The sequence below is a fragment of the Citrobacter sp. MGH100 genome (assembly GCF_001034465.1).
In the GTDB taxonomy this organism is placed as follows: Bacteria; Pseudomonadota; Gammaproteobacteria; order Enterobacterales; family Enterobacteriaceae; genus Citrobacter; species Citrobacter youngae.
In genome coordinates this window covers 1-52689 of sequence record NZ_KQ089802.1, presented here as the reverse complement: position 1 = coordinate 52689, position 52689 = coordinate 1, and the positions used below count along the sequence as shown (strand labels likewise).

Below are 52689 nucleotides of genomic sequence, written 5' to 3'. Positions count from 1 at the left end.
ACCGCAAACGTACAGGTTCCAGCCTTTCTCAGTGGCGATGATACCCACGTCTTTGCCCTGAGCTTCCGCACATTCGCGGGTACAACCGGAGACGCCGAATTTCATTTTGTGCGGGGTACGAATGCCTTTGTAGCGATTTTCCAGCTCCACGCCGAAACCGACGCTATCGCCGACGCCGTAACGGCACCAGGTGCTACCTACGCAGGTTTTCGCCATACGCAGCGCTTTGGCATACGCGTGACCGGTTTCAAAACCGGCTTCAATCAGCTGACGCCAGATTTCCGGCAGGTCATCTTTCTGCGCGCCGAACAGGCCGATACGCTGAGAACCGGTAATTTTGGTGTACAGGTTAAATTCGCGCGCGATACGACCGACAGCTACCAGGCCTTCCGGGGTAATTTCACCGCCCGCAGAGCGCGGGATCACGGAGTAGGTACCGTCTTTTTGGATATTGGCCAGGAAGTTGTCGTTGGTATCCTGCAGCGGCGTGTGCTGTGGTTTGAGGATGTACTCATTCCAGCAGGACGCCAGCAGGGAACCGACGGTAGGTTTGCACACTTCACAGCCGTAACCTTTACCGTGTTTAGCCAGCAACTCTTCGAAAGTTTTAATGCCTTCTACGCGGATCAGGTGGAACAGTTCCTGACGTGAATACGGGAAGTGTTCACACAGGTTGTTATTCACTTCGATACCCTGTTTCGCCAGTTCGGCGTTCAGGACCTGCGTTACCAGCGGGATACAACCGCCGCAGCCGGTACCGGCTTTGGTTTCGGCTTTCAGCGCCGCAACGGTGTGACAACCTTTGTTGATAGCGGCAATCAGCATGCCTTTGGTGACGTCAAAACAGGAACAAATCTGCGCGCTGTCCGGCAGTTTATCCACGCCGATAGACGGCTTACCGCTGCCCGCGTGTGCTGGCAGAATCAGTGAGTCCGGGTTTTCTGGCAGTTCGATGGCGTTCAGCACCAGCTGTAGCAGGTTGCCGTAATCGCTGGTATCACCGACCAGAACCGCACCCAGCAGGGTTTTGTTATCTTCACTAACGATGAGGCGTTTGTAGACTTCTTTGCTTTCGTCGAGGTAAACATAGCTACGCGCTCCCGGTGTACGACCGTGCGCATCGCCAATCCCGCCGACATCCACGCCGAGCAGCTTCAGCTTGGCGCTCAGGTCCGCGCCTTCAAAAGCGTTTTCGGTTTCGAGAATATGGTCAACGGCAACCTGTGCCATTTTGTAGCCCGGGGCCACCAGACCATACACGCGGTTGTTCCAACTGGCGCATTCGCCAATCGCATAGATATCCGGGTCAGAGGTCTGGCAAGAATCGTTGATCACGATCCCGCCGCGCGGCGCGACGTCCAGGCCGCACTGAGTTGCCAGTTTGTCGCGTGGACGAATACCGGTAGAGAAGACGATGAAATCAACTTCCAGTTCGCTACCGTCGGCAAAACGCATGGTTTTGCGCGCTTCGGTGCCTTCCTGGACGATCTCTTTGGTGTTTTTGCTGGTGTGCACACGCACGCCCATGCTTTCAATTTTACGACGTAACTGCTCGCCACCCATATGATCCAGCTGTTCAGCCATCAGCATCGGGGCGAATTCAATGACGTGAGTTTCAACGCCGAGGTTTTTCAGGGCACCAGCGGCTTCCAGACCCAGCAGGCCGCCACCGACAACGGCGCCGCGTTTGCTACGGCGCGCGCAAGATTCAATGGCGTTGAGGTCTTCAATGGTACGGTAAACGAAGCAGTCCTGGGTTTCCGAACCTTTAATCGGTGGGATCCACGGGTAAGAGCCCGTCGCCATGATCAGCTTATCGTAATAGACCGTACGACCTGCGCTGGAGTGGATTACCTTCTCCTGGCGGTTGATGGTAATTGCGCGTTCGCCCACTAACACCTTAACGCCGTGCTTCTCATAGAATCCTTCACGCACCAGAGAAAGCTCTTCGGCGGTGTGGTGGGAGAAGTAGGAAGACAGGTGTACACGGTCGTACGCTTTGCGGGGTTCTTCACAGAAGACGGTAATATCAAAATTGGCAGCGTCGGATTTATCAAGAAGATCCTCAATAAAGCGATGGCCGACCATACCATTACCGATAATAGCGAGTCTGACTTTGCTCATTTTTGCCTCGATTTCTTTTCTATTACTGCCTACCTTAACGATTCAGCAACCGCACTTATTGATACAAATCAAATTCGGCCTTATATACTCCTTAAGGGGTATATGACTGATTTAACTGCATTTTTATAAGTTACGGAATTAACTGGCTTTTCGTGTTTGTATAAAAAGCGCACAATTTAAGGGGTTTTTGTAAGAATTGGCCTACATGACCAGTGAAAGGAAGAGGGCGCGAGAGTGTGCCGGATAGCACAGATACCATCCGGCAGTGAGATTAATGCGTGGCTGGCGCGTTATGCTGGCGATGACGCGTGACGAACCCAAGAATAAAGCACATCACGAATACGACGGCATACAAACCGTTCGCCGTCTGCAATGCCGCCAGCGGGCCGCTGTGCGCCACAATAGGACCGGTGACCACGAAGGTGAGCATAGTACCGATGGTGCCGCAGGTCAGAACGAAGTTAACCAGTTTTGGTGAGGCGACCTTCGTCTGCTGTGAGCCGAGGGTAATAATGGTGGTATAAATCGCGCTGGAGAAGAAGCCCAGCGTCAGAATGAACCACGGCATATGTTCCGGCGTGCCGGTGATGAACAGATACATCAGAACGGTGGCCAGACCTGCCAGTACGGTCAGGATGCGCTGCAGATCGAAGAATCGCAGGATAAAACTAAACGCCCACATGCCAACCATGTAAGACATCCAGAAGTCGCTGACCAGTTTACCCGCATCGTTCAGGCTCATGCCCAGGCTTTTAGCGTATTCCGGTACCCAGGAGATAAAGCCCAACTGACCGAGGATGTAGCACAGCGCGGCGATCGCCAGGAACAGCACGCCAATACCCCATTTTTCTTTCACTACCGGGGCGTCCGGTTGCTGCGCGTGTTTACCCAGCGCCGGGAATTCGCAGCCAAAGGTCAGCAGGAAAATGGCGACGTAGACCAGGCCGATGCAGGCATAGACCCAATACCATTCGATGCTGCGCGCTAACAGATACGCTGCCACCATCGGGAAAATCATCCCCGCCATGCTGAAGAAGGAGTCAGTAAACAGCAGGCGGGAACCGCGCTGGCGACCTTCGTACATCTGGGTCACCAGGAATGTACCAATCGACATGGTGATACCACTCACCACACCCAGCACAAACATGGCCGCAGAGAACAAGGCCAGGCTGTGGCTGAGCATCAGTCCGGCGACCGCCAGGACCATCAGGATGAAGCCAAAACGCAATTGCGTTTTCAGCGGCACGATTTCCATCAGCCAGGCATTCAGAAAAATAGAGATCAGGATACCTGCATTCAGGAAGGTGAAAGTGTTACTCATACTGGAAACGGGCAAATGGAAATAGTCTGCGATGTTTCCCATCACCATCCCGGTGACAATGACCAACGCACCTGTTAGGGCGTAGGAGAGAAAGCTAATCCATGTGAGCTTAATGCGATTGCTGTTAGTCATGACTGGCCTGTATAGAAGTGTAAGGCGCATTAACGGCGCCGTGAGCGGGCAGATTTTAGGCGTTTTAGTGATGTATTTAAATGTTTTTTGGTAATTACTGAGCCTGTTACATTTTTGTATGTGATCGTTATCACATAGACATTTACGGCTATGAGGTTACATTTGTTTCAAGTACGTAAAATTAGGTAAAGGGATGGCCTTGTTCATGAAGGCTCTTTAGAATCAATCCACTTGCTTCATTTCTGCTCTTGTTAAGGAATTCTCATGCTCAAATCGACTCTGGCGGCTGTTGCAGCTGTTCTCGCTCTTTCTGCTCTCTCTCCCGCAGCGCTGGCAGCGAAAGGGGATCCGCATGTCCTGCTGACAACTTCTGCCGGTAACATTGAGCTGGAGCTGAACAGTCAGAAAGCCCCGGTTTCAGTGCAAAACTTTGTCGATTATGTCAACAGCGGTTTCTATAACAACACCACGTTTCATCGTGTGATCCCAGGATTTATGGTGCAGGGTGGTGGTTTTACCGAGCAGATGCAGCAGAAGAAACCTAACCCGCCAATCAAGAATGAAGCCGATAACGGACTGCGTAACACCCGTGGCACGATTGCTATGGCGCGCACTGCGGATAAAGACAGCGCGACCAGCCAGTTCTTTATCAACATTGCGGACAATGCATTCCTCGATCACGGCCAGCGTGATTTTGGCTACGCTGTCTTTGGTAAAGTTGTGAAAGGTATGGATGTCGCGGATAAGATCTCTCAGGTTCAGACCCACGATGTCGGTCCTTACCAGAATGTTCCGTCAAAACCGATTGTTATCCTTTCAGCCAAAGTCCTGCCGTAATCGTATTTTGCGCGGGCAGCGCTTGCCCGCGTTCTCTCCCTTCTCTGCGTAACCCGAAATTGCTGCTTATACTTGTGGCAAGTGTCGGCTCATTCAGGGAGGTCACGTGAAAAAACTCACCGATAAACAAAAGTCCAGGATCTGGGAACAACGGCGAAATGCCAATTTCCAGGCAAGCCGGCGACTGGAAGGCGTGGATATTCCACGGGTTACTCTGAGCGCTGAAGACGCCCTGGCGCGTCTTGAAGAATTGCGGAGGCACTATGAGCGATAAATTCGGTGATGGACGTGACCCCTATTTGTATCCGGGCCTGAATGTCATGCGTAACCGGCTGGGGGTTCATCAGGCGCAGCGTCTGGCGCAGGCAGCTTATGAGTTGACGGCGCTGCGCGCGGCAACTATCGAATTGGGCCCGCTTAAACGGGGTTTGCCGCATCTGTGTGCTATTCATCGCCAACTCTATCAGGATATTTTTGACTGGGCGGGACATCTGCGAGAAGTCGATATCTACCAGGGCGATACCCGCTTTTGCCATTTCGCTTATATCGAGAAAGAGGGCAATGCGCTGATGCAGGACCTGGAAGACGAGTCCTGGCTGGTGGGGTTGTCGCAAGAAAAGTTTGTCGACCGCCTCGCACACTACTACTGTGAAATTAATGTGCTGCACCCGTTTCGCATCGGCAGTGGTCTGGCGCAGCGTATTTTCTTCGAACAGTTGGCGATTCATGCCGGGTATATACTCAACTGGGAGGGCATCCAGGTTGAGGAGTGGAACCTGGCAAATCAAAGCGGTGCCATGGGGGACCTGTCCGCACTGCAGGCGATATTTCGTAAAGTGGTAAGCGAAGCCCTGGAAACTGAGTAGAATAGCGCGGTTCTTCTGTACCGGAGCCGCCATGATCCTGCTTATCGATAACTACGATTCTTTTACCTGGAACCTGTATCAATACTTCTGCGAACTGGGCGCAGATGTCCTTGTCAGGCGCAACGACGCGCTGACGCTGGCGCAAATTGATGCGCTGAATCCGCAGAAAATAGTGATTTCCCCGGGACCCTGTACGCCGGATGACGCCGGTATTTCGCTGGAGGTTATTCGCTATTTCGCAGGGAAGATCCCTCTGCTGGGTGTTTGTCTGGGCCATCAGGCGATGGCGCAGGCCTTTGGCGCGACCGTGGTGCGGGCAGCGAAAGTGATGCATGGTAAAACGTCGCCGATTACGCATAACGGGCAGGGCGTTTTTCAGGGGCTCGCCAATCCATTAACGGTAACGCGCTACCATTCTCTGGTGGTCGCACCTGAGACGTTGCCTGAGTGCTTTGAGGTGACCGCCTGGAGTGAAACGCAGGAGATCATGGGTATTCGCCACCGGGAGTGGGATATGGAAGGGGTGCAGTTTCACCCGGAGAGTATTCTCAGCGAACAGGGGCATCAGCTGCTGGCTAATTTCCTCAACCAGTGATTTGTGGTTGCTATTCAGTGATTTTTTATTCATATTTTGTGATTATAATTTCACTAGCATTTCTGCTTAACAGGGTGGTAATGACATGGCAACTGAACAAACTGCAATTACACGCGCGACATTCGATGAAGTGATTCTGCCGATTTATGCACCGGCTGAGTTTATCCCGGTAAAAGGGAAAGGGAGTCGAGTATGGGATCAACAGGGTAAAGAGTACGTTGATTTCGCGGGTGGTATTGCAGTTACCGCGTTAGGGCATTGCCATCCGGCGCTGGTTGAGGCGTTAAAAACTCAGGGCGAAACCCTGTGGCATACCAGCAATGTTTTTACCAACGAACCGGCGTTGCGCTTAGGCCGTAAAATCATTGATGCAACCTTCGCCGAACGCGTACTGTTCATGAACTCCGGTACCGAAGCTAACGAAACCGCCTTTAAGCTGGCGCGCCACTATGCCTGCGTGCGCCATAGCCCGTTCAAAACCAAGATTATTGCCTTCCATAACGCGTTTCACGGTCGTTCGCTGTTTACCGTATCCGTCGGCGGGCAGCCGAAATACTCCGACGGCTTTGGACCCAAACCGGCGGATATCATCCATGTACCGTTTAACGATCTGCATGCGGTCAAAGCGGTGATGGACGATCATACCTGTGCGGTGGTGATCGAACCTATTCAGGGCGAGGGTGGCGTTACTGCGGCAACGCCGGCATTCCTGCAAGGTTTGCGTGAACTTTGTGATCAGCACCAGGCATTGTTGGTATTTGATGAAGTACAGAGCGGAATGGGGCGTACCGGCTCACTGTTTGCCTATATGCACTACGGCGTGACGCCGGATATCCTGACCAGCGCCAAGGCGCTCGGCGGCGGTTTCCCGGTGAGCGCGGTGCTGACCACCCAGGAGATTGCCTCCGCGTTCCACGTGGGTTCACACGGCTCCACATACGGCGGTAACCCGCTGGCCTGCGCGGTTGCGGGAGCTGCGTTTGATATCATCAACACGCCGGAAGTGCTGGAAGGTATTCAGGCCAAACGCCAGGCGTTTGTTCAGCATTTGCAGAAAATTGACCAGCAGTTTGACATTTTCAGCGACATTCGCGGTATGGGACTGCTGATCGGCGCCGAACTGAAGCCGCAGTTTAAAGGCCGGGCGCGTGATTTCTTGTACGCCGCGGCGAATGAAGGCGTGATGGTACTGAATGCCGGGCCGGACGTGATGCGTTTTGCACCGTCGCTGGTGGTGGAGCAGGCTGATATTGATGAAGGGATGCAGCGCTTCGCGCAGGCCGTGGCGAAAGTGGTGGGTTGATTGCCGGATGGCGGCGCGAGCGCCTTATCCGGCCTACAGGGTAAGGTGTGATTCGTAGGCCGGATAAGCGTAGCGCATCCGGCAGTCGATCTTAACCCTTCATATCCCGCAACCGGCGGCTCAGCCAGATCCCGTGGTGCGGTCGCTGACGCCATGCTACCGACGAAATGGTATGCATGGTGTTCAGATGCCCCAAAACCCGCTGCAGATGCTGCTCAAGGGTGCTTAAAGGCCCATGGGACAGCATCTCTGGCGCCTCAAGAATATTCACATCGCCGGAGCTTCCGGGTCCGTCATATTCCAGCCGCTGCTGACAGCGCTGGATCGCAATTTCACAGGACTCCAGATATCGCTGCGCCAAATCCGGCGTCAGCATCGTATGTTCCCTTGCCAGCGTAGTCATTGCGTTGATGTGTTCGACGATGAACTGACTATGCGTAACCCACAGTTTCATGTCCGCCAGATAGTGCGAGTTGAACCCAGGCTCCTGCATCGCCTGGTTAAGTGAGTTGAACAGCGTGTTATGCGCCTGGTTGACCCGCATGCGTTGATACGCCAGCGGTGTGGCCTGGGGATCGTTGCTCAGGATCAGGCGAATAGCCTCCTGATCGGCTTCTAACGCATCGTGGGCGTTTTTACGCAGTAAACCGCTCTGCCACTGCGGCCACAGCCAGAGCATTCCGCCAAAGGCGATCAGGCAGCCAGTGACCGTATCGATAAACCGCGGCACGATAAACTGTTCCCCGTTCAGCGTCAGCAGTTGCAGGGTATATACCGCAGTGACCGTAAAGCCGACGGTAGCCCAGCCGTAGTTTTTGCGGATGGTCAGATAACTCACAAGGGTTATCAGCAGCATGCCTGCCAGCGTGTAACCTTCCTGAATATGAAAGTGCAGTGTGACGCCGGCGATCACCAGGCCGACGAGCGTCCCTACTGAACGGTGTAAAATACGTACCCGGGTCGCCCCATAGCCATTTTGCGTGACGAACAGGATTGTCATCAAAATCCAGTAGGGTTTTGGCAGGTGTAAGGCGCTGCCCATCAGGCTGGCAATGCTCAACATGACGCTGATGCGTCCGGCATTGCGCAGCGCCGGGGATTTCAACGACAGATAGCTTTTCAGGGCAGGGATCAGCGGCAGTCGACGCTGCTTGTCAGCCATTAAATCCCGGGCATACAGTGGTCGCTGGGTGCGTAGCACACGGGCAATACGGCTGAAGTGCCAGTAGCAAAATTGACCCACCGGATTGTCCGGATGCTGGTTGGCGATTTTCTCCAGCGTGCCAATTTGTTTATCCATTGAAAAACGCGTCGGCAAACGGTGATACAAAATGTCATCGGCCAGAACGCGAAGGCGTTCGGCGACGGTGCGCGCATTCCAGCGAATCACCTGTTCGGCGTGGCTGCGTTCGACCAGCTTTTGCACCTCTTCCGGCTGGTGGAGGCTGACGGAAATATGTTCCTGTAAATCGAGCGCCTCCTGAAAGGCACGTAGCAGGCGTTTATAATCGTTGTTGCGATGCGCCGACAGCATATGCATTTGCTGATAGCACTGGGTAATCAAATCCACCGCTTTTTGTTGGCGCACTAGCAGGGGAGGAAGCGCTTTTTCGGGATCGGCATGTTGGGTCAGCAGGCTGTACTTGGCCTCACAGTAATCGGCTAATTCGCGGTACAACAAGCTGAGCGACTCACGCAGCGGCTGCTCGCGCCACATCCAGAACCAGAACCAGTTGAACAGGCCGTACCACAATGTGCCCAGCGCGTAGATTAGCAGCGGCTCCCAGACGGGCATGTTACCTGCCAGACTGAGTGTGAAAATTGCCGCGATAAGCGAGGCAGGTAGTAGTCGCGCATGCAGAGGGCCTAATTCTGCGGTTACACCAAGAATCAGCGTCAGGCCGGTGAGGATCAGCGGCAGCGGTATATCTTTTGCCAGCAGTAACTGCATGATCAGACTGCATCCGGCAAACAAAGACGCGCCAATCACTAAGCGTTTGAAAAAGCGCTTATGCGGGGTATCAAGACCGGCAATATTGCAGCAGGCAGGGACGAGGGAGAATAAGAGCCCCAGATGAAGTTGACCAATGATAAGGCCGACAGCCACAGGTAAACATAGCACCAGCGTCTGTCGTAGTGCGTAGTTGATCTCGGGGTGATAAATCAGTCTTCGCCACATCGGAGCAAACAAAAATGGCGCATTACTACGTAACACGCCATGTCGATGGGATTAACGCGTGCCGTAGACGACGATGGTCTTACCATGCGCGGAGATCAGATTCTGATCTTCCAGCATTTTCAGGATACGACCAACGGTTTCACGGGAACAGCCAACGATCTGGCCAATTTCCTGGCGGGTAATTTTAATCTGCATGCCGTCCGGGTGAGTCATTGCGTCAGGCTGTTTCGCCAGATTCAGCAGAGTCTGGGCGATACGACCAGTTACGTCGAGGAAGGCAAGGTTGCCTACTTTTTCAGACGTTACCTGCAGACGACGAGCCATCTGAGAAGACAGACGCATCAGAATATCTGGGTTGACCTGGATTAATTGGCGAAATTTTTTGTAGGAAATTTCAGCGACTTCACATGCGGTTTTGGCACGTACCCAGGCGCTACGTTCCTGGCCTTCTTCGAAGAGGCCTAATTCACCAATAAAATCGCCCTGATTCAGATAAGAGAGGATCATTTCTTTCCCTTCTTCATCTTTGATCAGCACTGCCACTGAGCCTTTAACGATGTAATACAACGTTTCCGCTTTTTCACCCTGGTGAATCAGCGTGCTCTTCGATGGGTACTTATGAATATGGCAATGAGACAAGAACCATTCGAGAGTCGGGTCTGTTTGCGGTTTGCCAAGCACCATGCGCGGTTATCCTCTGTTATAAGCTGTCTCCAGAGCCAAAAAACAACCTGTCTCTGGGTTTGCAAAAATGTGCTTCCCGCTACCTGGGAAGGGGGCTGTCAATACGTGCGACGGCCTGTAATGTGATGTCCTCTGCATACATGCAGTACGTCAATGTATTACTGTAGCATCCTGACTGTTTTAGCATAGCTTTCGCCGTGTGTCTCCTGGTGTCTCGCTTCAGCATGACGCAGGTCGCCTTCCATTGCGAGAATTGTTATGTACGCGTAATCTGTCAGGAAAATTGAAACATTGGAGTTACGAAATATGCAAGCGCGTGTAAAGTGGGTTGAGGGGTTAACCTTCCTCGGTGAGTCCGCCTCAGGCCACCAAATTTTGATGGACGGTAACTCTGGTGATAAAGCGCCGAGCCCGATGGAAATGGTCTTAATGGCTGCGGGCGGTTGCAGCGCAATTGATGTGGTGTCGATCCTGCAAAAGGGGCGTCAGGATGTGACCAACTGCGAAGTGAAGCTGACCTCCGAGCGTCGTGATGAAGCGCCGCGCCTGTTCACCCATATCAACCTGCATTTCATTGTAACGGGTAACGACCTGAAAGATGCGTCTGTGTCTCGCGCAGTTGACCTCTCGGCGGAGAAGTATTGTTCCGTAGCGCTGATGCTGGAAAAGGCGGTGAACATTACCCATTCTTATGAAGTCGTTGCCGCGTAATTGCTGATGCCGGATGGCGGCGTTGCCTTATCCGGCCTACAGGATGATGTTGAGTCGTAGGCCGGATAAGCGAAGCGCCATCCGGCGCTTTCCACATCTCACTCTATCTTTTTACCTTCCATCAGTCGCTGGACCAGCGGTAGCATAATCAATTCCATCGCCAGACCCATCTTGCCGCCCGGCACGACCAACGTATTGATATGCGAAATGAATGAGCCCTGCAGCATGGCCAGTAGCCAGGGATAATCGATGCCTTCCAGATTACGAAAATGAATCACGACAAAGCTTTCATCCAGTGACGGAATGCTCCTGGCGGCAAAGGGATTAGAGGTATCGACGGTCGGTACGCGTTGGAAGTTAATATGCGTGCGGGAAAACTGTGGTGTGATGTAATTGATGTAATCGTCCATTGAGCGCACCACCGAGTCCATCACCGCTTCACGTGAATGCCCGCGTTCGCTGGTATCGCGGGTCAGCTTCTGGATCCACTCCAGGTTTACGATCGGCACCACGCCAACCAGCAGATCGACATGCCGGGCCACGTTTTGCTGTGGGGTGACAACGCCACCGTGAAGTCCCTCATAGAACAGGACATCCGTCGGTTCAGGCAGCGGCTGCCAGGGCGTAAATGTCCCCGGAACCTGATTCCACGGTACGGCCTCATCGTAGGTGTGCAGATATTTACGCGACTGACCTTTGCCCGTCTGGCCGTATTCAATGAAGGTTTGCTCCAGCAGACCGAAGTCGTTAGCTTCGGGGCCGAAATAGCTGATATGCCGCCCGGCATCGCGTGCTTTGCGAATCGCCATGTCCATTTCCGGACGGGTATAGCGATGAAAACTGTCACCTTCCACCTCGGCGGCGCGCAGATTTAACTGCGCGAAAATTTTACGAAACGCAAGGCTGGTGGTGGTGGTCCCCGCGCCGCTGGATCCTGTTACCGCAATCACCGGATGTTTGGCAGACATAACAACTCCATGAAATTGTTGTAATTATAGTAAAGTCGGCCGGCGGCTACGGGTTACTCGTGAATCTGCTTCCTCGGCATAATGTTGACCGTTTCATGCAGTTCGGACCACACCAGCATGGCCTCACCTGATTGTAGTTGGCGTTTGACGTCGGCGACTTTTTGTTCGAGCGAGCGTTCATGTTCACCATAATCGGTGCCTTCGCGCAAGACAAAGCTTTCAATCAGATTGTCCAGCGCGTCCGGGGAGATGTCTTGCCAGGGGATGATCATGATGACGCCTCCAGATACGTTGTCAGCCAGTCCGGGATTCTGGATTCCAGCCACATCTCCGGATGGCGTATCGTACCGCCAATGAATCCGACATGGCCGCCGTGTTCGGTGAGTTGATATTCCACCTGTGAGGGCAGATTTTCCGGTTCAGGGATCACATGACTATCCATAAACGGATCGTCCTTGGCATGAATAATCAGCGTGGGTTTGGCTATCTGATTAAGCAGCGGCATGGCGCTACACTGACGGTAATAGTCTATCGCATCGGCGAAACCGTGAATTTTGGCGGTGATCAGATCGTCAAAATCGCGAATGCGACGCAGAGATTTCAACTGGGCCAGACTCACCGGCAGCGAGCCAGGATAAGCCTCAAGCTTACGCGAGGCATTGGCTTTCAACAGGTTAAGCAGGTAGCGCTGATAGACCTTGGAGAATCCTTTGTCCATATGGTAACTACAGGCTTCCAGCACGAAAGGCGCGGAGACGATAACCGCGGCATCAATGGGGATCGTGTTCCCTTCTTTTGCCAGCAGGCAGGCCAGCATGTTTCCACCGAGCGAATAGCCAACCGCAGCGGTGGGTACACGACCGAACTCACGCTCCAGCCAGTGTAAAAACCAGGTGCCGTCTTCTGTTTCACCGGAGTGATAAATTCGGTTCAGACGATTGGGTTCACCGCTGCAGCCGCGAAAATGCATCACCACGCCCAGCCAGCCGCGCTTTTGTGCTGCTTCAATCAGGCCGTGGGCGTACGGGCTGTTCAGGCTGCCTTCCAGACCGTGAAAAACCACCAGGCGCGGCTTGTGTTTCGCCTGTTGCGGATCTTCGCTCCATGCCAGATCGACAAAGTCACCATCAGGCAATTCCAGACGCTGCCAGTGGGCATCGAACTTCACCTTGCGGCGAATTAAACGCGGCAGCATCGTCTGTAAATGACGGTTACTGATACCGCGCATCGGGCGGAATTCTCGCGAATCGTCGGTAGGTGGGGTCATTTCTGTGGACGTGATTTCAACCATAACACCAGAGCAATTAATAATCGGAAAGAATAACTATACCGTGCGCAGCGCGTGCGGGTTAGCCAATATGTGATTTTGTGCTTACTCGGCCAGCATCTGCTCAAGCTGCTCCTGCGCATCCAGCCAGGCCATCTCACACTCTTCCAGCCCGGACTTCGCGCTTGCCTGTTGTTGCAGACATGCCGTGAGCTCAGCTTTACGGCTTTGGTCGTACAGTTCGCTGTCGCCGAGTTTCTCTTCCGCCTGTGCCAGCTGTGCGTGCAGTTTCTCCATCTCTTTTTCCAGACGAGTAATCTCTTTACGCAGCGGTTGCGTCAGGGTGCGCAGCTCCGCTTCGCGACGCTTCTGGTCTTTGCGCGCCTGGGCGCTGTTAACGCTCTCTTTCGCCGGTTCGTCGCCCTGGCTTTCCTGTTTTTGCACATCGCTCAGCCACTGCTGATAATCCTCCAGATCGCCGTCAAACGGCTCGACTTTCTTGTCGTGTACCAGATAGAGGTCGTCGGTGGTGGAGCGAATCAGGTGACGGTCGTGCGAAACCACGACCAGCGCGCCTTCGAAATCGATCAGCGCTTCGGTCAGCGCCTGACGCATATCTAAATCCAGGTGGTTGGTCGGTTCATCGAGCAGCAGTAGGTTCGGGCGCTGCCAGACGATCAACGCCAGCACCAGACGCGCTTTTTCGCCACCGGAGAAGCGACGGGTTTCTTCGCTGACTTTATCGCCCTGGAAGCCGAATCCGCCGAGGTAGTCTCGCAGTTTCTGCTCAAGCTCCTGCGGCGCCATGCGCGCCAGGTGCTGGATAGGCGATTCATCGGCACGTAAAAACTCCAGCTGGTGCTGAGCGAAGTAGCCCAGCTTGATGCCTTTCGCCAGGCCAATCTCGCCGCTGATGGGGGCCAGTTCGCCGGCCAGCAGCTTAATCAGCGTTGATTTACCCGCACCGTTGCGGCCTAACAGGCCGATGCGAGAACCCGGCACCAGATTCAGTTTGATAGAGTCGAGGATTGTGCGATCACCGTAGCCAGCACTCACTTTTTCCATTTTCAGCAGCGGATTAGGCAGGCTTTCAGGTTCACGGAAGCTGAAATGGAAAGGGTTATCGACATGGGCTGGAGCGATAAGCTCCATACGCTCCAGCATTTTGATACGGCTCTGCGCCTGCTTTGCTTTGGTGGCTTTAGCACGGAAACGATCGATATAGCTTTGCAGATGCGCCACACGCTCCTGCTGGCTTTCGTACATGGCCTGTTGCTGCGCGAGGCGGGTCGCACGCTGGATTTCAAACGCGCTGTAGTTGCCGGTGTACTCGAACATGGTTTGTTGTTCGATATGGATAATTTTATCCACCACCGGATCGAGGAAGTCGCGGTCGTGGGAGATCAAAATCAGCGTGCCCTGATAGCTTTTCAGCCATCTTTCCAGCCAGATCACCGCGTCGAGATCGAGGTGGTTGGTCGGTTCATCGAGCAGCAGCAGGTCTGAACGGCAAATCAGCGCCTGTGCCAGGTTGAGACGCATACGCCAGCCACCGGAGAAGTCGCTGACCGGGCGCTCGAGCTGTTCGTTGGAGAAGCCGAGGCCATGCAGCAGACTGGCGGCGCGTGAACGTACGGTCCAGGCGTCAATGGCATCCAGTTTTCCATGGACGGTGGCAATGGCGTGTCCATCGTTACGTTCATTGGCATCGTTTAACTGGGCTTCCAGTTGGCGATATTCGCGGTCGCCATCAATCACGTATTCCAGCGCAGGCTGTGGTAACGCAGGCGTTTCCTGATTCACCCATGCGAGCTGCCAGTTTCCCGGGAACGTAAATCCGCCGGCGTCAGCGCTGATTTCATTTTTCAGCAATGCCAGCAGGGTAGATTTACCGCAGCCATTTTTACCCACCAGGCCAACCTTCTGCCCGGGATTAATGGTGGCCGTGGCATTGTCCAGCAAGACGCGCACGCCGCGACGAATTTGTAACGATGAGAAAACAATCATAAGGCGCCGTATGTTCAGACTATGTTAATTTATCATTATGATAATGTAATGTGTGGGCCGTTTGCCGCACCGAGGCGCAATGGTAGCCCAAAACGCCGAAAATAGACAAAAGACAAAACCGGGAGGGGGATGATGTCCCAGCCAGCGAAAGTGTTGCTGCTGTATGCCCATCCGGAATCTCAGGACTCGGTCGCGAACCGGGTTCTGCTTAAACCGGCCATACAGCTCAGTAATGTTACCGTGCACGACCTATACGCGCACTATCCCGATTTTTTTATCGATATTTCTCACGAGCAGGAACTGCTGCGTGAGCATGATGTGATTGTTTTTCAACATCCGCTCTATACCTATAGCTGCCCGGCCCTGCTAAAGGAGTGGCTTGACCGCGTACTGAGCCGCGGGTTTGCCAGTGGCCCCGGAGGGAATCAACTGGCGGGAAAGTACTGGCGGAGTGTGATCACTACCGGCGAACCGGAAAGCGCCTACCGCTATGACGCGCTAAACCGCTATCCGATGAGTGATGTGCTACGCCCTTTCGAGCTGACGGCAGGAATGTGCCGGATGCACTGGATGAGCCCCATCATCGTTTACTGGGCCAGACGGCAAACGAAGCAGGAGCTGGACAGCCATGCGAAAGCGTATGGTGACTGGCTGGCGAATCCGATCCCTGTGGGAGGCCGCTGATGGAAGGTTCTGATTTATTGACTGCAGGAGTGCTGTTCCTTTTCGCGGCGGTGGCTGCGGTGCCGTTGGCATCGCGGCTGGGTATTGGACCGGTGTTGGGTTATTTGCTGGCGGGGATCGCTATTGGCCCATGGGGACTTGGATTCATCAGCGATGTGGATGAAATTCTGCACTTCTCCGAGCTGGGCGTGGTCTTCCTGATGTTCATCATCGGGCTGGAACTTAACCCGGCCAAACTATGGCAATTGCGGCGTTCAATTTTTGGTGTCGGTGCCGCGCAGGTGTTACTTAGCGCGCTTGTCCTGGCAGGGTTATTGATGCTCACTGACTTTTCCTGGCAGGCGGCAGTGGTTGGCGGCATTGGTCTGGCGATGTCATCGACCGCAATGGCGTTACAGCTGATGCGGGAAAAAGGGATGAACCGCAGCGAATCCGGACAACTGGGCTTTTCGGTGCTGTTGTTCCAGGATCTGGCGGTGATCCCGGCGTTGGCGCTGGTTCCGCTGTTAGCAGGATCAGCCGATGAACATTTTGACTGGATCAAAGTGGGCATGAAAGTGTTGGCTTTTGCTGGCATGTTGATTGGCGGACGCTATCTGCTGCGTCCTGTATTTCGCTTTATTGCGGGGTCCGGCGTGCGGGAAGTATTCACCGCTGCGACGCTGCTGTTGGTGCTGGGTTCTGCTTTATTTATGGATGCGCTGGGGCTGTCGATGGCGCTGGGAACGTTTATCGCTGGCGTGCTGCTGGCGGAAAGCGAATACCGACATGAACTGGAAACGGCGATTGATCCCTTTAAAGGGCTTTTGCTCGGGTTATTTTTCATCTCTGTGGGGATGTCACTTAACCTTGGCGTGCTTTATACCCATATTTTGTGGGTAGTGGCGAGCGTGATAGTACTGGTCATCGTGAAGACGCTGGTGCTCTATGTGTTGGCGCGACTGAACGGCATGAGAAGCTCGGAGCGGATGCAATTTGCGGGGGTGCTAAGCCAGGGCGGAGAATTTGCCTTCGTGCTTTTTTCAACAGCATCTTCCCAGCGGCTGTTTCAGGGCGATCAAATGGCACTTTTGCTGGTAACCGTCACGCTGTCGATGATGACCACGCCACTGCTGATGAAGCTGATTGATAAATGGCTCTCCCGCCAGTTTAACGGCCCGGATGAAGAAGATGAAAAACCCTGGGTGGAAGACGATAAGCCGCAGGTGATTGTGGTGGGGTTTGGGCGCTTTGGTCAGGTCATCGGTCGCCTGTTAATGGCCAATAAGATGCGTATTACCGTTCTGGAACGGGATATTAGTGCGGTGAATCTGATGCGTAAATATGGCTATAAAGTCTATTACGGCGATGCCACACAGGTGGAGCTTTTACGTTCCGCTGGCGCAGAGGCGGCGCAGTCTATTGTGATCACCTGCAATGAACCTGAAGACACGATGAAGCTGGTGGAATTGTGCCAACAACATTTTCCGCATTTGCATATTCTTGCGCGAGCGCGCGGACGTGTAGAGGCGCATGAGTTATTACAGGCAGGTGTCACGCAGTTTTCCCGTGAAACTTTCTCGAGCGCACTGGAACTGGGGCGCAAAGCGCTGGTGTCGTTGGGGATGCATCCGCATCAGGCGCAGCGTGCCCAGTTGCATTTTCGTCGACTCGATATGCACATGCTACGGGAATTGATCCCAATGCACACCGATACGGTGCAAATCTCTCGTGCCAGAGAGGCCCGACGCGAGCTGGAGGAGATTTTCCAGCGGGAGATGCAGAAAGAACGGCGCCAGCTGGATGGCTGGGATGAATTTGAGTAGAGGATAACCATGGCAATTCGTAAACGTTTTATTGCAGGCGCAAAATGTCCGTCCTGCCAGGCGCAGGATTCGCTGGCGATGTGGCGTGAAAATAATATCGATATTGTTGAGTGTGTTAAGTGCGGTCATCAGATGCGCGAGGCCGATAAACAGGCCCGCGAGCACGTTCGCAAAGAAGAGCAAGTGATCGGGATTTTTCATCCGGACTAGCGATATGCCGCAGCTTTTTTTAAGCTAGAGGGTACACGGGTGCAGAATTCCGCTACAATCTGCGCCACTATTCTTTCCATGCTCAGGAGATATCATGAAAGTAGCAAAGGACCTGGTGGTCAGCCTGGCCTATCAGGTACGTACAGAAGACGGTGTGTTGGTTGATGAGTCTCCGGTGAGTGCACCGCTGGACTACCTGCATGGTCACGGTTCCCTGATTTCTGGCCTGGAAACAGCGCTGGACGGTCATGAAGTTGGCGACAAATTCGATGTTGCTGTTGGCGCAAACGACGCATACGGTCAGTACGACGAAAACCTGGTGCAGCGTGTTCCTAAAGACGTCTTCATGGGCGTTGACGAACTGCAGGTTGGCATGCGTTTCCTGGCTGAAACTGACCAAGGGCCGGTACCGGTAGAAATTACCGAAGTAGAAGACGACCACGTTGTGGTTGACGGTAACCACATGCTGGCTGGCCAGAATCTGAAATTCAACGTCGAAGTTGTCGCGATCCGCGAAGCGACCGAAGAAGAACTGGCTCATGGCCACGTTCACGGCGCGCACGGCCACGACCACGATCATGACCACGGTCATGACGGTTGCTGCGGTGGTCACGGCCACGACCATGGTCACGAGCACGGCGGCGAAGGCTGCTGCGGCGGTGGTGGTAAAGGTAACGGCGGCGGCTGCGGTTGCCACTAATACCCTTCGTCTTTCAACCCACAGCGGTGTTGGCTGCGCTTTCGAATCCTGGTCACATAGTTATCTATGCTCCCAGGACTTCCTCAAGCTTGCCGCCTTGCTGTGATTTGAAATCCTTTGGGTATATGTGAGTAGATCCGATAAGTGTTAGCGCTTTCGGACACAAAAAAAGCGGGAATATCCCGCTTTTTTTACGTCTCAATAATGTGGCGGAGGGGTCTCTTCAGACTGTGACGCGATATGAGACGGCTGAGTGGCTTTGAGCTTTTCTGTCAGCAGACGCAGATGGTCGCGCAGTTTGGCCATTTCCAGTTCATGCGCGGTCACGGTTACGTTCAGCTCCTCAATGGTTATCTCCTGAAACGCCAGGCGACTCTCCAGTTCAGCCAGGCGAGTTTCCATCGTTGTATCCTGCATGATTCACCTCTTCTGTTTTTCTCCGGCAGATCGCGGACTGCGGCGAATTCTACTTAACTTTGCCTGTTTGCACAGCACACAATCTTCGGTCACGAAACTAATTTAAACAAAAAGAGTCTGAAAAGTGGTGATAATAGGGCGTGCCTGTATGTTGATTTGTTCTGCAACGCTTTATAGTACATTTTTATGTTAGTTAACCCTGGGGTGAGATGCCCCGGCCCTGGAGAGATGGATGAAATCACTGTTTAAAGTAACGCTGCTGGCGACCACAATGGCCGTTGCACTGCATGCCCCGATCACCTTCGCTGCTGATGCCGCGAAACCAGCCGCTACTGCTGACAGCAAAGCAGCATTCAAAAATGACGACCAAAAAGCCGCTTACGCGCTGGGCGCGTCCCTGGGTCGTTATATGGAAAACTCCCTGAAAGAACAGGAAAAACTGGGCATCAAACTGGATAAAGATCAGTTGATCGCGGGTGTTCAGGATGCGTTTGCAGATAAGAGCAAACTGTCTGACCAGGAAATCGAACAAACTCTGCAGGCATTTGAAGCGCGCGTGAAGAGCTCCGCTCAGGCAAAAATGGAAAAAGACGCGGCTGACAACGAAGCCAAAGGTAAAGTATACCGCGAGAAATTTGCTAAAGAGAAAGGCGTTAAAACCTCTGCCACTGGCCTGGTCTACAAAGTAGAGAAAGAAGGTACCGGTGCCGCTCCGAAAGACAGCGATACTGTAGTCGTAAACTACAAAGGTACGCTGATCGATGGTAAAGAGTTTGATAACTCTTACACCCGTGGTGAGCCGCTCTCTTTCCGTCTTGACGGCGTGATCCCGGGCTGGACTGAAGGCCTGAAAAACATCAAGAAAGGCGGCAAAATCCAGTTGGTTATCCCACCGGATCTGGCATACGGTAAAACTGGCGTTCCGGGCATCCCGGCAAACTCCACGCTGGTCTTTGATGTTGAGCTGTTAGATATCAAACCGGCACCAAAAGCCGATGCGCAGCCAGAAGCTGCACCGGCTGATAAAGCTGCAGACAGCAGCAAAAAGTAAGAGAACAAAAACCGCCGCCCACAGGGCGGCGGTTTTTTATTATCGACAGGATATAATTAATACTGGAAAGCGCCTTGTGCGCTGTATTACTTTAGATGCCCCTATAATAGTGATGAGCCTGCCCTGACAACATAACGACAGGCTCCTGAAAAGGAGTGCTTTTTTTCATGTCCAGGTCGCTTTTAACCAACGAAACCAGTGAGCTAGATTTACTGGATCAACGTCCTTTCGATCAAACCGACTTCGATATCCTTAAATCCTATGAAGCGGTAGTGGACGGGTTGGCGATGCTCATTGGTTCCCATTGTGAAATCGTATTGCACTCTTTGCAGGATTTGAAATGCTCGGCCATTCGCATCGCTAACGGTGAACACACGGGCCGTAAAATTGGCTCGCCGATTACCGACCTTGCGTTGCGTATGCTGCATGATATGACGGGTGCGGATAGCAGCGTGTCGAAGTGTTATTTCACACGCGCGAAAAGCGGTGTCTTGATGAAGTCGGTGACGATTGCCATTCGCAACCGTGAGCATCGCGTGATTGGTCTGCTGTGCATCAACATGAACCTTGATGTCCCTTTCTCGCAGATAATGAATACCTTTATCCCACCGGAAACCCCGGAAGTGGGCTCTGCCGTCAACTTCGCTTCTTCGGTGGAAGATCTGGTTACCCAGACGCTGGAATTCACAATCGAAGAAGTAAATGCCGATCGCAATGTTTCCAACAACGCGAAGAACCGCCAGATCGTCCTGAATTTGTATGAGAAAGGCATCTTCGATATTAAAGATGCCATCAACCAGGTCGCCGATCGTCTGAACATCTCTAAGCACACGGTCTACCTCTATATTCGCCAGTTCAAAAGCGGTGATTTCCAGGGGCAAGATAAGTAATGCGTTTTGCCATCATGGTAACCGGGCCCGCCTACGGTACACAGCAAGCGAGTAGCGCATTGCAATTTGCGCATGCGCTACTCGAAGAAGGACACGAGTTGTGTAGCGTTTTCTTTTATCGTGAGGGCGTGTATAACGCGAACGTTCTGACATCGCCCGCCAGTGATGAATTTGATTTAGTTCGAGCCTGGCAAAAGCTTCACCAACAGCATGGTGTGGCGCTGAATATCTGTGTTGCGGCAGCCTTGCGGCGTGGTGTTGTTGATGAGACTGAAGCAACACGGCTAGGGTTGTCTGGTGCTAATTTACAATCAGGATTTACTCTCAGCGGTCTTGGATCGCTGGCTGAAGCATCCCTGACGTGCGATCGCGTGGTGCAGTTTTAATGAAACGTGTTGCCTTTGTTTTTTCTACTGTGCCGCACGGCAGCGCATCCGGCCGCGAAGGACTGGATGCTTTACTGGCGACATCTGCATTAACGGAAGATCTCGGTGTGTTCTTTATCGGTGATGGTGTCTTCCAGATCCTCCAGGGTCAACAACCGGATGTCGTTCTGGCGCGAGACTATATTGCTACTTTCAAACTGTTAGGATTGTACGATATAGAACAATGCTGGCTTTGTGCGGCCTCATTGCGTGAGCGAGGCCTGGCAGAGGGGGCGAATTTTGTGGTTGATGCGACGGCGCTTGAACCGGAAGATTTACGCCGTGAGTTAGGCAACTTTGACGTCATTTTAAGGTTTTGAGACTCTCATGCTGCACACACTACATCGCTCCGCGTGGCTTACCGATTTCTCCTCTCTTCTTCGCCTGGTAGATAAAGACGATGAGCTTTTATTGCTCCAGGATGGCGTGACGGCAGCAATCGAAGGAAGCCGTTTCCTTGAAAGTCTGCAAAATGCCTCCATTAAGGTTTATGTGCTGGAAGAAGACATTAAGGCTCGCGGTTTGAGTGGTCAAATTTCAGACAGTGTCGTCAGGGTTAGCTATACTGACTTCGTCAGACTTACGGTGAAGCATCCCAGCCAGATGTCCTGGTAATTGTGGGATCGTTGTATATTTCTTGACACCTTTTCGACACCGACCTAAAATTCTGCGTCCTCATATTGTATGAGGTCGTTTTATTACGTGTTTACGAAGCAAAAGCTAAAACCAGGAGCTATTTAATGGCAACAGTTAACCAGCTGGTACGCAAACCACGTGCACGCAAAGTTGCAAAAAGCAACGTGCCTGCGCTGGAAGCATGCCCGCAGAAACGTGGCGTATGTACTCGTGTATATACTACCACTCCTAAAAAACCGAACTCCGCACTGCGTAAAGTTTGCCGTGTTCGTCTGACTAACGGTTTTGAAGTGACTTCCTACATCGGTGGTGAAGGTCACAACCTGCAGGAGCACTCCGTGATCCTGATCCGTGGCGGTCGTGTAAAAGACCTCCCGGGTGTTCGTTACCACACCGTTCGTGGTGCGCTTGACTGCTCCGGCGTTAAAGACCGTAAGCAATCACGCTCCAAGTATGGCGTGAAACGTCCTAAGGCTTAATGGTTCTCCGTTAAGTAAGGCCAAACGTTTTATATTAATGTCAAACTAAACTCTTAGAGTTTTGGACAATCCTGAATTAACAACGGAGTATTTCCATGCCACGTCGTCGCGTCATTGGTCAGCGTAAAATTCTGCCGGATCCGAAGTTCGGATCAGAACTGCTGGCTAAATTTGTAAATATCCTGATGGTAGATGGTAAAAAATCTACTGCCGAAACTATCGTATACAGCGCGCTGGAGACCCTGGCTCAGCGTTCTGGTAAAAACGAACTGGAAGCTTTCGAAGTAGCTCTCGAAAACGTGCGCCCGACTGTCGAAGTTAAGTCTCGCCGCGTTGGTGGTTCTACTTATCAGGTACCAGTTGAAGTCCGTCCGGTCCGTCGTAATGCTCTGGCAATGCGTTGGATCGTTGAAGCTGCTCGTAAACGCGGTGATAAATCCATGGCTCTGCGCCTGGCGAACGAACTTTCTGATGCTGCAGAAAACAAAGGTACTGCAGTTAAGAAACGTGAAGACGTTCACCGTATGGCAGAAGCCAACAAGGCGTTCGCACACTACCGTTGGTAATCCCTTCGGAGTTTTAGTCACCAGGCGGGCGCTTCTAGTAAGCAGCCCGCTTTGGGCTACTTAAATTGAACGCCTAAAAGATAAACGAGGAATCAAATGGCTCGTACAACACCCATCGCGCGCTACCGTAACATCGGTATCAGTGCGCACATCGACGCCGGTAAAACCACTACTACCGAACGTATTCTGTTCTACACCGGTGTAAACCATAAAATCGGTGAAGTTCATGACGGCGCAGCCACCATGGACTGGATGGAGCAGGAGCAGGAGCGTGGTATTACTATCACCTCCGCAGCGACTACTGCATTCTGGTCTGGTATGGCTAAGCAGTACGAACCGCATCGCGTAAACATCATCGACACCCCGGGGCACGTTGACTTCACAATCGAAGTAGAACGTTCCATGCGTGTGCTTGATGGTGCAGTAATGGTTTACTGCGCAGTTGGTGGTGTTCAGCCTCAGTCTGAAACCGTATGGCGTCAGGCAAACAAATATAAAGTTCCGCGCATTGCGTTCGTTAACAAAATGGACCGTATGGGTGCGAACTTCCTGAAAGTTGTTGGTCAGATCAAAACCCGTCTGGGCGCGAACCCTGTTCCGCTGCAGCTGGCAATTGGCGCTGAAGAAGCGTTCACCGGTGTTGTTGACCTGGTGAAAATGAAAGCCATCAACTGGAACGAAGAAGATGCAGGCGTAACCTTCACTTATGAAGATATCCCGGCTGACATGCAGGAACTGGCTGAAGAATGGCACCAGAACCTGATCGAGTCCGCAGCGGAAGCTTCAGAAGAGCTGATGGAGAAATACCTGGGTGGTGAAGAACTGACTGAAGAAGAGATCAAAAAAGCTCTGCGTCAGCGTGTTCTGAACAACGAAATCATCCTGGTAACCTGTGGTTCTGCGTTCAAGAACAAAGGTGTTCAGGCGATGCTGGATGCGGTAATTGATTACCTGCCATCCCCAGTCGACGTACCTGCGATCAACGGTATTCTGGACGACGGTAAAGATACTCCTGCTGAGCGTCATGCTAGCGATGACGAGCCGTTTGCTGCTCTGGCATTCAAAATCGCTACCGACCCGTTCGTGGGTAACCTGACCTTCTTCCGCGTGTACTCTGGTGTGGTTAACTCCGGTGACACCATCCTGAACTCCGTGAAAACTGCACGTGAACGTTTCGGCCGTATCGTACAGATGCACGCTAACAAACGTGAAGAGATCAAAGAAGTTCGCGCGGGCGATATCGCTGCTGCTATCGGTCTGAAAGACGTGACCACTGGTGACACTCTGTGTGACCCGGATCACCCGATCATTCTGGAACGTATGGAATTCCCTGAGCCGGTAATTTCCATCGCGGTAGAGCCGAAAACCAAAGCTGACCAGGAAAAAATGGGTCTGGCTCTGGGCCGTCTGGCTAAAGAAGACCCGTCATTCCGCGTATGGACTGACGAAGAATCTAACCAGACCATTATCGCTGGTATGGGTGAGCTGCACCTCGACATCATCGTTGACCGTATGAAGCGTGAATTCAACGTTGAAGCGAACGTCGGTAAACCTCAGGTTGCTTACCGTGAAGCGATTCGCGCGAAAGTTACCGATATCGAAGGTAAACACGCTAAGCAGTCTGGTGGTCGCGGTCAGTACGGTCATGTTGTTATCGACATGTACCCGCTGGAGCCGGGTTCAAACCCGAAAGGCTACGAGTTCATCAACGACATCAAAGGTGGTGTAATTCCTGGCGAATACATCCCGGCCGTTGATAAAGGCATCCAGGAACAGCTGAAATCTGGCCCGCTGGCTGGTTACCCGGTTGTTGATCTGGGCGTGCGTCTGCACTTCGGTTCTTACCATGACGTTGACTCCTCTGAGCTGGCGTTTAAACTGGCCGCTTCTATCGCCTTCAAAGATGGCTTTAAGAAAGCGAAACCAGTTCTGCTTGAGCCTATCATGAAGGTTGAAGTAGAGACTCCGGAAGAGAACACCGGTGACGTAATCGGTGACTTGAGCCGCCGTCGTGGTATGCTTCGTGGTCAGGAATCCAACGTCACTGGCGTTGTTATCCATGCTGAAGTTCCGCTGTCTGAAATGTTCGGATATGCAACCCAGCTGCGTTCTCTGACCAAAGGCCGTGCTTCTTACTCCATGGAGTTCCTGAAGTACGACGATGCGCCGAACAACGTTGCTCAGGCCGTTATTGAAGCCCGTGGTAAATAATCCACAGGATTAAAACCTAAGTCCCGTGCTCTCTCCATAGGGGAGAGCACTATAGTAAGGAATATAGCCGTGTCTAAAGAAAAATTTGAACGTACAAAACCGCACGTTAACGTCGGCACCATCGGCCACGTTGACCACGGTAAAACTACCCTGACCGCTGCAATCACTACCGTACTGGCTAAAACCTACGGCGGTGCTGCTCGTGCATTCGACCAGATCGATAACGCGCCGGAAGAAAAAGCTCGTGGTATCACCATCAACACTTCTCACGTTGAATATGACACCCCGACTCGCCACTACGCACACGTAGACTGCCCGGGCCACGCCGACTATGTTAAAAACATGATCACCGGTGCTGCGCAGATGGACGGCGCGATCCTGGTTGTTGCTGCGACTGACGGCCCGATGCCGCAGACTCGTGAGCACATCCTGCTGGGTCGTCAGGTAGGCGTTCCGTACATCATCGTGTTCCTGAACAAATGCGACATGGTTGATGACGAAGAGCTGCTGGAACTGGTAGAAATGGAAGTTCGTGAACTTCTGTCTCAGTACGATTTCCCGGGCGACGACACTCCGATCGTTCGTGGTTCTGCTCTTAAAGCGCTGGAAGGCGAAGCAGAGTGGGAAGCGAAAATCATCGAACTGGCTGGCTTCCTGGATTCTTACATCCCGGAACCAGAACGTGCTATCGATAAGCCGTTCCTGCTGCCAATCGAAGACGTATTCTCCATCTCCGGTCGTGGTACCGTTGTTACCGGTCGTGTAGAACGCGGTATCATCAAAGTTGGTGAAGAAGTTGAAATCGTTGGTATCAAAGAGACTGCCAAGTCTACCTGTACCGGCGTTGAAATGTTCCGCAAACTGCTGGACGAAGGCCGTGCTGGTGAGAACGTTGGTGTTCTGCTGCGTGGTATCAAACGTGAAGAAATCGAACGTGGTCAGGTACTGGCTAAGCCGGGCTCTATCAAGCCGCACACCAAGTTCGAATCTGAAGTGTACATTCTGTCCAAAGACGAAGGCGGCCGTCATACTCCGTTCTTCAAAGGCTACCGTCCGCAGTTCTACTTCCGTACTACTGACGTGACTGGTACCATCGAACTGCCGGAAGGCGTAGAGATGGTAATGCCGGGCGACAACATCAAAATGGTTGTTACCCTGATCCACCCGATCGCGATGGACGACGGTCTGCGTTTCGCAATCCGTGAAGGCGGCCGTACTGTAGGTGCGGGCGTTGTTGCTAAAGTAATGAGCTAATTATTGATTAATTGGCTTTGAGCTTAAAAAGGGCGCTTAGGCGCCCTTTTTGCTGCCTGCAATTTAGTAGCTGTCATATTTATTCGCATTTTTTATTCATTCTCCCGCCGCGTAAATAGCGTTGTGCTATTGTAATCATAACTATTCTCATTTACACTTTGCGCAGAAATTGAACGGGAGCGATCATGTACGTTTGTTTGTGTAATGCGATAAGTGATAAAAAAATTCGTCAGGCTGTTCGCCAGTTTCATCCTCAGTCCTTTCAGCAATTACGTAAGTTTATTCCTGTTGGAAATCAGTGCGGTAAGTGCATTCGTGCTGCGCGTGAAGTCATGCAGGATGAATTAACGCAAATGCCAGAATTTAAAGAGATCGCCTAAGTCACACTCTTTTTTTTGACATCCCTGTAGCCCCATCTACGCTCTAAGAGTGGAAGCGGAGGGACTATAAAATGAAAGGTGATGTTAAAATCATAAATTATCTCAATAAACTATTGGGAAATGAGCTTGTCGCGATCAACCAGTATTTTCTCCATGCTCGTATGTTTAAAAACTGGGGACTGACTCGCCTCAATGATGTTGAGTACCATGAATCTATCGACGAGATGAAACACGCTGATAAATATATTGAGCGTATTTTATTCTTAGAAGGTCTCCCAAACTTACAAGATCTAGGTAAGTTGGGGATTGGTGAAGATGTTGAAGAGATGCTGCAATCCGATCTTCGACTCGAGCTTGATGGTGCGAAAGATTTACGCGAAGCCATTGCTTACGCCGATAGCGTTCATGACTATGTTAGTCGGGACATGATGATTGAGATCCTGACCGAAGAAGAAGGGCATATCGATTGGCTCGAAACGGAGTTGGATCTGATTAGAAAACTTGGATTGCAAAACTATCTGCAATCGCAAATTAAGGTCAGCGACTAACCGCCCTGTATCAGATTTAGCCAGCCAACAACAAAACCCGCAGCCGCCAGATATGGCCCAAAAGGCAGCGGGTTTTTTAGTTTCTTTTTTCCATGCGTTATAAATGCTACACCTGTCATGCAGCAAGCCAGCCCGGCGGCAAGTAAGATCAACAGAGGTAATGAGTCCCATCGATGCCACGCGCCAAGTGCGGCGAGAAATTTTACGTCTCCATAGCCTAATCCTTCTTGATGCCATGCCAGGCGGTATCCCCAATAGAACAGAGAAAATACACCATACCCTGCAATGGCTCCCCAAAGTGCATCGGACAACTGTGTGGGGTTGCAACATTGATGAAAAAGAAGACCACTCCAGAGAAGAGGGCAGGTGAATTTGTCGGGCAATAGGCCAGTACGCAAATCCTGAACCCCAAGCAGTCCGGATAGAGAGATATAAATCAGCAAAAAGGGAAGTTCAGTATTCATGTCTCAATCCGGTGCGAGAAAGAGCTAACTATCAGGCAAGTAGCGCTAACTGCACAACGCCCGAATATCCATTTTGCTGACGTCTTTCCAGGGAATTTGCGCCGCGTAAAAGCGCATACAATCAGAGTGGAATAGCACTCGCATCTGCGTAAGAGTGATTAATTTCTACACGGCACTTGCGTCAGGCTGAGATTTACGTATAATGCGCGGGCTTGTCTAATATTGACAGCGGTTCGATATGAGCCACCGGTACTGCGAAAGCAATACCAGACAATGTTCCCAATCGGGGAACTCTGTAAGAACGGTTACACTCTCCCATCAATCGTAATGGGTTTGAGGAGTAACTATTTCGTCTATAAAATAATTGGAGCTCTGGTCTCATGCAGAACCAAAGAATCCGTATCCGTTTGAAAGCGTTTGATCATCGTCTGATCGATCAATCAACCGCGGAAATCGTCGAGACTGCCAAGCGCACTGGTGCGCAGGTTCGTGGTCCGATCCCGCTGCCGACCCGCAAAGAGCGTTTCACCGTTCTGATCTCCCCGCACGTCAACAAAGACGCGCGTGATCAGTACGAGATCCGTACTCACAAGCGTCTGGTTGACATCGTTGAGCCAACTGAAAAAACCGTTGATGCTCTGATGCGTCTGGACCTGGCTGCCGGTGTAGACGTGCAGATCAGCCTGGGTTAATCAGGTCATCGAGCGATTGAGAGGTTGATACAATGATTGGTTTAGTCGGTAAAAAAGTGGGTATGACCCGCATCTTCACTGAAGATGGCGTATCTATCCCAGTAACCGTTATCGAAGTTGAAGCAAACCGCGTTACTCAGGTTAAAGATCTGGCTAACGATGGCTATCGCGCTGTTCAGGTTACCACCGGTGCTAAAAAAGCTAACCGCGTAACTAAGCCGGAAGCTGGCCACTTTGCTAAAGCTGGCGTAGAAGCTGGCCGCGGCCTGTGGGAGTTCCGTCTGGCAGATGGTGAAGAATACACCGTTGGTCAGAACATTAGCGTTGAACTGTTTGCTGACGTTAAAAAAGTTGACGTAACCGGTACCTCTAAAGGTAAAGGTTTCGCTGGTACCGTTAAGCGCTGGAACTTCCGTACCCAGGACGCTACTCACGGTAACTCCTTGTCTCACCGCGTTCCGGGTTCTATCGGTCAGAACCAGACTCCGGGCAAAGTGTTCAAAGGCAAGAAAATGGCAGGTCAGCTGGGCAACGAACGTGTAACCGTTCAGAGCCTGGACGTAGTACGTGTTGACGCTGAGCGCAACCTGCTGCTGGTTAAAGGTGGTGTTCCGGGTGCGACCGGTTGCGACCTGATCGTTAAACCAGCTGTGAAGGCGTAAGGGGATAGCAATGGAATTAGTATTGAAAGACGCGCAGAGCGCGCTGACTGTTTCCGAAACTACCTTCGGTCGTGATTTCAACGAAGCGCTGGTTCACCAGGTTGTTGTTGCTTATGCAGCTGGTGCTCGTCAGGGTACTCGTGCTCAGAAGACTCGTGCTGAAGTAACTGGTTCAGGCAAAAAGCCGTGGCGCCAGAAAGGTACCGGCCGTGCGCGTTCAGGTTCTATCAAGAGCCCGATCTGGCGTTCAGGTGGCGTGACCTTCGCTGCTCGCCCGCAGGACCACAGTCAAAAAGTTAACAAAAAGATGTACCGCGGCGCGCTGAAAAGCATTCTGTCCGAACTGGTACGTCAGGATCGTCTGATCGTTGTCGAATCATTCTCTGTAGAAGCGCCTAAAACTAAGCTGCTGGCACAGAAACTGAAAGACATGGCTCTGGAAGATGTGCTGATCATCACCGGTGAGCTGGACGAGAACCTGTTCCTGGCTGCGCGCAACCTGCACAAGGTTGACGTACGCGATGCAACTGGTATCGACCCGGTTAGCCTGATCGCCTTCGACAAAGTCGTAATGACTGCTGATGCTGTTAAGCAAGTTGAGGAGATGCTGGCATGATTCGTGAAGAACGTCTGCTGAAAGTGCTGCGCGCACCGCACGTTTCTGAAAAAGCGTCTACTGCGATGGAAAAAACTAACACCATCGTTCTCAAAGTTGCTAAAGACGCGACCAAAGCAGAAATCAAAGCTGCTGTGCAGAAACTGTTTGAAGTCGAAGTCGAAGTCGTTAACACCCTGGTAGTTAAAGGGAAAGTTAAACGTCACGGACAGCGTATCGGTCGTCGTAGCGACTGGAAAAAAGCTTACGTCACCCTGAAGGAAGGCCAGAATCTGGACTTCGTCGGCGGCGCTGAGTAAGTCGGAGGAGTAATACAATGGCAGTTGTTAAATGTAAACCGACATCTCCGGGTCGTCGCCACGTTGTTAAAGTGGTCAACCCAGAGCTGCACAAGGGCAAACCTTTTGCTCCGCTGGTTGAAAAAAACAGCAAATCCGGTGGTCGTAACAACAATGGCCGTATCACCACTCGTCACATCGGTGGTGGTCACAAGCAGGCTTATCGTATTGTTGACTTCAAACGCAACAAAGACGGTATCCCGGCAGTTGTTGAACGTCTTGAGTACGATCCGAACCGCTCCGCGAACATCGCGCTGGTTCTGTACAAAGACGGTGAACGCCGTTACATCCTGGCCCCTAAAGGCCTGAAAGCTGGCGACCAGATTCAGTCTGGCGTTGATGCTGCAATCAAAGCAGGTAACACCCTGCCGATGCGCAATATCCCGGTTGGTTCTACCGTTCATAACGTAGAAATGAAACCAGGTAAAGGCGGTCAGCTGGCACGTTCCGCTGGTACTTACGTTCAGATCGTTGCTCGTGATGGTGCTTATGTCACCCTGCGTCTGCGTTCTGGTGAAATGCGTAAAGTCGAAGCAGACTGCCGTGCAACTCTGGGCGAAGTTGGCAATGCTGAGCATATGCTGCGCGTTCTGGGTAAAGCAGGTGCTGCACGCTGGCGTGGTGTTCGTCCTACCGTTCGCGGTACTGCGATGAACCCAGTCGACCACCCACATGGTGGTGGTGAAGGTCGTAACTTTGGTAAGCACCCGGTAACTCCGTGGGGCGTTCAGACCAAAGGTAAGAAGACCCGCAGCAACAAGCGTACTGATAAATTCATCGTACGTCGCCGTAGCAAATAATTTTAGAGGATAAGCCATGCCACGTTCTCTCAAGAAAGGTCCTTTTATTGACCTGCACTTGCTGAAGAAGGTAGAGAAAGCGGTGGAAAGCGGAGACAAGAAGCCCCTGCGCACTTGGTCCCGTCGTTCAACGATCTTTCCTAACATGATCGGTTTGACCATCGCTGTCCATAATGGTCGTCAGCACGTTCCGGTATTTGTTTCCGACGAAATGGTCGGTCACAAACTGGGTGAATTCGCACCGACTCGTACTTATCGCGGCCACGCTGCTGATAAAAAAGCGAAGAAGAAATAAGGTAGGAGGAAGAGATGGAAACTTTAGCTCAACATCGCCATGCTCGTTCTTCTGCTCAGAAGGTTCGCCTTGTTGCAGACCTGATTCGCGGTAAGAAAGTGTCGCAGGCCCTTGATATTCTGACCTACACCAATAAGAAAGCGGCTGTACTGGTTAAGAAAGTCCTGGAATCTGCCATTGCTAACGCTGAACACAACGATGGCGCTGACATTGACGATCTGAAAGTTACGAAAATTTTCGTAGACGAAGGCCCGAGCATGAAGCGCATTATGCCGCGTGCAAAAGGTCGTGCAGATCGCATCCTGAAGCGCACCAGCCACATTACTGTGGTTGTGTCCGATCGCTGAGACTCTGGAGACTAGCAATGGGTCAGAAAGTACATCCTAATGGTATTCGCCTGGGTATTGTAAAACCATGGAACTCAACCTGGTTTGCGAACACCAAAGAATTCGCTGACAACCTGGACAGCGATTTTAAAGTACGTCAGTACCTGACTAAGGAACTGGCTAAAGCGTCTGTATCTCGTATCGTTATCGAGCGTCCGGCTAAGAGCATCCGTGTGACCATTCACACCGCTCGCCCGGGTATCGTTATCGGTAAGAAAGGCGAAGACGTAGAAAAACTGCGCAAAGTCGTAGCGGATATTGCTGGCGTTCCTGCTCAGATCAATATCGCCGAAGTGCGTAAGCCTGAACTGGACGCAAAATTGGTTGCTGACAGCATCACTTCTCAGCTGGAACGTCGCGTTATGTTCCGTCGTGCTATGAAGCGTGCTGTACAGAACGCAATGCGTCTGGGCGCTAAAGGTATCAAAGTTGAAGTTAGCGGCCGTCTGGGCGGCGCGGAAATCGCACGTACCGAATGGTACCGCGAAGGTCGCGTACCGCTGCACACTCTGCGTGCTGACATCGACTACAACACCTCTGAAGCGCACACCACTTACGGTGTAATCGGCGTTAAAGTGTGGATCTTCAAAGGCGAGATCCTGGGTGGTATGGCTGCTGTTGAACAACCGGAAAAACCGGCTGCGCAACCTAAAAAGCAGCAGCGTAAAGGCCGTAAATAAGGAGCGTCGCTGATGTTACAACCAAAGCGTACAAAATTCCGTAAAATGCACAAAGGCCGTAACCGCGGTCTGGCTGCTGGCGCGGATGTTAGCTTCGGCAGCTTCGGTCTGAAAGCTGTTGGCCGTGGTCGTCTGACTGCCCGTCAGATCGAAGCAGCACGTCGTGCTATGACCCGTGCAGTTAAGCGTCAAGGTAAGATCTGGATCCGTGTATTCCCGGACAAACCGATCACTGAAAAGCCGCTGGCAGTGCGTATGGGTAAAGGTAAAGGTAACGTAGAGTATTGGGTTGCCTTGATTCAGCCGGGTAAAGTCCTGTATGAAATGGACGGCGTACCGGAAGAGCTGGCCCGTGAAGCATTCAAGCTGGCAGCAGCGAAACTGCCGATTAAAACCACCTTTGTAACTAAGACGGTGATGTAATGAAAGCAAAAGAGCTGCGTGAGAAGAGTGTTGAAGAGCTGAACACCGAGCTGCTGAATCTGCTGCGTGAGCAGTTCAACCTGCGTATGCAGGCTGCAAGTGGCCAGCTGCAACAGTCTCACCTGTTGAAGCAAGTGCGTCGTGATGTCGCACGCGTTAAGACTTTACTGACTGAGAAGGCGGGTGCGTAATGACCGATAAAATCCGTACTCTGCAAGGTCGCGTTGTTAGCGATAAAATGGAGAAATCCATTGTTGTTGCTATCGAACGTTTTGTGAAACACCCGATCTACGGTAAATTCATTAAGCGTACGACCAAACTGCACGTACATGACGAGAACAACGAATGCGGTACTGGTGACGTGGTTGAAATCCGCGAATGCCGTCCGCTGTCCAAGACCAAGTCCTGGACGCTGGTTCGCGTTGTAGAGAAAGCCGTTCTGTAATACAGTAGGCATTCTCAACGAATAAACGGCTCAGCGATGAGCCGTTTATTTTTTCTACCCATATCGTTGAAGCGGTGTTATAATGCCGCGCCCCCGATATGGGGCTTTTTTAACGACCTGATTTTCGGGTCTCAGTAGTAGTTGACATTAGCGGAGCACTAAAATGATCCAAGAACAGACTATGCTGAACGTCGCCGACAACTCCGGTGCACGTCGCGTAATGTGTATCAAGGTTCTGGGTGGCTCGCACCGTCGCTACGCAGGCGTCGGCGATATCATCAAGATCACCATCAAGGAAGCAATTCCGCGTGGTAAGGTCAAAAAAGGTGATGTGCTGAAGGCGGTAGTGGTGCGCACCAAGAAGGGTGTTCGTCGCCCGGACGGTTCTGTCATTCGCTTCGATGGAAATGCATGCGTTATTTTAAACAATAACAGCGAGCAACCTATCGGTACGCGTATTTTTGGGCCGGTAACTCGTGAACTTCGTAACGAGAAGTTCATGAAAATTATCTCTCTGGCACCAGAAGTACTCTAAGGAGCGAATCATGGCAGCGAAGATCCGTCGTGATGACGAAGTTATCGTGTTAACCGGTAAAGATAAAGGTAAACGCGGTAAAGTTAAGAATGTCCTGTCTTCCGGCAAGGTCATTGTTGAAGGTATCAACCTGGTTAAGAAACATCAGAAGCCGGTTCCGGCCCTGAACCAACCAGGCGGCATCGTAGAGAAAGAAGCAGCTATTCAGATCTCTAACCTTGCTATCTTCAACGCGGCAACCGGCAAGGCTGACCGTGTAGGCTTTAGATTCGAAGACGGCAAAAAAGTCCGTTTCTTTAAATCTAACAGCGAAACTATCAAGTAATTTGGAGTAGTACGATGGCGAAACTGCATGATTACTACAAAGACGAAGTAGTCGCTAAACTCATGACTGAGTTTAACTACAATTCTGTCATGCAAGTCCCTCGGGTCGAGAAGATCACCCTGAACATGGGTGTTGGTGAAGCGATCGCTGACAAGAAACTGCTGGATAACGCAGCAGCTGACCTGACAGCAATCTCCGGTCAAAAACCGCTGATCACCAAAGCACGCAAATCTGTTGCAGGCTTCAAAATCCGTCAGGGCTATCCGATCGGCTGTAAAGTAACTCTGCGTGGCGAACGCATGTGGGAGTTCTTTGAGCGCCTGATCACTATTGCTGTTCCACGTATCCGTGACTTCCGTGGCTTGTCCGCTAAGTCTTTCGACGGTCGTGGTAACTACAGCATGGGTGTCCGTGAGCAGATCATCTTCCCAGAAATCGACTACGATAAAGTCGACCGCGTGCGTGGTTTGGATATTACCATTACCACTACTGCGAAATCTGACGAAGAAGGCCGTGCTCTGCTGGCTGCCTTTGACTTCCCGTTCCGCAAGTAAGGTAGGGTTACTGAATGGCTAAGCAATCAATGAAAGCACGCGAAGTAAAGCGCGTAGCTTTAGCTGATAAGTACTTCGCAAAACGCGCTGAACTGAAAGCTATTATCTCTGATGTGAACGCGACCGACGAAGATCGTTGGAACGCAGTTCTCAAGCTGCAGTCTCTGCCGCGTGATTCCAGCCCGTCCCGTCAGCGTAACCGCTGCCGTCAAACAGGTCGTCCGCATGGCTATGTGGGCAAGTTCGGGTTGAGCCGTATCAAACTGCGTGAAGCCGCCATGCGCGGTGAAGTACCAGGCTTGAAAAAGGCTAGCTGGTAATTACCAATTGAATCACGGGAGTAAAGACAGATGAGCATGCAAGATCCGATCGCGGATATGCTGACCCGTATCCGTAACGGTCAGGCCGCGAATAAAGCTGCGGTCACCATGCCTTCCTCCAAGCTGAAAGTGGCAATTGCCAACGTGCTGAAGGAAGAAGGTTTTATTGAAGATTTTAAAGTTGAAGGCGACACCAAGCCGGAACTGGAACTTACTCTCAAGTATTTCCAGGGTAAAGCTGTTGTAGAAAGCATTCAGCGTGTCAGTCGCCCAGGTCTGCGCATTTATAAGCGTAAAGACGAGCTGCCGAAAGTTATGGCTGGCATGGGTATCGCAGTTGTTTCTACCTCTAAAGGTGTTATGACTGATCGTGCAGCGCGCCAGGCTGGTCTTGGTGGCGAAATTATCTGCTACGTAGCCTAATCGGAGGAAAAAATGTCTCGTGTTGCTAAAGCACCGGTCGTTATTCCTGCCGGCGTTGATGTAAAAATCAACGGTCAGGTTATTACGATCAAAGGTAAAAACGGCGAGCTGACTCGTACTCTCAACGATGCTGTTGCAGTAAATCATGCAGATAATGCACTGACCTTCGGTCCGCGTGATGGTTACGCAGATGGATGGGCTCAGGCTGGTACCGCGCGTGCCCTGCTGAACTCAATGGTTGTCGGTGTTACCGAAGGCTTCACTAAGAAGCTTCAGCTGGTTGGTGTAGGTTATCGTGCAGCGGTTAAAGGGAATGTAGTAAACCTGGCTTTAGGTTTCTCTCACCCAGTTGACCATCAGCTGCCTGCGGGAATCACTGCAGAATGTCCGACTCAGACTGAGATCGTGCTGAAAGGCGCTGATAAACAGCTGATCGGTCAGGTTGCAGCAGATCTGCGCGCCTACCGTCGTCCTGAGCCTTATAAAGGCAAGGGTGTTCGTTACGCCGACGAAGTCGTGCGTACCAAAGAGGCTAAGAAGAAGTAAGGTAACACTATGGATAAGAAATCTGCTCGTATCCGTCGTGCGACCCGCGCACGCCGCAAGCTCCAGGAGCTGGGTGCAACTCGCCTGGTGGTACATCGTACCCCGCGTCATATTTACGCACAGGTAATTGCACCGAACGGTTCTGAAGTTCTGGTAGCTGCTTCTACTGTAGAAAAAGCTATCGCTGAACAATTGAAGTACACCGGTAACAAAGACGCTGCTGCAGCTGTAGGTAAAGCTGTTGCTGAACGCGCTCTGGAAAAAGGCATCAAAGATGTATCCTTTGACCGTTCCGGGTTCCAATATCATGGTCGTGTCCAGGCACTGGCAGATGCTGCCCGTGAAGCTGGCCTTCAGTTCTAAGGTAGAGGTGTAAGATGGCTCACATCGAAAAACAAGCTGGCGAACTGCAGGAAAAGCTGATCGCGGTTAACCGCGTATCTAAAACCGTTAAAGGTGGTCGTATTTTCTCCTTCACAGCTCTGACTGTAGTTGGTGATGGTAACGGTCGCGTTGGTTTTGGTTACGGTAAAGCGCGTGAAGTTCCAGCAGCGATCCAGAAAGCGATGGAAAAAGCCCGTCGCAATATGATTAACGTCGCGCTGAACCACGGCACCCTGCAGCACCCGGTTAAGGGTACTCACACGGGTTCTCGTGTCTTCATGCAGCCGGCTTCCGAAGGTACCGGTATCATCGCCGGTGGTGCAATGCGCGCCGTTCTGGAAGTCGCTGGAGTTCGTAACGTTCTGGCTAAAGCGTATGGTTCCACTAACCCGATTAACGTGGTTCGTGCAACTATCGATGGTCTGGAAAATATGAAATCTCCGGAAATGGTCGCTGCCAAGCGTGGTAAATCCGTTGAAGAAATTCTGGGGAAATAAACCATGGCAAAGACTATTAAAATTACTCAAACCCGCAGTGCAATCGGTCGTCTGCCGAAACACAAGGCAACGCTGCTTGGCCTGGGTCTGCGTCGTATTGGTCACACCGTAGAGCGCGAGGATACTCCTGCTGTTCGTGGTATGGTCAACGCGGTTTCCTTCATGGTTAAAGTTGAGGAGTAAGAGATGCGTTTAAATACTCTGTCTCCGGCCGAAGGCTCTAAAAAAGCGGCTCGCCGCCTGGGTCGTGGTATCGGTTCTGGCCTCGGTAAAACCGGTGGTCGTGGTCACAAAGGTCAGAAGTCTCGTTCTGGCGGTGGCGTACGTCGCGGTTTCGAGGGTGGTCAGATGCCTCTGTACCGTCGTCTGCCGAAATTCGGCTTCACTTCACGTAAAGCAGCGATTACAGCCGAAGTTCGTCTGTCTGACCTGGCTAAAGTTGAAGGCGGTGTTGTAGACCTGAACACGCTGAAAGCAGCCAACATTATCGGTATCCAGATCGAGTTCGCGAAAGTGATCCTGGCTGGTGAAGTCACTACTCCGGTAACTGTTCGTGGCCTGCGTGTTACTAAAGGCGCTCGTGCTGCTATCGAAGCTGCTGGCGGTAAAATCGAGGAATAAGTAGCAGATGGCTAAACAACCGGGATTAGATTTTCAAAGTGCCAAAGGTGGCTTAGGCGAGCTGAAACGCAGACTGCTGTTTGTAATCGGCGCGCTGATTGTGTTCCGTATTGGCTCTTTCATTCCGATCCCTGGTATTGATGCCGCTGTACTTGCCAAACTGCTTGAGCAACAGCGAGGCACCATCATTGAAATGTTTAACATGTTCTCTGGTGGTGCACTCAGCCGTGCTTCTATCTTTGCTCTGGGGATCATGCCGTATATTTCGGCGTCGATCATTATCCAGCTGCTGACGGTGGTTCATCCAACGCTGGCAGAAATTAAGAAAGAAGGGGAGTCTGGTCGTCGTAAGATCAGCCAGTACACCCGTTACGGTACTCTGGTGCTGGCTATATTCCAGTCGATCGGTATTGCTACCGGTCTCCCGAATATGCCTGGTATGCAGGGCCTGGTGATGAACCCAGGCTTTGCATTCTATTTCACCGCTGTTGTAAGTCTGGTTACAGGGACGATGTTCCTGATGTGGTTGGGTGAACAGATTACTGAACGTGGTATCGGCAACGGTATCTCAATCATTATCTTCGCCGGTATTGTCGCGGGACTCCCGCCAGCCATTGCCCATACTATCGAGCAAGCGCGTCAAGGCGACCTGCACTTCCTCGTGTTGCTGTTGGTTGCAGTATTAGTATTCGCAGTGACGTTCTTTGTTGTATTTGTTGAGCGTGGTCAACGCCGCATTGTGGTAAACTACGCGAAACGTCAGCAAGGTCGTCGTGTCTATGCTGCACAGAGCACACATTTACCGCTGAAAGTGAATATGGCGGGGGTAATCCCGGCAATCTTCGCTTCCAGTATTATTCTGTTCCCGGCGACCATCGCGTCATGGTTCGGGGGCGGGACTGGTTGGAACTGGCTGACAACAATTTCGCTGTATTTGCAGCCTGGGCAACCGCTTTATGTGTTACTCTATGCGTCTGCAATCATCTTCTTCTGTTTCTTCTATACGGCGTTGGTTTTCAACCCGCGTGAAACAGCAGATAACCTGAAGAAGTCCGGTGCATTTGTACCAGGAATTCGTCCGGGAGAGCAAACGGCGAAGTATATCGATAAAGTAATGACCCGCCTGACTCTGGTTGGTGCGCTCTACATTACCTTTATCTGCCTGATCCCGGAGTTCATGCGTGATGCAATGAAAGTACCGTTCTACTTCGGTGGGACCTCACTGCTTATCGTTGTTGTCGTGATTATGGACTTTATGGCTCAAGTGCAAACTCTGATGATGTCAAGTCAGTACGAGTCTGCATTGAAGAAGGCGAATCTGAAAGGCTACGGCCGTTAACAGTCGCCCGAGAAGTTACGGAGAGTAAAAATGAAAGTTCGTGCTTCCGTCAAGAAATTATGCCGTAACTGCAAAATCGTTAAGCGTGATGGTGTCATCCGTGTGATTTGCAGTGCCGAGCCGAAGCATAAACAGCGCCAAGGCTGATTTATTCGCATATTTTTCTTGCAAAGTTGGGTTGAGCTGGCTAGATTAGCCAGCCAATCTTTTGTATGTCTGTGCGTTTCCATTTGAGTATCCTGAAAACGGGCTTTTCAGCATGGTGCGTACATATTAAATAGTAGGAGTGCATAGTGGCCCGTATAGCAGGCATTAACATTCCTGATCAGAAACATGCTGTGATCGCATTAACTTCGATCTACGGCGTCGGCAAGACCCGTTCTAAAGCCATTCTGGCTGCCGCGGGTATCGCTGAAGATGTTAAGATCAGTGAGCTGTCTGAAGAACAAATCGACACGCTGCGTGACGAAGTTGCCAAATTTGTCGTTGAAGGTGATCTGCGCCGTGAAGTTAGCATGAGCATCAAGCGCCTTATGGATCTTGGTTGCTATCGCGGTTTGCGTCATCGTCGTGGTCTCCCGGTTCGCGGTCAGCGTACCAAGACCAACGCACGTACCCGTAAGGGTCCGCGCAAACCGATCAAGAAATAATCGGGGTGATTGAATAATGGCAAAGGCACCAATTCGTGCACGTAAACGTGTAAGAAAACAAGTCTCTGACGGCGTGGCTCATATCCATGCTTCTTTTAACAACACCATCGTTACCATTACTGATCGTCAGGGTAACGCACTGGGTTGGGCAACAGCCGGTGGTTCCGGTTTCCGTGGTTCTCGCAAATCCACTCCGTTTGCAGCTCAGGTTGCAGCAGAGCGTTGCGCTGAAGCCGTAAAAGAATACGGTATCAAGAATCTGGAAGTTATGGTCAAAGGACCGGGTCCAGGTCGCGAATCTACTGTTCGTGCTCTGAACGCCGCTGGTTTCCGCATCACTAATATTACTGATGTGACTCCGATCCCTCATAACGGTTGTCGTCCGCCGAAAAAACGTCGCGTATAACGCTGTCGTTTCTAGGATTGTTGGAGAAAGAAAATGGCAAGATATTTGGGTCCTAAGCTCAAGCTGAGCCGTCGTGAGGGCACTGACTTATTCCTTAAGTCTGGCGTTCGCGCGATCGATACCAAGTGTAAAATTGAACAAGCTCCTGGCCAGCACGGTGCGCGTAAACCGCGTCTGTCTGACTATGGTGTGCAGTTGCGTGAAAAGCAAAAAGTTCGCCGTATCTACGGTGTGCTGGAGCGTCAGTTCCGTAACTACTACAAAGAAGCAGCGCGTCTGAAAGGCAACACCGGTGAAAACCTGTTGGGTCTGCTGGAAGGTCGTCTGGACAACGTTGTATACCGTATGGGCTTCGGTGCCACTCGTGCAGAAGCACGTCAGCTGGTCAGCCATAAAGCAATTATGGTAAACGGTCGTGTTGTTAACATCGCTTCTTATCAGGTTAGTCCGAATGACGTTGTTAGCATTCGTGAGAAAGCGAAGAAGCAGTCTCGCGTGAAAGCCGCTCTGGAGCTGGCTGAGCAGCGTGAAAAGCCAACCTGGCTGGAAGTTGATGCTGGCAAGATGGAAGGTACGTTCAAGCGTAAGCCGGAGCGTTCTGATCTGTCTGCGGACATTAACGAACACCTGATCGTCGAGCTTTACTCCAAGTAAAGCTTAGTACCAAAGAGAGGACACAATGCAGGGTTCTGTGACAGAGTTTCTAAAACCGCGCCTGGTAGATATCGAGCAAGTGAGTTCGACGCACGCCAAGGTGACCCTTGAGCCTTTAGAGCGTGGCTTTGGCCATACTTTGGGTAACGCACTGCGCCGTATTCTGCTCTCATCGATGCCGGGTTGCGCGGTGACCGAGGTTGAGATTGATGGTGTACTACATGAGTACAGCACCAAAGAAGGCGTTCAGGAAGATATCCTGGAAATCCTGCTCAACCTGAAAGGGCTGGCGGTGAGAGTTCAGGGTAAAGATGACGTTATTCTTACCTTGAATAAATCTGGCATTGGCCCTGTGACTGCAGCCGACATTACCCATGATGGGGATGTCGAAATCGTCAAGCCACAGCACGTGATCTGCCACCTGACCGATGAGAATGCATCTATTAGCATGCGTATCAAAGTTCAGCGCGGTCGTGGTTATGTGCCGGCTTCTACCCGAATTCATTCGGAAGAAGATGAGCGCCCAATCGGCCGTCTGCTGGTCGACGCATGCTACAGCCCTGTAGAGCGTATTGCCTACAATGTTGAAGCAGCGCGTGTAGAACAGCGTACCGACCTGGACAAGCTGGTCATCGAAATGGAAACCAACGGCACAATCGATCCTGAAGAGGCGATTCGTCGTGCGGCGACCATTCTGGCTGAACAACTGGAAGCTTTCGTTGATTTACGTGATGTACGTCAGCCGGAAGTTAAAGAAGAGAAACCAGAATTCGATCCGATCCTGCTGCGCCCTGTTGACGATCTGGAATTGACTGTCCGCTCTGCTAACTGCCTCAAAGCAGAAGCTATCCACTATATCGGTGATCTGGTACAGCGTACTGAGGTTGAGCTTCTTAAGACGCCTAACCTTGGTAAAAAATCTCTTACCGAGATTAAAGACGTGCTGGCTTCCCGTGGACTGTCTCTGGGCATGCGCCTGGAAAACTGGCCACCGGCAAGCATCGCTGACGAGTAACCGGATCACAGGTTAAGGTTTTACTGAGAAGGATAAGGTCATGCGCCATCGTAAGAGTGGTCGTCAACTGAACCGCAACAGCAGCCATCGCCAGGCTATGTTCCGCAATATGGCAGGTTCACTGGTTCGTCATGAAATCATCAAGACGACTCTGCCGAAAGCGAAAGAGCTGCGTCGCGTAGTTGAGCCGCTGATTACTCTTGCCAAGACTGATAGCGTAGCTAATCGTCGTCTGGCATTCGCCCGCACTCGTGATAACGAGATCGTGGCAAAACTGTTTAACGAACTGGGCCCGCGTTTCGCGAGCCGCGCCGGTGGTTACACTCGCATTCTGAAGTGTGGCTTCCGTGCAGGCGACAACGCGCCGATGGCATACATCGAGCTGGTTGATCGTTCAGAGAAAACAGAAGCTGCTGCAGAGTAATCTGTAGTAACGTAAAAAAACCCGCCTCGGCGGGTTTTTTTATATCCGTCATATCCCCACTTATCTACAATATCTGTACTCTTTTTGTTCATCCCCTGGAGTGTTGTATGTGGTTACTGGACCAGTGGGCAGAGCGCCATATTATTGATGCACAAGCTAAAGGCGAGTTTGATGATTTACCGGGAACGGGCGAACCGCTGACTCTTGACGATGACTCCCATGTCCCGCCTGAACTGCGAGCCGGATACCGTTTATTAAAAAATGCAGGTTGCCTCCCTCCTGAGCTCGAGCAACGCAGAGAAGCAATACAGCTGCTTGAAATACTCGCGGGGATCCGCAAAGATGATCCAAGTTATCCGGAGGTGAGCCGAAGACTGTCGCTGCTGGAACTTAAACTTCGGCAGGCTGGACTCAGCATCGAGTTTTTGCGCGGTGACTACGCAGATAAGCTGCTAAAAAAGATCAACGATGAATAGCGGAGAGAGCATGTACCGAATTGGTGAAATAGCGAAACTGGCTGACGTGACGCCAGATACTATCCGCTACTATGAAAAGCAGCAGATGATGGAGCATGAAGTGCGTACTGAAGGCGGATTTCGCCTCTATACAGAAAGCGATCTTCAGCGCCTGAAGTTTATTCGTTATGCCCGCCAGCTTGGTTTCACTCTGGAATCGATCCGTGAGCTTCTTTCGATCCGTGTTGATCCCGAACACCATACCTGTCAGGAATCAAAAGGGATCGTCCAGGAAAGACTGCAAGAAGTCGAAGCACGTATTGCCGAACTTCAGACGATGCAGCGGTCTCTGCAGCGATTGAATGATGCATGCTGCGGCAAGGCACATAGCAGCGTGTACTGCTCTATTCTTGAAGCTCTTGAGCAAGGCGCCAGTGGAACAATATCAGGCTGTTGATTTCTTGAACTGCCGGGTCTACACTCGCGGCGTAAATTACTACAAACTGGAGATATTATGAGTCGTTATCAGCACACCAAAGGGCAGATAAAAGACAACGCCATTGAGGCGCTTCTGCATGACCCACTGTTCAGACAGCGCGTTGAGAAGAATAAAAAAGGTAAAGGTAGTTATCTGCGTAAAGGTAAACATGGCAATCGGGGTAACTGGGAGGCCAGTGGCAAGAAAGTGAATCACTTTTTTACCACTGGCCTTCTGGTTTCAGTGAGTGCTTAAGAACGGTTATTTTGTTCTTTCAGCAGGTCACGAATTTCACTCAGCAATACTTCTTCTTTCGAGGGAGCTGGCGGTGCAGCCGGCTCTTCCGCTTTTTTACGATTCAGTTTGTTGATCAGTTTGATTGCCATAAAGATAGCAAACGCCACAATAATGAAATCAAATACGTTCTGAATAAATACACCGTAATGCATAACGACAGCCGGGATGTCTCCCTGCGCATCGCGTAATGTCAAAGCAAACTGTTTAAAATCGATCCCACCAATTAACAACCCCAGTGGCGGCATGATGATATCGGCAACCAGCGATGAAACAATCTTACCGAATGCCGCACCAATAATGACACCCACTGCCAAATCGACAACATTCCCGCGCATCGCGAATTCGCGAAACTCTTTAATAATGCTCATTTTATTCTCCCTATGCAGCTGACGTTTATAAGTTTAACAAATGTTTAGGCAATTTCCATTTATGTATTGCCGAAAGGAAAATTTATTAGACCATGAAATATAAAGGGAAATAAAAAGGGCGCTGTATTCGCGCCCAAATTATTACAGGAAGAAAGGACTTGGCTGGAATAGTCGCTCGACGTCAGTAATAAACTTTTTGTCTGTCAGGAACATGATAACGTGATCACCCTGCTCAATACGCAGGTTGTCATTGGCTATCATCACGTCGTTACCTCGCACTACCGCACCAATAATGGTACCGGGTGGAAGTTTAATTTCATCAATTGAGCGTCCCACAACCCGAGATGTTGTTTCATCCCCGTGTGCGACGGCTTCAATGGCTTCCGCGACGCCACGGCGTAGTGAAGAAACGCCGACAATGTCAGCTTTACGTACGTGACTGAGCAGCGCGGAGATGGTCGCCTGCTGCGGTGAAATAGCAATATCGATCACGCTACCTTGCACCAGATCGACGTATGCTCTGCGTTGGATTAACACCATCACTTTCTTGGCACCCATCCGTTTGGCAAGCATCGCCGACATGATATTCGCTTCATCATCGTTGGTCACTGCGATAAACAGATCAACTTGATCAATATGTTCTTCAGCCAGCAGCTCTTGATCCGAGGCATCACCGAAAAAGACGATCGTATTTTGCAATTTCTCCGCAAGCTCGGATGCCCGTTGCTGATTGCGCTCGATCAGTTTGACGCTGTAATCTTTTTCCAGACGTCGGGCCAGACCAGCACCGATATTACCGCCACCCACTAACATAATGCGTTTGTAGGGTTTTTCCAGACGCTGCAGTTCACTCATTACGGCGCGAATATGCTGTGATGCCGCAATAAAGAAGACTTCATCACCCGCTTCAACGATCGTAGAACCTTGTGGACGGATTGGTCGGTCATGACGGAAAATCGCCGCAACGCGGGTATCGATGTGCGGCATATGTTCACGCATTGTTGACAGCGCATTACCGATAAGCGGCCCGCCGTAATAGGCTTTTACTACTGCCAGACTGACTTTACCTTCGGCAAAATTGACTACCTGCAATGCACCCGGATATTCAATCAGTCGATAAATGCTATCGATAACCAGTTGCTCCGGCGCAATCAGGTGATCGATAGGTACCGCATCGGATTGGAATAGCTTGTCCGCATCACGAACGTAATCCGGTGAGCGAATACGGGCGATACGATTAGGCGTATTAAACAGTGAATAAGCGACCTGGCAGGCAACCATATTTGTTTCATCTGAGCTGGTTACGGCAACCAGCATATCGGCATCGTCGGCCCCAGCTTCACGCAGTACGCGAGGATGTGAACCGTGCCCTTGCACGACGCGGAGATCAAACTTGTCCTGCAGGCTGCGCAGGCGTTCACCATTGGTATCGACTACCGTGATATCGTTGTTTTCTCCGACCAGGTTTTCAGCCAGCGTACCGCCAACTTGCCCTGCGCCCAGAATGATAATTTTCATCAGTCGCGACCCGTTATCTCATCACTTTTTGATTAGCTTAGCGTAAAAGAAGCCATCGCCATCTTCCGCACCTGGTAAATTCTGACGTCCGGGGTTTTCCGGCGTACCGGTTTCGCTTAATACCGCATCCGGCGTGCGTGCCAGGAAGGCAGCAATTTGCAGCTGGTTTTCTTCTGGCAGGATAGAGCACGTTGCATAAACCAGCGTGCCGCCAGGTTTAAGATGTAACCAGGTTGCATTCAGGATCTCGGCCTGCAATTGGACAAGTTCGGCAATATCCCGGTCGCGGCGCAGCCATTTGATATCCGGATGGCGACGAATCACCCCGGTGGCAGAACACGGAGCATCCAGCAAAATACGGTCAAACTGTTGTTCGCCACACCATTGTTGTGGATATCGACCATCACCCTGTTTTACGGTTGCCTTCATGCCGAGGCGTTTCAGATTGTCGTAAACGCGCGATAAGCGTTTCTCATCGACATCGACGGCCATCACGTTAGCTTGCGGAGCAACTTCCAGAATGTGCGTCGTTTTACCGCCCGGCGCGCAGCACAGGTCAAGGATCTGTTCGCCGTCCTCCGGCAACAGATAGGTTACGCATCCTTGAGCTGAAGCATCCTGGACGGTCACCCAGCCTTCGTCAAAACCAGGCAGGGCGTGCACAGGAGCCGGTGTTTCCAGACGCACGGCATCCGGATAATCCGGATGCGGGAAGCCGGTTAGCCCCGCTTCGCTAAGCAGGTCCAGCCAGGCATCGCGGGTATGGTGGTTACGATTGACACGCAGCCACATCGGTGGTCTTTGGTTATTGGCTTCAAGAATGGCTTCCCACTGCTGCGGATAAGCGGCCTTAATACGTTTCACCAGCCAGGAAGGGTGTAAGAAACGTAAATCGCTTTGCGCGAACTCGGCCAGCAGTTCATCCTGACGACGCTGAAACTGGCGCAACACGCCGTTGATCAACCCTTTAAGCTGCGGACGCTTTATGAAAACCGCACCTTCGACAGTCTCAGCCAGCGCAGCGTGCGGTGGAATACGGGTATGCAGTAGCTGGTAGAAGCCCACCATGATCAGATAGTGAACGGTGCGCTGTTTGCCCGTCATTGGACGTTCCATCAGTTGCTGGATCATCCACTCCAGTTGGGAGAGCGTGCGTAATACGCCGAAGCAAAGTTCCTGCAACAGCGCCTTATCTTTGTCGGCTACTTTTTGCTGCATGGCGGGCAGTACGTTACTCAACGATTGGCCCTTTTCGACAACCTGTTCGACAGCCTGGGCCGCCATACTGCGTAAATTAAGATGTTTTTTCATAAGCGCAAAAATAAAAATGCCCGGAGGCTCCGGGCTTTAAAAGAGATGAACCGTCAGATCAGACGATTCCCGGGCACAAACCACTCCCGACGCGAATTGAGCAGATCCTGTGCGCTCATCGCTTTCTTACCGGCAGGCTGTAAAGCGATGAGATTCAGGATGCCGTCGCCTGTTGCGACCTGGATGCCCTGCTTTGTCGCCTCGAGGATGGTGCCTGGTGCAGACTGTGTGTTCACAGCAATAACAGAAGCTTTCCAGACTTTCACTGGCTGACCTTCGATTTCAAGCCAGCTCATTGGCCACGGGTTAAAGGCGCGGATACAGCGTTCCAACTGAGTGGCCGAAAGCGACCAGTCGATACGTGCCTCTTCTTTGCTGAGTTTTTCTGCATGCGTAACCAGAGATTCATCCTGAACAACTGGTTTTATGGTGCCAGCAGCCAGCTGTTTTAGCGTTTCAATCAGCCCCTGCGGCCCCAAATCTGCCAGCTTATCGTATAACGAACCGCTGGTATCTTCCGCCGTAATCGGGCAAGACAGCTTAAGCAGCATATCTCCGGTGTCCAGACCGACATCCATCTGCATGATGGTTACACCTGTTTCGGTGTCGCCTGCCCACAATGAACGCTGGATCGGTGCGGCCCCACGCCAGCGTGGAAGCAGAGAACCATGAACGTTGATGCAACCCAGACGCGGCATGTCCAGTACGGCTTTTGGCAGAATCAGGCCATATGCCACCACCACCATTACATCAGCGTGCAGATCAGAAACCAGTTGTTGGTTTTCCTGGGGACGAAGAGATACAGGTTGGAAAACGGGTATCCCTTTTTCTTCCGCCAGCACTTTTACCGGGCTGGGCATCAGCTTTTTACCACGTCCCGCAGGGCGGTCCGGTTGGGTAAACACCCCAACGACGTTATGTCCAGAAGACAACAGCGCGTCGAGATGACGCGCTGCAAAGTCAGGTGTACCCGCAAAAATAATACGTAGTGAGTCTGACACGTTGATTCTTGTCCTTAAGCTCGGGCGTTCAGGCGGTCGAGTTTTTCAACTTTCTGACGAATACGTTGTTGCTTCAACGGAGACAGATAATCGATAAACAGTTTACCGACCAGGTGATCCATTTCATGTTGGATGCAGATAGCCAACAGGCCATCGGCCTCCAGTTCAAAAGGCTTACCGTCGCGATCGAGCGCACGAATTTTTACTTTTTCAGCGCGCGGTACTAATGCACGTTGTTCAGGAATAGACAGGCAGCCTTCTTCAATGCCCGTTTCACCGTCTTTTTCCAGCAGCTCTGGGTTAATGAGTACCAGACGCTCGTCACGGTTTTCAGAGACATCAATAACAATGATGCGCTGATGAATATCGACCTGTGTTGCGGCCAGACCGATACCTTCTTCGGCGTACATCGTTTCGAACATATCATCAACGATACGCTGAATTTCTGCATTCACTTCTTCAACCGGCTTTGCGACTTTGCGAAGACGCTCGTCCGGAATATGTAACACTTGCAAAACTGACATAGTTATCCAGAGTTGTGTTCAGGAATTGGAAAGATTATTACCTCTATTCTAGACAAAACCCGCTCTGATTGACAGCATCAGTGACCAATCGCAAAGATTGCCAGGACTGCTTGTGGCAGGGGAACAGGGATGACCCATATTGAGATTTGGTTACGTTTAGCACAAGTGAATGAACTGTATGGTGATGAGATGGTGCGCACTGCTCGCTGGCTTATCGCTCAACCGAGTATTAACAATACGGTACTTCGGCATGCAGGGTTCACTCCTCGCCAGGTCGAACGTTTTCTGGCCTTTTCTGAACAGTCACTGGAAAAAACGCTGCGTTGGCTTGAGTTACCCCATCATCATCTGGTTTTTGCCGACAGCAAGTATTTTCCGCCGCAGCTGCGTGCTATTGAGGATTACCCTGGCGTACTTTTCATTGCTGGCCGCCCTGAGTGTCTTCACTCATTTCAAGTTGCTGTTGTCGGCAGTCGGCAGTACTCCTGGTATGGCGAACGATGGGCGCGGTTGTTCTGCGAAAAGCTTTCAGCATGTGGTGTGACGATCACTAGCGGACTGGCTAAAGGGATTGACGGTGTGGCGCATACTGCAGCGATAAACACACACGGGGCCAGTATTGCGGTACTGGGAAATGGTTTGGAAACTATATATCCACGGCGACATGTTCGTCTTGCCGAAAGTTTGATAGAGGCCGGAGGTGCTCTGGTGTCCGAGTTTCCTTTGGATATGCTCCCTTTACCGCGTAATTTTCCCCGACGAAATCGCATTATTAGTGGTCTAAGTAAGGGAGTACTGGTTGTTGAAGCGGCACAGCGTAGTGGCTCATTAGTCACTGCACGCTGTGCGCTGGAACAAGGACGGGAGGTTTTTGCTTTGCCTGGACCGATAGGGAGTCCGGGAAGTGAAGGTCCCCATTGGCTCATTCAGCAGGGAGCCATGCTTGTGACGGCACCAGAGGAAATACTGGAAAGTTTGCAATATGGGCTGCAATGGCTGCCAGATGAGCCTGAAAAATCAATTTATTCGCCGGATCACGAAGAGGTGGCATTGCCATTTTCAGAGCTCCTGGCTAACGTAGGTGATGAGGTAACACCTGTTGACGTCGTCGCTGAACGTGCCGGCCAACCTGTGCCAGAGGTAGTGGCTCAACTGCTCGAACTGGAGTTAGCAGGATGGATCGCAGCTGTACCCGGCGGCTATGTCCGATTGAGGAGGGCAAGCCATGTTCGACGTACTAATGTATTTGTTTGAGACATATATCCATAACGAAGCTGAGCTGCGTGTGGATCAGGACAAACTGGAACGGGATCTTACCGACGCTGGTTTTGATCGTGAAGACATCTACAACGCGTTACTGTGGCTGGAAAAGCTTGCTGATTATCAGGACGGCCTTGCAGAACCTATGCAGCTTGCATCAGATCCCCTTTCTGTACGTATTTATACTGCAGAAGAGTGCGATCGGCTGGATGCGAGCTGTCGGGGGTTCCTGCTATTCCTGGAGCAGATTCAGGTGCTAAACCTCGAAACGCGAGAAATGGTGATAGAGCGCGTACTTGCGCTGGATACGGCTGAGTTTGATCTGGAAGACCTGAAGTGGGTGATCCTGATGGTTCTGTTCAACATTCCAGGCTGCGAAAATGCCTATCAGCAAATGGAAGAATTACTCTTTGAAGTGAATGAAGGTATGCTGCATTAATCAATCTTCATTCAGTATGAGTTGTTATGGCTAAATCAGCACTGTTTACGGTGCGTAAAAACGAGCCCTGCCCACAATGTGGGGCTGAACTGGTTATTCGTTCCGGGAAACACGGCCCGTTTCTTGGTTGCTCACACTATCCAGAATGCGATTATGTCCGTCCGCTGAAATCATCTGCGGACGGACATATAGTCAAAGTTCTGGAGGGTAAATTCTGCCCTGCATGTGGCGCTGAACTGGTGCTGAGGCAGGGACGATTCGGTATGTTTATTGGGTGCAGTGATTACCCTGCCTGCGATCACACTGAGCTTATCGATAAGCCTGATGAAACCGCAGTAGTGTGCCCCCAATGCCAGACGGGCCATTTGGTTCAGCGGCGTTCACGTTATGGCAAAACCTTCTACTCCTGCGATCGCTATCCGGAGTGTCAGTTTGTCATTAACTTCAAACCGTTAGCGGGAGAGTGTCCAGAGTGCCACTATCCGCTACTCATCGAAAAGAAAACCGCGCAGGGTGCGAAGCATTTCTGTGCCAGTAAACAATGTGGAAAGCCGATCCCGGCGGAATAAAAAGTGAATAAAAACCTGCCTACGGACCCCATCGCTGCCGCGATAGAGGTTCTGCAACAAGAAAATGTCATCGCTTATCCAACAGAAGCCGTTTTTGGTGTCGGTTGCAATCCTGACAGCGAAACGGCGGTAATGCGTCTGTTGGAACTCAAACAACGTCCAATTGATAAAGGTTTGATTTTGATTGCGGCAAGCTTTGATCAACTCAAACCGTATATTGATGACAGTATGCTCACCGATGCTCAACGTGAAGCTGTTTTCGCTCGCTGGCCTGGCCCTGTCACTTTCGTTTTCCCGGCTCCTGCGACAACGCCGCGTTGGCTAACCGGTCGTTTTGATTCGCTCGCCGTGCGCGTCACGGATCACCCGCTGGTGGTTGCATTGTGCCAGGCTTATGGCAAGCCATTAGTTTCTACCAGTGCCAATCTGAGTGGACTGGCACCCTGCAGAACGGTAGAGGAAGTACGAGCGCAGTTCGGGGAAGATTTTCCAGTGGTTGAAGGTAATACCGGCGGACGTTTGAATCCCTCGGAAATCAGAGATGCTTTGACGGGTGAACAGTTTCGACAGGGGTAATATGAAAGAAGCCTATGCTGTTTTTGGTAATCCGGTAGCACACAGCAAATCGCCTTTTATTCATCAGCAATTTGCAGAGCAGCTGAAGATTGATCACTCTTATGGTCGGGTGTTGGCGCCGATCAATAACTTTGTGAATACGCTCAATGCCTTTTTTGCTGATGGGGGGAAAGGGGCTAATGTTACCGTTCCTTTTAAAGAAGAGGCTTTTGCGCGTGCTGATGAACTAACAGAGCGGGCATCGCTGGCTGGGGCGGTCAATACTCTAAAACGGCTGGAGGATGGGCGTTTACTGGGTGATAACACCGATGGTATCGGCCTGCTTAGCGATCTTGAGCGTTTGTCTTTCATTCATCCCGGGTCTCGTATCCTGTTGATTGGGGCTGGTGGAGCGTCCCGTGGCGTGTTGCTGCCTCTCCTGTCTATGGATTGCGCGGTGACTATTGTTAATCGCACCGCCTCACGTGCTGAAGAATTGGCGCAGATCTTCTCCCATACCGGCAGCGTTCAGGCGGTAGGATTGGATGAGCTGGATAATTACACCTTCGATCTGATCATCAACGCAACGTCCAGTGGTATTAGCGGTGATGTTCCAGCCATTCCTGCATCGCTTATTCATTCTTCGGTTTATTGCTACGACATGTTCTATCAAAAGGGGAATACTCCGTTCCTTTCCTGGTGCGTATCGCATGGTGCAAAACATTGTGCTGATGGTTTGGGAATGCTGGTGGGGCAAGCGGCACATGCTGTTTTGCTCTGGCATGGTGTACTACCGAAGATTGAGCCTGTGATTAAAACACTGCAACAGGAACTTTCTGCATGAATCAGGCGATTCAATTCCCTGATAGGGAAGAGTGGGTGGCGGATATTAATTCCGTCGTCTTCCCGGCGATGGTTCATGGTATGCAGCTAAAATGTGCCATAAAAGGAGAGACGCTGGCGCATCGCTTTGGCGGCGACACGTCTGAACAGTGGCTTGAAACTTTTCGCGAATATCGCTGGGATCTGGAAGAAGAGGCTGAAGCATTGATCCAGGCCCAGCAGGAAGATTCTCAAGGTTGGGTCTGGTTATCCTGACCTAAATACTCATCTTTCCACTTCACGTAGTTGTCAGCAGAATACTGTAGGCCTGCTTTCTCTTCATCAGTTAGTGGGCGGATTTGTTTAACCGGGCTTCCCAGATACAGATATCCGCTTTCCAGGCGTTTGTTTTGTGGAACCAGGCTCCCAGCCCCAATCATAACGTCGTCTTCTACGACTACGCCATCCAGCAGAATCGATCCCATACCGACTAAAACGCGGTTGCCAATGATGCAACCGTGTAGCATGACTTTATGACCAACCGTAACGTCCTCACCCACGATCAGTGGATTACCCTGCGGATTAGACGTGGATTTATGCGTGACATGGAGAACGCTGCCGTCCTGGATGTTTGTACGGGCGCCAATCTGTACGTAGTTCACATCGCCACGAATCGCAACCAGTGGCCAAATCCCGACATCATCAGCCAGACGAGCATCGCCAATGACAACACTACTACTATCGATCATGACGCGTTTGCCGATCTGTGGGAAAAGATCCTTATAAGGACGTAGTACATCAGACATGTTTACCTCAATGAAAATAGGGCGGTAATGAAGACTTTGGTTGGATTATTGAGACTGTGCAAGTGATTTAGTTATCAAAAATCAGCCAAATTGCACAGGAATGTAGCGAAAGGAGTGAAAAACAAACATTCGGCAAAAAAGATCCAAAAAACACTTGTGCTAAAAAATGGGATCCCTATAATGCGCCTCCATCGACACGGCGGATGTGAATCACTTCACACAAACAGCCGGTTCGGTTGAAGAGAAAAACCTGAAAATAAGAGGTTGACTCTGAAAGAGGAAAGCGTAATATACGCCACCTCGCGACAGAGCGCTAAAGCGCGTCGCAACTGCTCTTTAACAATTTATCAGACAATCTGTGTGGGCACTCGAAGATACGGATTCTTAACGTCGCAAGACGAAAAATGAATACCAAGTCTCTTGAGTGAACATACGTAATTCATTACGAAGTTTAATTCACGAGCATCAAACTTAAATTGAAGAGTTTGATCATGGCTCAGATTGAACGCTGGCGGCAGGCCTAACACATGCAAGTCGAACGG

Annotated in this window: 74 protein-coding genes and 1 rRNA gene (1 of these 75 only partly in view); 59 read left to right on the top strand and 16 right to left on the bottom strand. The window is 51.4% G+C overall.

The genetic code is table 11. From position 1 onward, the window contains the following. Both nirB and tsgA read right to left on the bottom strand, forming a co-directional pair. On the bottom strand, positions 1 to 2124 hold the 5' portion of the coding sequence (gene nirB / locus SK32_RS18180) for an NADPH-nitrite reductase large subunit (protein WP_048213539.1). It extends 420 nt beyond the left edge of the window; only the first 2124 of its 2544 coding nucleotides appear in the window; the start codon lies at positions 2122 to 2124; its stop codon lies beyond the left edge, outside the window. A gap of 271 nt (positions 2125 to 2395) precedes the next feature. After that, a complete protein-coding gene (gene tsgA, locus SK32_RS18175) occupies positions 2396 to 3577 on the bottom strand; it encodes an MFS transporter TsgA (RefSeq protein WP_048213538.1) in 1182 nt (393 codons plus the stop codon). A 264-nt stretch (positions 3578 to 3841) separates the two neighbouring features. Here tsgA and ppiA point away from each other — a divergent pair, with 264 nt between their 5' ends. From ppiA to argD, 5 genes are all read left to right on the top strand, one after another. Continuing rightward, positions 3842 to 4414: a peptidylprolyl isomerase A gene (gene ppiA, locus SK32_RS18170; RefSeq protein ID WP_003023595.1), complete on the top strand. Its 573-nt coding sequence runs from the start codon at positions 3842 to 3844 to the stop codon at positions 4412 to 4414. A gap of 106 nt (positions 4415 to 4520) precedes the next feature. Then, a complete protein-coding gene (locus SK32_RS25115; protein ID WP_071887396.1) occupies positions 4521 to 4688 on the top strand; it encodes a YhfG family protein in 168 nt (55 codons plus the stop codon). Continuing rightward, positions 4678 to 5280: a putative adenosine monophosphate-protein transferase Fic gene (locus SK32_RS18165; protein WP_048213537.1), complete on the top strand. Its 603-nt coding sequence runs from the start codon at positions 4678 to 4680 to the stop codon at positions 5278 to 5280. The genes SK32_RS25115 and SK32_RS18165 overlap by 11 nt, the downstream gene beginning before the upstream one ends. Positions 5281 to 5311: 31 nt before the next feature. Next, positions 5312 to 5875: an aminodeoxychorismate synthase component 2 gene (gene pabA, locus SK32_RS18160; protein ID WP_048213536.1), complete on the top strand. Its 564-nt coding sequence runs from the start codon at positions 5312 to 5314 to the stop codon at positions 5873 to 5875. Positions 5876 to 5960: 85 nt separating this feature from the next. Continuing rightward, positions 5961 to 7178 (top strand): bifunctional acetylornithine/succinyldiaminopimelate transaminase, encoded by a 1218-nt coding sequence (gene argD / locus SK32_RS18155; protein ID WP_048213535.1) that lies wholly within the window; start codon positions 5961 to 5963, stop codon positions 7176 to 7178. Between the two features lie 91 nt (positions 7179 to 7269). Here argD and SK32_RS18150 read toward each other — a convergent pair whose 3' ends face one another. Together SK32_RS18150 and crp are read right to left on the bottom strand one after the other, a co-directional pair. After that, positions 7270 to 9357: a YccS/YhfK family putative transporter gene (locus SK32_RS18150; RefSeq protein WP_048213797.1), complete on the bottom strand. Its 2088-nt coding sequence runs from the start codon at positions 9355 to 9357 to the stop codon at positions 7270 to 7272. 51 nt (positions 9358 to 9408) lie between these two features. Continuing rightward, positions 9409 to 10041 carry a cAMP-activated global transcriptional regulator CRP gene (gene crp / locus SK32_RS18145; RefSeq protein WP_000242758.1) on the bottom strand — a complete coding sequence of 211 codons (633 nt, stop codon included), beginning with the start codon at positions 10039 to 10041 and terminating at the stop codon, positions 9409 to 9411. A gap of 306 nt (positions 10042 to 10347) precedes the next feature. On the opposite strand from crp, the gene SK32_RS18140 reads away from it, so the two are divergent. Next, positions 10348 to 10752, top strand: coding sequence for an OsmC family protein (locus tag SK32_RS18140; RefSeq protein WP_043018552.1), 405 nt, complete (start codon positions 10348 to 10350; stop codon positions 10750 to 10752). Between the two features lie 98 nt (positions 10753 to 10850). Here the strand turns inward: SK32_RS18140 and SK32_RS18135 are convergent, their stop codons facing one another. From SK32_RS18135 to SK32_RS18120, 4 genes are all read right to left on the bottom strand, one after another. Then, positions 10851 to 11720, bottom strand: coding sequence for a phosphoribulokinase (locus tag SK32_RS18135; RefSeq protein ID WP_048213534.1), 870 nt, complete (start codon positions 11718 to 11720; stop codon positions 10851 to 10853). A 53-nt stretch (positions 11721 to 11773) separates the two neighbouring features. Next, complete coding sequence (locus tag SK32_RS18130; protein ID WP_048213533.1) at positions 11774 to 11992, bottom strand: YheU family protein; 219 nt, start codon at positions 11990 to 11992, stop codon at positions 11774 to 11776. Then, positions 11989 to 13011: a hydrolase gene (locus SK32_RS18125; protein ID WP_048213532.1), complete on the bottom strand. Its 1023-nt coding sequence runs from the start codon at positions 13009 to 13011 to the stop codon at positions 11989 to 11991. Before SK32_RS18125 ends, SK32_RS18130 begins: the two co-directional genes overlap by 4 nt. 81 nt (positions 13012 to 13092) lie before the next feature. After that, positions 13093 to 14994, bottom strand: coding sequence for an ABC transporter ATP-binding protein (locus SK32_RS18120; protein ID WP_048213531.1), 1902 nt, complete (start codon positions 14992 to 14994; stop codon positions 13093 to 13095). 132 nt (positions 14995 to 15126) lie between these two features. On the opposite strand from SK32_RS18120, the gene kefG reads away from it, so the two are divergent. The 4 genes from kefG (at position 15127) to slyD (ending at position 18393) form a co-directional block, all read left to right on the top strand. After that, positions 15127 to 15678: a glutathione-regulated potassium-efflux system ancillary protein KefG gene (gene kefG, locus SK32_RS18115; protein WP_048213530.1), complete on the top strand. Its 552-nt coding sequence runs from the start codon at positions 15127 to 15129 to the stop codon at positions 15676 to 15678. Next, entirely contained in the window at positions 15678 to 17483 is a 1806-nt protein-coding gene (kefB, locus tag SK32_RS18110; RefSeq protein ID WP_048213529.1) for a glutathione-regulated potassium-efflux system protein KefB, read from the top strand. Before kefG ends, kefB begins: the two co-directional genes overlap by 1 nt. Positions 17484 to 17492: 9 nt before the next feature. Next, positions 17493 to 17693, top strand: a complete 201-nt coding sequence (locus SK32_RS18105; protein WP_048213528.1) for a YheV family putative zinc ribbon protein — start codon at positions 17493 to 17495, stop codon at positions 17691 to 17693. A gap of 94 nt (positions 17694 to 17787) precedes the next feature. After that, positions 17788 to 18393: a peptidylprolyl isomerase gene (slyD, locus tag SK32_RS18100; RefSeq protein ID WP_003023634.1), complete on the top strand. Its 606-nt coding sequence runs from the start codon at positions 17788 to 17790 to the stop codon at positions 18391 to 18393. Positions 18394 to 18591: 198 nt separating this feature from the next. Here the strand turns inward: slyD and SK32_RS18095 are convergent, their stop codons facing one another. After that, a complete protein-coding gene (locus tag SK32_RS18095) occupies positions 18592 to 18810 on the bottom strand; it encodes a protein SlyX (protein ID WP_003023639.1) in 219 nt (72 codons plus the stop codon). Positions 18811 to 19042: 232 nt separating this feature from the next. Here SK32_RS18095 and fkpA point away from each other — a divergent pair, with 232 nt between their 5' ends. The 11 genes from fkpA to bfr all read left to right on the top strand — a co-directional run bounded on the left by fkpA (position 19043) and on the right by bfr (position 27250). Then, positions 19043 to 19861 carry an FKBP-type peptidyl-prolyl cis-trans isomerase gene (fkpA, locus tag SK32_RS18090; protein ID WP_048213527.1) on the top strand — a complete coding sequence of 273 codons (819 nt, stop codon included), beginning with the start codon at positions 19043 to 19045 and terminating at the stop codon, positions 19859 to 19861. Between the two features lie 167 nt (positions 19862 to 20028). Then, positions 20029 to 20751, top strand: coding sequence for a helix-turn-helix transcriptional regulator (locus tag SK32_RS18085; protein ID WP_003023643.1), 723 nt, complete (start codon positions 20029 to 20031; stop codon positions 20749 to 20751). After that, entirely contained in the window at positions 20751 to 21137 is a 387-nt protein-coding gene (gene tusD, locus SK32_RS18080) for a sulfurtransferase complex subunit TusD (protein ID WP_005121677.1), read from the top strand. The genes SK32_RS18085 and tusD overlap by 1 nt, the downstream gene beginning before the upstream one ends. After that, a complete protein-coding gene (gene tusC / locus SK32_RS18075; protein WP_048213526.1) occupies positions 21137 to 21496 on the top strand; it encodes a sulfurtransferase complex subunit TusC in 360 nt (119 codons plus the stop codon). The genes tusD and tusC overlap by 1 nt, the downstream gene beginning before the upstream one ends. 7 nt (positions 21497 to 21503) lie before the next feature. Further along, positions 21504 to 21791 (top strand): sulfurtransferase complex subunit TusB, encoded by a 288-nt coding sequence (tusB, locus tag SK32_RS18070; protein ID WP_008786292.1) that lies wholly within the window; start codon positions 21504 to 21506, stop codon positions 21789 to 21791. A gap of 125 nt (positions 21792 to 21916) precedes the next feature. Further along, positions 21917 to 22291, top strand: coding sequence for a 30S ribosomal protein S12 (gene rpsL / locus SK32_RS18065; protein ID WP_003023654.1), 375 nt, complete (start codon positions 21917 to 21919; stop codon positions 22289 to 22291). A 95-nt stretch (positions 22292 to 22386) separates the two neighbouring features. Next, positions 22387 to 22857, top strand: a complete 471-nt coding sequence (gene rpsG / locus SK32_RS18060) for a 30S ribosomal protein S7 (RefSeq protein ID WP_003023657.1) — start codon at positions 22387 to 22389, stop codon at positions 22855 to 22857. A gap of 96 nt (positions 22858 to 22953) precedes the next feature. Further along, on the top strand, positions 22954 to 25068 hold the full coding sequence (gene fusA, locus SK32_RS18055; protein WP_003023659.1) for an elongation factor G: 2115 nt from the start codon (positions 22954 to 22956) through the stop codon (positions 25066 to 25068). A 69-nt stretch (positions 25069 to 25137) separates the two neighbouring features. Then, positions 25138 to 26322, top strand: a complete 1185-nt coding sequence (tuf, locus tag SK32_RS18050) for an elongation factor Tu (RefSeq protein WP_003031109.1) — start codon at positions 25138 to 25140, stop codon at positions 26320 to 26322. Between the two features lie 185 nt (positions 26323 to 26507). Further along, positions 26508 to 26702, top strand: a complete 195-nt coding sequence (gene bfd / locus SK32_RS18045) for a bacterioferritin-associated ferredoxin (protein ID WP_003031111.1) — start codon at positions 26508 to 26510, stop codon at positions 26700 to 26702. Between the two features lie 71 nt (positions 26703 to 26773). Then, positions 26774 to 27250, top strand: coding sequence for a bacterioferritin (gene bfr / locus SK32_RS18040; protein ID WP_048213525.1), 477 nt, complete (start codon positions 26774 to 26776; stop codon positions 27248 to 27250). On the opposite strand, the gene SK32_RS18035 is transcribed toward bfr, so the two are convergent. Continuing rightward, positions 27247 to 27714: a prepilin peptidase gene (locus SK32_RS18035; protein WP_048213524.1), complete on the bottom strand. Its 468-nt coding sequence runs from the start codon at positions 27712 to 27714 to the stop codon at positions 27247 to 27249. The two genes, bfr and SK32_RS18035, sit on opposite strands and share 4 nt — an antisense overlap. A 380-nt stretch (positions 27715 to 28094) precedes the next feature. Between SK32_RS18035 and rpsJ the strand changes: the two genes are divergently transcribed. The 31 genes from rpsJ (at position 28095) to arfA (ending at position 42932) form a co-directional block, all read left to right on the top strand. Next, a complete protein-coding gene (gene rpsJ / locus SK32_RS18030) occupies positions 28095 to 28406 on the top strand; it encodes a 30S ribosomal protein S10 (protein ID WP_001181005.1) in 312 nt (103 codons plus the stop codon). A gap of 32 nt (positions 28407 to 28438) precedes the next feature. After that, the gene (gene rplC, locus SK32_RS18025; RefSeq protein WP_003031117.1) at positions 28439 to 29068 is read left to right on the top strand and encodes a 50S ribosomal protein L3; all 630 of its coding nucleotides are present in this window, start codon (positions 28439 to 28441) and stop codon (positions 29066 to 29068) included. Positions 29069 to 29078: 10 nt separating this feature from the next. Continuing rightward, the gene (rplD, locus tag SK32_RS18020) at positions 29079 to 29684 is read left to right on the top strand and encodes a 50S ribosomal protein L4 (RefSeq protein WP_003031119.1); all 606 of its coding nucleotides are present in this window, start codon (positions 29079 to 29081) and stop codon (positions 29682 to 29684) included. Continuing rightward, a complete protein-coding gene (gene rplW, locus SK32_RS18015; RefSeq protein ID WP_000617546.1) occupies positions 29681 to 29983 on the top strand; it encodes a 50S ribosomal protein L23 in 303 nt (100 codons plus the stop codon). Before rplD ends, rplW begins: the two co-directional genes overlap by 4 nt. 17 nt (positions 29984 to 30000) lie before the next feature. Next, positions 30001 to 30822, top strand: a complete 822-nt coding sequence (gene rplB / locus SK32_RS18010) for a 50S ribosomal protein L2 (protein WP_000301869.1) — start codon at positions 30001 to 30003, stop codon at positions 30820 to 30822. 16 nt (positions 30823 to 30838) lie between these two features. Beyond that, entirely contained in the window at positions 30839 to 31117 is a 279-nt protein-coding gene (gene rpsS, locus SK32_RS18005) for a 30S ribosomal protein S19 (RefSeq protein WP_001138115.1), read from the top strand. 14 nt (positions 31118 to 31131) lie between these two features. Next, a complete protein-coding gene (gene rplV, locus SK32_RS18000) occupies positions 31132 to 31464 on the top strand; it encodes a 50S ribosomal protein L22 (protein WP_000448832.1) in 333 nt (110 codons plus the stop codon). Between the two features lie 17 nt (positions 31465 to 31481). Beyond that, positions 31482 to 32183: a 30S ribosomal protein S3 gene (rpsC, locus tag SK32_RS17995; protein WP_000529945.1), complete on the top strand. Its 702-nt coding sequence runs from the start codon at positions 31482 to 31484 to the stop codon at positions 32181 to 32183. A 12-nt stretch (positions 32184 to 32195) separates the two neighbouring features. After that, positions 32196 to 32606, top strand: a complete 411-nt coding sequence (gene rplP, locus SK32_RS17990; protein WP_000941208.1) for a 50S ribosomal protein L16 — start codon at positions 32196 to 32198, stop codon at positions 32604 to 32606. Next, on the top strand, positions 32606 to 32797 hold the full coding sequence (rpmC, locus tag SK32_RS17985; protein ID WP_000644742.1) for a 50S ribosomal protein L29: 192 nt from the start codon (positions 32606 to 32608) through the stop codon (positions 32795 to 32797). The genes rplP and rpmC overlap by 1 nt, the downstream gene beginning before the upstream one ends. Beyond that, entirely contained in the window at positions 32797 to 33051 is a 255-nt protein-coding gene (rpsQ, locus tag SK32_RS17980) for a 30S ribosomal protein S17 (RefSeq protein ID WP_003031120.1), read from the top strand. The genes rpmC and rpsQ overlap by 1 nt, the downstream gene beginning before the upstream one ends. 163 nt (positions 33052 to 33214) lie before the next feature. Further along, positions 33215 to 33586: a 50S ribosomal protein L14 gene (gene rplN, locus SK32_RS17975; RefSeq protein ID WP_000613954.1), complete on the top strand. Its 372-nt coding sequence runs from the start codon at positions 33215 to 33217 to the stop codon at positions 33584 to 33586. Positions 33587 to 33596: 10 nt separating this feature from the next. Next, positions 33597 to 33911 (top strand): 50S ribosomal protein L24, encoded by a 315-nt coding sequence (rplX, locus tag SK32_RS17970; protein ID WP_003031122.1) that lies wholly within the window; start codon positions 33597 to 33599, stop codon positions 33909 to 33911. A 14-nt stretch (positions 33912 to 33925) separates the two neighbouring features. Next, positions 33926 to 34465: a 50S ribosomal protein L5 gene (rplE, locus tag SK32_RS17965; RefSeq protein WP_003031123.1), complete on the top strand. Its 540-nt coding sequence runs from the start codon at positions 33926 to 33928 to the stop codon at positions 34463 to 34465. 14 nt (positions 34466 to 34479) lie between these two features. Further along, positions 34480 to 34785, top strand: coding sequence for a 30S ribosomal protein S14 (rpsN, locus tag SK32_RS17960; protein ID WP_003031125.1), 306 nt, complete (start codon positions 34480 to 34482; stop codon positions 34783 to 34785). A gap of 30 nt (positions 34786 to 34815) precedes the next feature. Continuing rightward, a complete protein-coding gene (gene rpsH, locus SK32_RS17955) occupies positions 34816 to 35208 on the top strand; it encodes a 30S ribosomal protein S8 (protein WP_003031127.1) in 393 nt (130 codons plus the stop codon). A 12-nt stretch (positions 35209 to 35220) separates the two neighbouring features. Then, entirely contained in the window at positions 35221 to 35754 is a 534-nt protein-coding gene (rplF, locus tag SK32_RS17950) for a 50S ribosomal protein L6 (RefSeq protein WP_048213523.1), read from the top strand. A 9-nt stretch (positions 35755 to 35763) separates the two neighbouring features. Next, positions 35764 to 36117 (top strand): 50S ribosomal protein L18, encoded by a 354-nt coding sequence (gene rplR, locus SK32_RS17945; protein WP_000358960.1) that lies wholly within the window; start codon positions 35764 to 35766, stop codon positions 36115 to 36117. 14 nt (positions 36118 to 36131) lie between these two features. Next, entirely contained in the window at positions 36132 to 36635 is a 504-nt protein-coding gene (gene rpsE, locus SK32_RS17940; protein WP_003031131.1) for a 30S ribosomal protein S5, read from the top strand. Positions 36636 to 36638: 3 nt separating this feature from the next. After that, entirely contained in the window at positions 36639 to 36818 is a 180-nt protein-coding gene (rpmD, locus tag SK32_RS17935; protein ID WP_001140434.1) for a 50S ribosomal protein L30, read from the top strand. Positions 36819 to 36821: 3 nt separating this feature from the next. Beyond that, on the top strand, positions 36822 to 37256 hold the full coding sequence (gene rplO, locus SK32_RS17930) for a 50S ribosomal protein L15 (RefSeq protein ID WP_003031132.1): 435 nt from the start codon (positions 36822 to 36824) through the stop codon (positions 37254 to 37256). A 7-nt stretch (positions 37257 to 37263) separates the two neighbouring features. Further along, positions 37264 to 38595 carry a preprotein translocase subunit SecY gene (gene secY, locus SK32_RS17925; RefSeq protein ID WP_001118864.1) on the top strand — a complete coding sequence of 444 codons (1332 nt, stop codon included), beginning with the start codon at positions 37264 to 37266 and terminating at the stop codon, positions 38593 to 38595. A 30-nt stretch (positions 38596 to 38625) separates the two neighbouring features. After that, positions 38626 to 38742 carry a 50S ribosomal protein L36 gene (rpmJ, locus tag SK32_RS17920; RefSeq protein ID WP_000868187.1) on the top strand — a complete coding sequence of 39 codons (117 nt, stop codon included), beginning with the start codon at positions 38626 to 38628 and terminating at the stop codon, positions 38740 to 38742. A 146-nt stretch (positions 38743 to 38888) separates the two neighbouring features. Then, the gene (gene rpsM, locus SK32_RS17915) at positions 38889 to 39245 is read left to right on the top strand and encodes a 30S ribosomal protein S13 (RefSeq protein WP_003031135.1); all 357 of its coding nucleotides are present in this window, start codon (positions 38889 to 38891) and stop codon (positions 39243 to 39245) included. Between the two features lie 16 nt (positions 39246 to 39261). Further along, positions 39262 to 39651 (top strand): 30S ribosomal protein S11, encoded by a 390-nt coding sequence (rpsK, locus tag SK32_RS17910; RefSeq protein ID WP_003031137.1) that lies wholly within the window; start codon positions 39262 to 39264, stop codon positions 39649 to 39651. Positions 39652 to 39684: 33 nt separating this feature from the next. Beyond that, the gene (gene rpsD / locus SK32_RS17905; RefSeq protein ID WP_003031138.1) at positions 39685 to 40305 is read left to right on the top strand and encodes a 30S ribosomal protein S4; all 621 of its coding nucleotides are present in this window, start codon (positions 39685 to 39687) and stop codon (positions 40303 to 40305) included. Between the two features lie 25 nt (positions 40306 to 40330). Next, on the top strand, positions 40331 to 41320 hold the full coding sequence (locus tag SK32_RS17900) for a DNA-directed RNA polymerase subunit alpha (RefSeq protein WP_003031139.1): 990 nt from the start codon (positions 40331 to 40333) through the stop codon (positions 41318 to 41320). 40 nt (positions 41321 to 41360) lie between these two features. Further along, complete coding sequence (rplQ, locus tag SK32_RS17895) at positions 41361 to 41744, top strand: 50S ribosomal protein L17 (protein ID WP_001216370.1); 384 nt, start codon at positions 41361 to 41363, stop codon at positions 41742 to 41744. 107 nt (positions 41745 to 41851) lie between these two features. Next, complete coding sequence (locus tag SK32_RS17890) at positions 41852 to 42220, top strand: DnaJ family domain-containing protein (protein WP_048213522.1); 369 nt, start codon at positions 41852 to 41854, stop codon at positions 42218 to 42220. 10 nt (positions 42221 to 42230) lie between these two features. Beyond that, a complete protein-coding gene (zntR, locus tag SK32_RS17885; RefSeq protein ID WP_048213521.1) occupies positions 42231 to 42656 on the top strand; it encodes a Zn(2+)-responsive transcriptional regulator in 426 nt (141 codons plus the stop codon). A gap of 57 nt (positions 42657 to 42713) precedes the next feature. Further along, positions 42714 to 42932 (top strand): alternative ribosome-rescue factor ArfA, encoded by a 219-nt coding sequence (gene arfA, locus SK32_RS17880; protein WP_048213520.1) that lies wholly within the window; start codon positions 42714 to 42716, stop codon positions 42930 to 42932. Here the strand turns inward: arfA and mscL are convergent. From mscL to def, 5 genes are all read right to left on the bottom strand, one after another. Next, entirely contained in the window at positions 42929 to 43342 is a 414-nt protein-coding gene (gene mscL, locus SK32_RS17875; protein WP_003031152.1) for a large-conductance mechanosensitive channel protein MscL, read from the bottom strand. The genes arfA and mscL overlap by 4 nt on opposite strands. 141 nt (positions 43343 to 43483) lie before the next feature. Next, the gene (trkA, locus tag SK32_RS17870; protein WP_003031153.1) at positions 43484 to 44860 is read right to left on the bottom strand and encodes a Trk system potassium transporter TrkA; all 1377 of its coding nucleotides are present in this window, start codon (positions 44858 to 44860) and stop codon (positions 43484 to 43486) included. Positions 44861 to 44881: 21 nt separating this feature from the next. Then, a complete protein-coding gene (rsmB, locus tag SK32_RS17865) occupies positions 44882 to 46171 on the bottom strand; it encodes a 16S rRNA (cytosine(967)-C(5))-methyltransferase RsmB (RefSeq protein WP_048213519.1) in 1290 nt (429 codons plus the stop codon). 53 nt (positions 46172 to 46224) lie between these two features. Continuing rightward, a complete protein-coding gene (fmt, locus tag SK32_RS17860; RefSeq protein ID WP_048213518.1) occupies positions 46225 to 47172 on the bottom strand; it encodes a methionyl-tRNA formyltransferase in 948 nt (315 codons plus the stop codon). Between the two features lie 14 nt (positions 47173 to 47186). Continuing rightward, complete coding sequence (gene def / locus SK32_RS17855) at positions 47187 to 47696, bottom strand: peptide deformylase (protein WP_040232019.1); 510 nt, start codon at positions 47694 to 47696, stop codon at positions 47187 to 47189. 129 nt (positions 47697 to 47825) lie between these two features. On the opposite strand from def, the gene dprA reads away from it, so the two are divergent. Genes dprA through SK32_RS17825 form a run of 6 tightly spaced genes read left to right on the top strand, consistent with a single transcriptional unit; the run spans position 47826 to position 51617 of the window. Continuing rightward, on the top strand, positions 47826 to 48950 hold the full coding sequence (gene dprA, locus SK32_RS17850) for a DNA-protecting protein DprA (RefSeq protein ID WP_048213517.1): 1125 nt from the start codon (positions 47826 to 47828) through the stop codon (positions 48948 to 48950). Then, positions 48922 to 49395: a DUF494 family protein Smg gene (gene smg / locus SK32_RS17845; RefSeq protein ID WP_005134083.1), complete on the top strand. Its 474-nt coding sequence runs from the start codon at positions 48922 to 48924 to the stop codon at positions 49393 to 49395. The genes dprA and smg overlap by 29 nt, the downstream gene beginning before the upstream one ends. Positions 49396 to 49421: 26 nt before the next feature. After that, on the top strand, positions 49422 to 49964 hold the full coding sequence (locus tag SK32_RS17840; RefSeq protein WP_048213516.1) for a DNA topoisomerase family protein: 543 nt from the start codon (positions 49422 to 49424) through the stop codon (positions 49962 to 49964). A gap of 3 nt (positions 49965 to 49967) precedes the next feature. After that, entirely contained in the window at positions 49968 to 50540 is a 573-nt protein-coding gene (gene tsaC / locus SK32_RS17835) for an L-threonylcarbamoyladenylate synthase type 1 TsaC (RefSeq protein WP_048213515.1), read from the top strand. A 1-nt stretch (position 50541) separates the two neighbouring features. Beyond that, positions 50542 to 51363, top strand: a complete 822-nt coding sequence (aroE, locus tag SK32_RS17830) for a shikimate dehydrogenase (protein ID WP_048213514.1) — start codon at positions 50542 to 50544, stop codon at positions 51361 to 51363. Further along, positions 51360 to 51617, top strand: coding sequence for a DUF1488 family protein (locus SK32_RS17825; protein WP_048213513.1), 258 nt, complete (start codon positions 51360 to 51362; stop codon positions 51615 to 51617). The genes aroE and SK32_RS17825 overlap by 4 nt, the downstream gene beginning before the upstream one ends. Here SK32_RS17825 and SK32_RS17820 read toward each other — a convergent pair. Further along, on the bottom strand, positions 51593 to 52147 hold the full coding sequence (locus SK32_RS17820; RefSeq protein WP_048213512.1) for a gamma carbonic anhydrase family protein: 555 nt from the start codon (positions 52145 to 52147) through the stop codon (positions 51593 to 51595). The two genes, SK32_RS17825 and SK32_RS17820, sit on opposite strands and share 25 nt — an antisense overlap. Positions 52148 to 52620: 473 nt before the next feature. On the opposite strand from SK32_RS17820, the gene SK32_RS17815 reads away from it, so the two are divergent. Then, positions 52621 to 52689, top strand: a 16S ribosomal RNA gene (locus SK32_RS17815); the annotation flags it as partial.

What these genes read in the sequence shown, in the direction of transcription:
- rplN (WP_000613954.1), top strand. Translation starts at nt 33,215, where the DNA reads ATGATCCAAGAACAGACTATGCTGAACGTCGCCGACAACTCCGGTGCA.
- rpsL (WP_003023654.1), top strand. Translation starts at nt 21,917, where the DNA reads ATGGCAACAGTTAACCAGCTGGTACGCAAACCACGTGCACGCAAAGTT.
- SK32_RS18150 (WP_048213797.1), bottom strand. Translation starts at nt 9,357, where the DNA reads ATGTGGCGAAGACTGATTTATCACCCCGAGATCAACTACGCACTACGA.
- rpsC (WP_000529945.1), top strand. Translation starts at nt 31,482, where the DNA reads ATGGGTCAGAAAGTACATCCTAATGGTATTCGCCTGGGTATTGTAAAA.
- SK32_RS18125 (WP_048213532.1), bottom strand. Translation starts at nt 13,011, where the DNA reads ATGGTTGAAATCACGTCCACAGAAATGACCCCACCTACCGACGATTCG.
- kefB (WP_048213529.1), top strand. Translation starts at nt 15,678, where the DNA reads ATGGAAGGTTCTGATTTATTGACTGCAGGAGTGCTGTTCCTTTTCGCG.
- rplF (WP_048213523.1), top strand. Translation starts at nt 35,221, where the DNA reads ATGTCTCGTGTTGCTAAAGCACCGGTCGTTATTCCTGCCGGCGTTGAT.
- pabA (WP_048213536.1), top strand. Translation starts at nt 5,312, where the DNA reads ATGATCCTGCTTATCGATAACTACGATTCTTTTACCTGGAACCTGTAT.
- rpsS (WP_001138115.1), top strand. Translation starts at nt 30,839, where the DNA reads ATGCCACGTTCTCTCAAGAAAGGTCCTTTTATTGACCTGCACTTGCTG.
- rplX (WP_003031122.1), top strand. Translation starts at nt 33,597, where the DNA reads ATGGCAGCGAAGATCCGTCGTGATGACGAAGTTATCGTGTTAACCGGT.
- rplB (WP_000301869.1), top strand. Translation starts at nt 30,001, where the DNA reads ATGGCAGTTGTTAAATGTAAACCGACATCTCCGGGTCGTCGCCACGTT.
- def (WP_040232019.1), bottom strand. Translation starts at nt 47,696, where the DNA reads ATGTCAGTTTTGCAAGTGTTACATATTCCGGACGAGCGTCTTCGCAAA.
- SK32_RS18095 (WP_003023639.1), bottom strand. Translation starts at nt 18,810, where the DNA reads ATGCAGGATACAACGATGGAAACTCGCCTGGCTGAACTGGAGAGTCGC.
- rpsQ (WP_003031120.1), top strand. Translation starts at nt 32,797, where the DNA reads ATGACCGATAAAATCCGTACTCTGCAAGGTCGCGTTGTTAGCGATAAA.
- rpsH (WP_003031127.1), top strand. Translation starts at nt 34,816, where the DNA reads ATGAGCATGCAAGATCCGATCGCGGATATGCTGACCCGTATCCGTAAC.
- rpmC (WP_000644742.1), top strand. Translation starts at nt 32,606, where the DNA reads ATGAAAGCAAAAGAGCTGCGTGAGAAGAGTGTTGAAGAGCTGAACACC.
- SK32_RS18085 (WP_003023643.1), top strand. Translation starts at nt 20,029, where the DNA reads ATGTCCAGGTCGCTTTTAACCAACGAAACCAGTGAGCTAGATTTACTG.
- tusB (WP_008786292.1), top strand. Translation starts at nt 21,504, where the DNA reads ATGCTGCACACACTACATCGCTCCGCGTGGCTTACCGATTTCTCCTCT.
- rplE (WP_003031123.1), top strand. Translation starts at nt 33,926, where the DNA reads ATGGCGAAACTGCATGATTACTACAAAGACGAAGTAGTCGCTAAACTC.
- zntR (WP_048213521.1), top strand. Translation starts at nt 42,231, where the DNA reads ATGTACCGAATTGGTGAAATAGCGAAACTGGCTGACGTGACGCCAGAT.
- trkA (WP_003031153.1), bottom strand. Translation starts at nt 44,860, where the DNA reads ATGAAAATTATCATTCTGGGCGCAGGGCAAGTTGGCGGTACGCTGGCT.
- SK32_RS18165 (WP_048213537.1), top strand. Translation starts at nt 4,678, where the DNA reads ATGAGCGATAAATTCGGTGATGGACGTGACCCCTATTTGTATCCGGGC.
- bfd (WP_003031111.1), top strand. Translation starts at nt 26,508, where the DNA reads ATGTACGTTTGTTTGTGTAATGCGATAAGTGATAAAAAAATTCGTCAG.
- rplR (WP_000358960.1), top strand. Translation starts at nt 35,764, where the DNA reads ATGGATAAGAAATCTGCTCGTATCCGTCGTGCGACCCGCGCACGCCGC.
- kefG (WP_048213530.1), top strand. Translation starts at nt 15,127, where the DNA reads ATGTCCCAGCCAGCGAAAGTGTTGCTGCTGTATGCCCATCCGGAATCT.
- SK32_RS18130 (WP_048213533.1), bottom strand. Translation starts at nt 11,992, where the DNA reads ATGATCATCCCCTGGCAAGACATCTCCCCGGACGCGCTGGACAATCTG.
- SK32_RS18140 (WP_043018552.1), top strand. Translation starts at nt 10,348, where the DNA reads ATGCAAGCGCGTGTAAAGTGGGTTGAGGGGTTAACCTTCCTCGGTGAG.
- rpmJ (WP_000868187.1), top strand. Translation starts at nt 38,626, where the DNA reads ATGAAAGTTCGTGCTTCCGTCAAGAAATTATGCCGTAACTGCAAAATC.
- rpsE (WP_003031131.1), top strand. Translation starts at nt 36,132, where the DNA reads ATGGCTCACATCGAAAAACAAGCTGGCGAACTGCAGGAAAAGCTGATC.
- mscL (WP_003031152.1), bottom strand. Translation starts at nt 43,342, where the DNA reads ATGAGCATTATTAAAGAGTTTCGCGAATTCGCGATGCGCGGGAATGTT.
- tusD (WP_005121677.1), top strand. Translation starts at nt 20,751, where the DNA reads ATGCGTTTTGCCATCATGGTAACCGGGCCCGCCTACGGTACACAGCAA.
- tusC (WP_048213526.1), top strand. Translation starts at nt 21,137, where the DNA reads ATGAAACGTGTTGCCTTTGTTTTTTCTACTGTGCCGCACGGCAGCGCA.
- fusA (WP_003023659.1), top strand. Translation starts at nt 22,954, where the DNA reads ATGGCTCGTACAACACCCATCGCGCGCTACCGTAACATCGGTATCAGT.
- argD (WP_048213535.1), top strand. Translation starts at nt 5,961, where the DNA reads ATGGCAACTGAACAAACTGCAATTACACGCGCGACATTCGATGAAGTG.
- rplD (WP_003031119.1), top strand. Translation starts at nt 29,079, where the DNA reads ATGGAATTAGTATTGAAAGACGCGCAGAGCGCGCTGACTGTTTCCGAA.
- rpsG (WP_003023657.1), top strand. Translation starts at nt 22,387, where the DNA reads ATGCCACGTCGTCGCGTCATTGGTCAGCGTAAAATTCTGCCGGATCCG.
- SK32_RS18105 (WP_048213528.1), top strand. Translation starts at nt 17,493, where the DNA reads ATGGCAATTCGTAAACGTTTTATTGCAGGCGCAAAATGTCCGTCCTGC.
- SK32_RS18120 (WP_048213531.1), bottom strand. Translation starts at nt 14,994, where the DNA reads ATGATTGTTTTCTCATCGTTACAAATTCGTCGCGGCGTGCGCGTCTTG.
- rpsD (WP_003031138.1), top strand. Translation starts at nt 39,685, where the DNA reads ATGGCAAGATATTTGGGTCCTAAGCTCAAGCTGAGCCGTCGTGAGGGC.
- fkpA (WP_048213527.1), top strand. Translation starts at nt 19,043, where the DNA reads ATGAAATCACTGTTTAAAGTAACGCTGCTGGCGACCACAATGGCCGTT.
- secY (WP_001118864.1), top strand. Translation starts at nt 37,264, where the DNA reads ATGGCTAAACAACCGGGATTAGATTTTCAAAGTGCCAAAGGTGGCTTA.
- SK32_RS17820 (WP_048213512.1), bottom strand. Translation starts at nt 52,147, where the DNA reads ATGTCTGATGTACTACGTCCTTATAAGGATCTTTTCCCACAGATCGGC.
- rpsJ (WP_001181005.1), top strand. Translation starts at nt 28,095, where the DNA reads ATGCAGAACCAAAGAATCCGTATCCGTTTGAAAGCGTTTGATCATCGT.
- rplO (WP_003031132.1), top strand. Translation starts at nt 36,822, where the DNA reads ATGCGTTTAAATACTCTGTCTCCGGCCGAAGGCTCTAAAAAAGCGGCT.
- SK32_RS17840 (WP_048213516.1), top strand. Translation starts at nt 49,422, where the DNA reads ATGGCTAAATCAGCACTGTTTACGGTGCGTAAAAACGAGCCCTGCCCA.
- SK32_RS17900 (WP_003031139.1), top strand. Translation starts at nt 40,331, where the DNA reads ATGCAGGGTTCTGTGACAGAGTTTCTAAAACCGCGCCTGGTAGATATC.
- rplP (WP_000941208.1), top strand. Translation starts at nt 32,196, where the DNA reads ATGTTACAACCAAAGCGTACAAAATTCCGTAAAATGCACAAAGGCCGT.
- smg (WP_005134083.1), top strand. Translation starts at nt 48,922, where the DNA reads ATGTTCGACGTACTAATGTATTTGTTTGAGACATATATCCATAACGAA.
- SK32_RS18035 (WP_048213524.1), bottom strand. Translation starts at nt 27,714, where the DNA reads ATGAATACTGAACTTCCCTTTTTGCTGATTTATATCTCTCTATCCGGA.
- rpmD (WP_001140434.1), top strand. Translation starts at nt 36,639, where the DNA reads ATGGCAAAGACTATTAAAATTACTCAAACCCGCAGTGCAATCGGTCGT.
- rplC (WP_003031117.1), top strand. Translation starts at nt 28,439, where the DNA reads ATGATTGGTTTAGTCGGTAAAAAAGTGGGTATGACCCGCATCTTCACT.
- SK32_RS17890 (WP_048213522.1), top strand. Translation starts at nt 41,852, where the DNA reads ATGTGGTTACTGGACCAGTGGGCAGAGCGCCATATTATTGATGCACAA.
- SK32_RS17825 (WP_048213513.1), top strand. Translation starts at nt 51,360, where the DNA reads ATGAATCAGGCGATTCAATTCCCTGATAGGGAAGAGTGGGTGGCGGAT.
- bfr (WP_048213525.1), top strand. Translation starts at nt 26,774, where the DNA reads ATGAAAGGTGATGTTAAAATCATAAATTATCTCAATAAACTATTGGGA.
- dprA (WP_048213517.1), top strand. Translation starts at nt 47,826, where the DNA reads ATGACCCATATTGAGATTTGGTTACGTTTAGCACAAGTGAATGAACTG.
- SK32_RS18135 (WP_048213534.1), bottom strand. Translation starts at nt 11,720, where the DNA reads ATGTCTGCCAAACATCCGGTGATTGCGGTAACAGGATCCAGCGGCGCG.
- arfA (WP_048213520.1), top strand. Translation starts at nt 42,714, where the DNA reads ATGAGTCGTTATCAGCACACCAAAGGGCAGATAAAAGACAACGCCATT.
- rplW (WP_000617546.1), top strand. Translation starts at nt 29,681, where the DNA reads ATGATTCGTGAAGAACGTCTGCTGAAAGTGCTGCGCGCACCGCACGTT.
- rsmB (WP_048213519.1), bottom strand. Translation starts at nt 46,171, where the DNA reads ATGAAAAAACATCTTAATTTACGCAGTATGGCGGCCCAGGCTGTCGAA.
- tsgA (WP_048213538.1), bottom strand. Translation starts at nt 3,577, where the DNA reads ATGACTAACAGCAATCGCATTAAGCTCACATGGATTAGCTTTCTCTCC.
- crp (WP_000242758.1), bottom strand. Translation starts at nt 10,041, where the DNA reads ATGGTGCTTGGCAAACCGCAAACAGACCCGACTCTCGAATGGTTCTTG.
- rplQ (WP_001216370.1), top strand. Translation starts at nt 41,361, where the DNA reads ATGCGCCATCGTAAGAGTGGTCGTCAACTGAACCGCAACAGCAGCCAT.
- rplV (WP_000448832.1), top strand. Translation starts at nt 31,132, where the DNA reads ATGGAAACTTTAGCTCAACATCGCCATGCTCGTTCTTCTGCTCAGAAG.
- slyD (WP_003023634.1), top strand. Translation starts at nt 17,788, where the DNA reads ATGAAAGTAGCAAAGGACCTGGTGGTCAGCCTGGCCTATCAGGTACGT.
- rpsK (WP_003031137.1), top strand. Translation starts at nt 39,262, where the DNA reads ATGGCAAAGGCACCAATTCGTGCACGTAAACGTGTAAGAAAACAAGTC.
- ppiA (WP_003023595.1), top strand. Translation starts at nt 3,842, where the DNA reads ATGCTCAAATCGACTCTGGCGGCTGTTGCAGCTGTTCTCGCTCTTTCT.
- aroE (WP_048213514.1), top strand. Translation starts at nt 50,542, where the DNA reads ATGAAAGAAGCCTATGCTGTTTTTGGTAATCCGGTAGCACACAGCAAA.
- rpsN (WP_003031125.1), top strand. Translation starts at nt 34,480, where the DNA reads ATGGCTAAGCAATCAATGAAAGCACGCGAAGTAAAGCGCGTAGCTTTA.